The sequence below is a fragment of the uncultured Paracoccus sp. genome (genome assembly GCF_947487305.1).
Taxonomy (GTDB): domain Bacteria; phylum Pseudomonadota; class Alphaproteobacteria; order Rhodobacterales; family Rhodobacteraceae; genus Paracoccus.
The window spans coordinates 1-56,350 of the sequence record NZ_CANKWH010000011.1 but is presented as its reverse complement, the minus strand read 5'-3'; the positions used below and the strand labels follow the sequence as shown (position 1 = coordinate 56,350).

Genomic DNA, 56,350 nt, shown 5'->3' with positions numbered 1-56,350 from the left:
CGCAACTTTCATCCTCGAAGAAGCGCAGCATGTTCAGCGCCGCCGCCCTTGCGCTGTCCTGATCCGAGAGGACCACCACGGCGGCCGAGCCGATGAAGCTGCCATGCGGTTGCAGCATGTCGAAATCCATCGGAATATCCGCCATGCTGGCCGGCAAGAGGCCGGAGGACGGCCCGCCCGGCTGATAGGCCTTGAAGCGATGCCCCTCGGCCATGCCGCCCGCCGACGCGATGATGTCGGTGATGGTCGATCCCGCTGGCAAGAGGTAGACCCCGGGCTTGGCGACGCGACCCGAGACCGAGAAGCTGCGCAGCCCCTTCCGGCCATTCTTCTCGGTGCCGTTCAGCACCTCCGGCCCCTCGCGGCAAATGCGGGCGATCCAGTAGAGGGTTTCGACGTTATGGACCAGCGTTGGCCGGTCGAAGATGCCAACCTGCGCGACGAAGGGCGGGCGGTTCCGGGGGATGCCGCGCTTGCCTTCGATCGATTCGATCATCGCGCTTTCCTCGCCGCAGATATAGGCGCCGGCACCCCGGCGCAGGTCGATATACCCGGGCGAGGCGATGCCTGCTGCCTCCAGCGCGGCGATCTCGCGGCGCAGGATCTCCAGCACCGCCGGGTATTCGTCGCGCATGTAGAGATAGACGCGCTCGGCCTCGACCGCCCAAGCGGCGATCAGCATGCCTTCGAGGAAGAGATGCGGCGTGCGTTCAAGGTAATGGCGGTCCTTGATCGTCCCCGGCTCGCCCTCGTCGCCATTCACCGCCATCAGACGCGGGCCGGGATTGGCGCGGACGAAGCCCCATTTCTTGCCCGAGGGGAAACCCGCGCCACCGAGGCCGCGCAGCCCGGCATCCAGCAGGCTCTGCTGCACTTCTTCCCAGTTCCCGCCCTTGCGCAACCGCTCGAGCGCCGCATAGCCGCCGCCGGCGCGATAGGCATCGAGCGTTTCGTAATCCGGAATATGCGCATGGGTGTCACCCGCCGAAATGGCGGCGCGGACCTTGTCGGGCGTGGCATGGTCGATATGGTTATGGCCCAGTTCCAGCACCGGCGCAGTGTCGCAACGGCCCATGCAGGGCGCGCGCAACACGCGGACCTCGGCCGGATCGAGACCACTCTCCAGCGCCGCACGCAGGGCCTCGGCCCCTGCCAGCTCACAACTGAGACTGTCGCAGACGCGTATGGTCAAGGCGGGCGGCGGGGTCTCGCCCTCCTTCACCACGTCGAAATGGGCATAGAAGGTTGCGACCTCGTAGACCTCGGCCATCGCCAGCCGCATTTCGTCGGCCAGGGCACGCAGGTGGCCGGAGGTGAGGCAGCCGTAGCTGTCCTGAATCCGGTGCAGGTATTCGATCAGCAGGTCGCGGCGGCGCGGATCATCGCCCAGAAGCGTCCGCACCTCGGCCAGGGCGTGATCGTCAAGCTGCCGGCCCTTGGGCGTGTGCCGCCCCTTGCCGCGACCGGATTTCCAGACGCCCTTCGGTTGGTCCAAAGCCATTCTTCCCCCCTCGCTGGCCCGCGCCTCCCGCGCCGGCTGGCATAGCCGCATCTGATCACCATGACCGCCGCGCGTCCAGCCCGGGACGATACCCGAAGCCGTGATCGCGGCCACCCTTGCGCAGAACCATGGCCGCAAGGCGCGCGCGGGCCGGTCCGGCATCACCATCAGGCCCGCTCGGCAGAATGGACCGTTCAGATGCGACCGTTGCGGGCGGCAAGCGGCAGGGCGGCGGTGGGGGCCGGTTGTCAGAACTTAAGGGAAATAATATTTCACCTGCGTGAACTGATCAAGCCCATGATCGACTTGGTCGCATCAAGGATCGGCGTGGCGATGGCATCGGCGCGGTTGGCCCCGTCGCCCAGGATGCGGTCGATCTCGGCGGGGTCGGCCATGAACTGGTTCATCCGCGTGGTGATCGGCGACAGCGCGGCCACCGCCACCTCGGCCAGCGCGGGCTTGAACGCGCCAAAACCCTGGCCCTCGAACCGGGCCAGCACCTGGTCCGGCGTCTCGTCCGACAGCGCGGCATAGATGTTGACCAGATTGCGCGCCTCGGGCCGGTCCTTCAGCCCGTCCATGTTGCCCGGCAGCGGCTCGGCATCGGTGCGGGCCTTGCGGATCTTCTGGGCGATGGCATCGGCATCGTCGGTCAGATTGATGCGGCTCGCATCCGACGGGTCGGATTTCGACATCTTCTTCGAACCATCGCGCAGCGACATGACGCGCGTGGCGACGCCCTCGATCAGCGGTTCGGTGATCGGGAAGAAGTCGGTGCCATAATCGTGGTTGAACTTGGCCGCGATGTCGCGGGTCAGTTCCAGATGCTGCTTCTGGTCATCGCCCACCGGAACGGCTGTGGCGTGATAGGTCAGGATGTCGGCGGCCATCAGCGCCGGATAGGCCAGCAGGCCAAGACTGGCATTCTCGCTGTTCTTGCCGGCCTTGTCCTTGAATTGGGTCATCCGGTACATCCAGCCGACCCGCGCCACGGTATTGAACAGCCACGCCATCTCGGCATGGGCCGAGACCTGGCTCTGGTTGAACAGGATCGAGCGCGCCGGATCGACGCCCGCCGCCATGAAGGCCGCCGCCGCCTCGCGAGTCTGCTGGCGCAGGGTTTCCGGTTCCTGCCAGACGGTGATCGCGTGCAGGTCGACGACGCAATAGACCGTCTCGACCCCGGTTTCCTGCAGCGAGACGAAACGCTTCAGCGCGCCAAGGTAATTCCCCAGCGTGATTCCGCCCGAGGGCTGGATGCCGGAGAAGATGCGGGGCGTATGGGTCGTGGTCATGGCTCAAGCCTGCTTGGAATTCGCTTCGCTTTCGCTTAGCCCTTGCCCGCCGGCTTCGCAACCACGGGAGAGTTCCATGCGCCACGGGTCCACTGAATCGCCGATCAACCAGTTGCCTTGGGTGGTCTGGGTGCTGGCCCTGCCGATGATCGCGGGCGAACTTGTCTTTGGCCTGGGCCAATACGGGCTGATCGGCGGGCAGCAGGGGATTGCCCTGCGCATGAACGCGATCGAGTGGTCGGCCTTCGTGCCGGAGTTCATCGAGCGGATGCTGGCCATCGGCGCGGTGGATTTCGGCCATCTCTACCGGATCGTGACCTATCCCTTCGTCCATTACAGCTTTACCCATGCGCTGTTCGTCGTGGTCTTCACGCTGGCCCTGGGGAACATGGTCGCCGCCAATTTCCGCCCGGTCGCGGTGCTGGCGCTGTTCTTCGGCTCTGCCATAGGTGGGGCGCTGGTTTATACTGCTTTTGCAATGGCTTACGATGGCCGCGTCGGGCCGCTGATCGGCGGCTATCCGGCGGTCTATGGGCTGGTCGGGGCCTTTACCTTCCTGCTCTGGACCCGGCTTGCGGCGGTCCATGCCAACCGGATGCGGGCCTTCACCCTGATCGGGATGCTGCTTCTGTTCCAGCTGGTCTTCGGGCTGTTGTTCGGCAACGCCGGATATGGCTGGATCGCCGAGCTGGCGGGCTTTGCCTGCGGGTTCGGGCTGTCCTTCCTCCTGGTCGATGGCGGCGTCGGCCGGGCGCTGCGGCAGTTGCGGCAGCGCTGACGCAACAAGCGCGCGTTGCGTGGGGGTTTTCGGGCGGCAGGCGCCCGAGAGGCCAGCAATTTCTGGGGAATGGGCTGCACAGGGCGTGCACCGAGGGTGCACAGGTTGTGCACAGGGCGTGCACAGGAGGGGAGCGGCTTCGTTGGGGTGGAGGGATGCGTGCGAGCACGCATCCTATGCTGGCTGATACGGGCTCGCTGTAGGGTGGGTTTTCAACCCACCACGATCCGCCGCGATGGTGGGGTGAAACCCCACCCTACGTTTACTGCATCAGGCAGGCCGAACCCGGACCTGCCCTCCGCTGCGCAAAGCACGAAGGTCAGCTTGGCCAGACCAACGAACAATCATCACCGTGCTAGATTATCTGGCGGACTGATACCCCCCCCCTTCCTACAACCAAGCGATCGCCGGGGCGCTCCCACACCCCGGCGCTACCCCCCCTCACCCCTCCCCCACCGTCACATAAACCTCCCCGCCTTCCCGGAACTTCGCCGCCATCGCCTCCATCCCCTGCTTCTGAGCCTCCGCTCGAATGTCATGCGATATCCGCATCGAGCAGAACTTGGGCCCGCACATCGAGCAGAAATGTGCGACCTTATGGGCCTCTTTCGGCAGGGTCTGGTCGTGGAAGCTGCGGGCGGTGTCGGGGTCGAGGGACAGGTTGAACTGGTCCTCCCAGCGGAACTCGAACCGGGCGCGGGACAGGGCGTCGTCGCGGCGCTGGGCGCCGGGCAGGCCCTTGGCGAGGTCGGCGGCATGGGCGGCGATCTTGTAGGTGATGACGCCGGTTTTCACATCGTCGCGGTCGGGCAGGCCCAGATGCTCCTTTGGGGTGACATAGCAGAGCATGGCGCAGCCGAACCAGCCGATCATGGCGGCGCCGATGCCGCTGGTGATGTGGTCGTAACCGGGCGCGATATCGGTGGTCAGCGGCCCGAGCGTATAGAAGGGCGCTTCGTGGCAGCATTCCAGCTGCTTTTCCATGTTCTCCTTGATCTTGTGCAGGGCGACATGCCCCGGCCCCTCGATCATCACCTGGCAATCCTTGGCCCATGCGATCCTGGTCAGCTCGCCAAGGGTTTCCAGCTCGGCGAACTGGGCTTCGTCATTGGCGTCGGCGATCGAGCCGGGGCGCAGGCCGTCGCCAAGCGAGAAGGACACGTCATAGGCGCGGCAGATGTCGCAGATTTCCTCGAAATGCTCGTAGAGGAAGCTTTCGCGGTGATGGTGCAGGCACCATTTCGCCATGATCGAGCCGCCGCGCGAGACGATGCCGGTGACGCGGTTGACGGTCATCGGCACCATATGCAGCCGCAACCCGGCATGGATGGTGAAATAGTCGACGCCCTGTTCCGCCTGCTCGATCAGCGTGTCGCGGAACACCTCCCATGTCAGGTCCTCGGCGATGCCGTTCACCTTTTCCAGCGCCTGGTAGATCGGCACCGTGCCGATCGGCACCGGGCTGTTGCGGATGATCCACTCGCGGGTGTTGTGGATGTTGCGCCCGGTCGAGAGATCCATGACCGTATCGGCCCCCCAGCGGATTGCCCAGACCATCTTGTCGACCTCTTCCTCCATCGAGGAGGTGACGGCGGAGGTGCCCATATTGGCGTTGATCTTCACCAGAAAGTTCCGGCCGATGATCATCGGCTCGGATTCCGGGTGGTTGATATTGGCCGGGATGATGGCGCGGCCCGCCGCGATCTCGGCGCGGACGAATTCGGGGGTGACGTAATCGGGGATGCTGGCGCCCCAGTCCTGACCGTCGCGATGGCAGGGGGCGGGGTCGCGCAGCTGGTTTTCACGGATGGCGACGAATTCCATCTCGGGCGTGATGATCCCGGCGCGGGCATAAGCCAGTTGGGTCACTGCCTTGCCACCCGTGGCGCGCAGGGGGCGGGGCCGGACCGGGAATTCCGGGGTCAGCCGATCGCCGGTGACATGGCCGTTATCCTCGGGCCGGACGGCGCGGCCGTGATAGGCCTCGACATCGCAGCGCGCCGCGATCCAGCCCTGCCGCAGTGGGGCGAGGCCACGGGTGATGTCGGTCGTGATCGCCGGGTCGGTATAGGGGCCCGAGCTGTCATAGACTGGCAGCGGTGGCTCTCCGGCGGTGGGATGCACCGAGATCTCGCGCATCGGCACGCGCAGGTCCGGGTGCTGCACCCCGGGGACATGGATCTTGCGCGAGGCGGGCAGTTCGTCGGTGGTGATCTTCGGGGTGGGGATGTTCATGCGCGGTGCTCCTCAAGCCATTCGCTCAAAAGGACACCAATCGAGTTCGGCTTGGGAAACAGGGGCCTTGCGACCCCCTGTCGGCAGGGCAGGGGACGGGTTCACGGTCCCGGTCTGCTCGCCTAGCTTCCTCCGCCAGTATCAACTGGGTCAGGTTCAAAGGGTCGCATCACCGGGCATTGCCCCGTCAGCCTCTCAGTCCCCTTAGGCGGGACTCCCCTGCGTGGGTTCTGCCTATAGGAGAGTTGGCGGGTTGGGAAGGCCTATCGCCGCCGCCGCACCGCGGTCTTGAGTTCCGAGAGCTTGTAGGCGCCAGTCAGGAAGGCCAGTGCGAAATAGATCGCGGCGCCGCCAATGACCAGCACGGCCAGACCGGGGATGCGGGAGACATTTGCGGTCTCCAGCCAGCCCTCGATGAACCAGAGCGCCAGCGCCATCAGCGCCGAGGCCAGTACGATCCGGGGGGCGGTGCGGCGCAGGCGGTCATCGGCGCGGGCGGCCTGACCCATGCTGCGCGTGCCCCACCACAACTGCCCTACCATGACCCATGCGGCGATCGTGGTGCCAAGTGCGGCGGCCAGGAAGCCCATCGGACCCATCAGCCCGAAGGCCACGGCGGCGTTCACCACCATGGAATAGAGCGCATAGCGGAACGGGGTCCTGGTGTCCTCGCGCGCGAAATAGAGCGGCTGCAGGATCTTTTGCAGCACGAAGGCGGGCAGGCCGAGGGCATAGACCACCAGCGCGCGGGCGGTCTGCACCGTGTCCTCGGCGGTGAACTGGCCGCGCTCGAAAAGCGTGGCGACCATCGGCACGGCGATGACGGCAATGGCGAAGGCGGCGGGCAAGGTGAGGAACAGCCCGAATTCGGTGGCGCGGCTATAGGCGGACTGGCCGCCGGCCTCGTCGCCCGCGCGCAACCGGCGGGCCAGTTCCGGCAGCAGCACCACGGCCACGGCGGCGCCGACGACGCCGAGCGGCAGCTGATAAAGCCGGTCGGAATAGGAGAGCCAGGCGATCGCGCCCTCGAATTGCGAGCCGACCTGACGGCCGATCAGCAGGTTCAGCTGCACCACGCCGCCGGCAAAGGCCGCGGGCAGGGCGACGGCCAGCAGCCGGCGCATGTCGGGCGAGAGGCGCGGGCGGCGGGGCAGGAAGGTCCAGCCTGTGCGGTGGGCATCCCACCAGACCAGTCCCAGCTGGGCGATGCCCGTGAGCGGCGTGGCCCAGGCCAGCGTCAGGCCCATGTCCCAACCGCGATAGCGCGCCAGACCCATCGCCGCGATGAAGAGAAGGTTCAACAGAACCGGGGCGGCGGCGGCGGCCGTGAAGCGGCCATTGGCGTTCAAGACGCCCGAAACCATCGAGGCCATCGAGATCAGGAGGATATAGGGGAAGGTGATGCGGCCATATTCGACCGCCAGCGCGAAGCGCTCGTCCCCCGCAAAGCCCGAGGCCATCAGCCAGACGAGGCCCGGCATGAAGATCATCGCCAGCGCCGAGATCACCAGCACCACCATGAACAGACCCGAAAACGCCTCGGCGGCAAAACGCTGCGCCTCGGTCCGGTGCTCGAGCTTCTTGGCGAACATCGGCACGAAGGCGGTGTTGAAGGCCCCTTCGGCGAAGAAGCGGCGGAACATGTTGGGCAGGGACAGCGCGATCAGGAAAGCCTCGGCCACCGGGCCGGTGCCGAGCCATGCCGCCATCAGGATGTCGCGGATGAATCCCGACACCCGCGATACCATCGTCCAGCTTCCCACCGAAAGGAAGCCGCGCACCAGTCCGGGTCTCGTCATGCTGTCGTGCCTGCCCTGTCCGCGCCTTGCTGGATCGCCGCGCGCAGTTTCTTTTCCAGCGAGTCGCGCTTGGCGTCGCTGAAGAGTTTCATCCCGAACATGTCCTTGACGTAGAAGCTGTCCACCACCTGCGCCCCGAAGGTGGCGATGACGGCGCTGGCGATCTGGATATGGTTCGCCGCCAAGGTCCGCGTCAGGTCATAAAGCAGCCCCGGCCGGTCGCGGGTATCGACCTCGATGATCGTATAGATATCGCTGCCCTCGTTGTCGAAGGTGATATGGGTCGGGAAGCGGAATTCGCGCTCGCGCTTCCTGATCTTGTCGCGGTCGGCAAAGGCGTCGCGGGCCACCACCTCGCCCTTCAGCGTGCGATCGATCATCTTGCGCAGGCGCGGCAGGCGATCCTCGGCATAGGGATGTCCGTCAGCATCCTGCACCCAGAAGACCGCAGTCGCAAAACCGTCCTTGGTGGTATAGGTGCGCGCGTCCACGACGTTCGCCCCCATCAGCGACAGTGCCCCGCAAAGCCGCGAGAAGATGCCGGGATGGTCGGCCAGAACGAAGGTGGCGCGGGTGGCGTCGCGGTCGGTATCGGGCTTCAGGTCGATGCGGATCTCTTCGCTGCCGATGCCGTCCAGCAGGCCGGCAAAGACCGCCTGCGTCTCGGTCGGCAGGCCCGGCCAATAGCTGTCGTAATGCCGCGCGATCTCGGCCCGGATGGCCTTGGCCTCCCAGCCCTTGGCGACCAGCAGGTGCCGCAGGCTGCGCTTGGCCTCGTTCTGGCGCTTGTCGCGGTTGATCTCTTCCAGCCCGCCATCAAGGGCGGCGGCGGTTTCCTGATGCAGCTTGCGAAGCAGCATCGCCTTCCAATTGTTCCAGGTATTCGGCCCGACGCCGCGAATGTCGCAGACTGTCAGCACCAGCAGCAGGTCCAGCCGCTTGCGGGTCTTCACTGCCTTGGCGAAATCCCTCAGCGTGCGCGGGTCGGCAATGTCGCGCTTCTGCGCCACGTCAGACATCAGCAGGTGATTGCGCACCAGCCATTCGACCGTCTCGACCTCTTCGGCGGAAAAGCCGAGCCGGGCCACCACCCGCCGCGCCAGACGCGCGCCGAGGATCGAGTGATCCTCGGGCCGGCCCTTGCCGATGTCATGAAGCAGCGTCGCCAGATAGAGCACCCGGCGGTTGATGCCCTCCTGCATGATCTCATGGGACAGCGGCAGGTCATCGGGATGCTCGCCCCGCTCGATCTCGGCCAAGGCCGCGACGCATTGGATCGAATGCTCGTCCACCGTGTAATGGTGATAGACGTTGAACTGCATCATCGCCACGATCGGCTCGAATTCGGGGATGAAGGCCGAAAGGACGCCCAATTCGTTCATCCGGCGCAGCGCGCGTTCCGGATTGCCGTGTTTCAAGAGCAGATCGACAAAGATCCGCGACGCCTCGGGATCGGTGCGCATGGCATCGTCGATCAGGTCAAGATTCGAAGTGACCAGCCGCATGGCGTCGGGATGGATCAGAAGGCCGGTGCGCAGGGCCTCTTCGAACAGCCGCAGGATGTTCAGCGGCTGGCTGAGGAAGTCCTTGTCATCGGCGATGGCGAGGCGGCCCAGCTCCTCGGTAAATCCCGGGCGCAGCTTGCGGCGGCGGCGGAACAGCCGGCCGAGAAAAGGCGCCTTGCGGACGTGATGGGCTTCGAGCGCGGTCAGGAAGACCCGCGTGACTTCGCCCACATTGGTGGCGTGGCGGAAATAGTCCTGCATGAAATGCTCGACATCGCGGCGGCCCTGTCCGTCGCGATAGCCCATGCGGCGGGCGACCTCGACCTGCATGTCGAAGGTCAGCTGATCCACCGGACGCCCGGCGATCAGGTGGATATGACAGCGCACGGCCCAGAGGAAATCCTCGGCCTGCCAGAAATTCAGATGCTCCTCGCGGGTGAAGAAGCCGAGATCGACCAGCTCGACAGCGCGGTCGACGCGGTGGATATACTTGCCGATCCAGTAGAGCGTCTGCAGGTCGCGCAGCCCGCCCTTGCCCTCCTTGACGTTCGGCTCCAGCACGTAACGCTGGCCGCCCTGCCGCTCGTGCCGGGCCTCGCGTTCCGTCAGCTTTGCCTCGACGAATTCCGGCACGGTCTTGGAAAAGAGATCGGCCCAGAGCCGCTCGCGCAGATCCTCGGCAAGGGGGGCATGGCCGGTGACGAGACGGTGTTCCACCAGCGCGGTGCGGATGGTCATGTCGCCGGCGCCAAGGCGCAGGCAATCATCGACGCTGCGGATCGAATGGCCGATCTTCAGCTTCATGTCCCAGAGCATGTAGAGCATGGATTCGACCACGCTTTCCGCCCAGCCCGTGACCTTGTAGGGCGTCAGGAACAAGAGATCGATATCGCTTTGCGGCGCCATTTCGGCCCGGCCATAGCCGCCGACGGCCAGCACGGCCAGTCGCTCGGATTCGGACGGGTTGGGCTGCGGGTGCAGGCGGGTGGTGGCGACGTGGTGGATGGCAGTGACGATGCCATCGGTCAGGCTCGCGATGGCGCGCACGGTCTCGCGCGCGGCGCGGGGGTGGCTTTCGAAGCCGGTGACGATATCAGCCATGGCCGATTTTCGCGCCTCGCCGAGGATGCGCACGGCGGCCGAGCGGATCTCGCGCGGGGTGGTCAGCGGCGCCAGCTCGGCGTCGAGTGCGGGCAGGAAGGTATCGGGGTCAAAGATGGCATGCGCCCCGGGCAGGGCCGGGGCGCTTTGAACGGGCATGCGGCCCGCAGGGGAAGGTCGTCTGGTCGGCAAGTTCAGGACCCGAAGCCACCGAAGCCGCGCGGCGCCGGATCGAGGATCACCAGCTGGTTGCCGCGGATCGTCGCCACCGCCAGCGCGCGCTGGTTGGTGCCGTCGGGGCGGAAGCGGAAGGCGCCGTTCACGCCCGAGAAGCCGGCGCGCTGGGTCAGGCCCGAGCTCGCCACCGCGTCGCGCTTGCCGGCGCGCAGGTTGGCGGCAATGGCGGCAACGCTGTCATAGGCGAGGCCGGCCAGTTCGTGCGGCGCCTCTCCATAGGCGGCGCGGTAACGCGCCTCGAACGCGGCCTTGCGGGTGGTGTCAGGCAGCGCGAACCAGCCGCCCTGCAGCTGCGGCAGTTGCAGGCGCGAGGCCGGCTCGTCCCAACGGGTCAGGCCCATGAACTGGGTGACCTGGCTGGTGACACCGGCGGCGGCCAGTTTCTCGGTCAGATAGGGCAGCACCGCCTGGTTGTTGGCGGTCATGAAGATGGCGTCGATCTGGCCCGATTGCGCGGCCTGGGCGATCTGCGGGGTAACGCCATCGATGCCGGTGATCGAGACCGGATGGGTGACACGCCCCGCCAAGGTGGCGCCGTTGCGGGCAATGGCGGTCTCGATGGCGCGGGCGCCGACTTGGCCGGCCACGTCATCCTCGGCTACGGTCAGGACCCGGCGCTTGCCGTTCCGGACGCCGTAGCTGACCAGCCGGTCGGCGACATTTGCGAAGCTGTTGCCGATAATGAAGACATTGCCGCCGGCAATGTCGGCATTGTTCGAGAAGCTGATGACGTTGATGTCGCGGCTCGCCATGGCATTGCCGACCGCATTGGCTGAATCGGCGAAGAGCGGGCCGAGAATGACCTTGGCCCCGGCATCGGCGGCCTCGGTGGCGCGGGCGACCGCGCGCCCGGCATCATCACCGGAATCATAGATGCGCAGGTCGATCTGCGCGCCCTGGGCATCGGCTGCGGCCATGCGGGCGGCGTTCTTCAGGCTGCGCGACAGCCATTCCAGGTCGGCGCTGCCGGTGCCGCCAGGGGCCAGCAGGGCGACGGCCACGGGGGCCTTGGGGTCGACCATCTGGCCGGTCTGGCTGCCCCCGGTTCCGGCCATGCCGATCGGCTGGCAGGCTGCAACCAGCAGCGCCGAGACCAGTGCGGTGGCGGTCATACGGGCCCGCGTCAGGACCGACCGGGGCAGCGCGTGGCTGCGGCGATGAGCAAGGGCGAACATGATAAAATTCCCTGTTTGGTCCGGTTTTGTCTTATCGACGGCAGCGTATTCACCTAAGCCGGGTTTGGCAATCGCAGCGACGGGCGCAGCGACGGACACGGGGGAACCGGCATGGCACGACAGGCAGGCCCGGAGATCAGAGGGTCGGGAGGCGACGAGGCCGCGCCGATCAGCGCCCGCATCGAGGCCCCGCGGCTCGACCCCGGACTTTACCTGGTGGCAACGCCGATCGGCGCGGCGCGGGACATCACGCTCCGCGCGCTCGATATCCTGAACGCGGCCGAGGTGCTGGCGGCCGAGGACACGCGGACGCTACGGCACCTGATGGACATCCACGGCATCCCGCTGCGCGGGCGGCGGATTGTCGCCTATCACGACCATAATGCCGACCGACAGCGGCCAATGCTGATCGAGGCACTGAAGGGCGGTGCCTCGGTCGCCTATACCTCGGATGCGGGCACGCCCATGGTCGCCGATCCGGGCTTCAAGCTCAGCCGCGATGCCGCCGAGGCCGGCGCGCGGCTCCATGCCGTGCCGGGCCCCTCGGCGGCGCTGGCGGCGCTGACCGTCGCCGGCCTGCCAAGCGACCGCTTCCTCTTCGCGGGCTTTCCGCCCAGTGCCGATGGCGCGCGGGACAGCTGGCTGAGGCAATGGGCCTCGGTCGAAGCGACGCTGATCCTTTACGAAAGCCCGAGGCGCGTTAGGGAAACCTTGGGAAAACTGTGCGAGATTGAACCGAATCGGATTATCGTGATCTGCAGGGAACTGACCAAGAAGTTCGAAGAGGTGATCCGGGGCACGGCGCAGGAGCTCGTGGAACGGGTGCCGGAAACCGGGTTGAAGGGCGAGGTGGTTCTGGTGCTGGACCGACCGGCGCCGGTGGTGCTCGAGGACGGCGATATCCGAGAAGAATTGCGGCAGGCGATGACGCGCATGTCGGTCAAGGACGCCGCGCGCGATGTGGCGGCGCGGCTGGGGCTGCCGCGGCGGGATGTGTATCAACTGGCACTTGGACTGGCATCCGGGGCCGGGGAAGGGGACTGAATGGCTGGTCGGACCGGGATGCAAATTGGGAATGATGCCCGGCAGAGTCGCGGGCGGATTGCCTGCCTGTCCGGGCGGATGGCCGAGGATGGGGTGGCGCTGCACTATGAGGCGGCGGGCTACGCGCTTCTGGAGCGCCGCTGGCGCGGGCCGGCGGGCGAGATCGACCTGATCTTTCGGGACAGCGAGGGGCTGATTTTCGTCGAGGTGAAGAAGTCCTCCAGCCATGATCTGGCGGCACAGCGGCTGGACCGACGGCAGATGGACAGGATCTGCCTGTCGGCGCTGGACTATGCCGGCCGGGTCGATGGCGGTCGGCCGGTGGCCATGCGTTTCGATGCGGCGCTGGTCGACGAGATCGGTCGGATCGACGTGATCGAGAATGCCTTCGGCATGAACTGATGGTCGGCTGCCGGGTACCGGCGCGGTTTGGGAAGGCTTGAATCCGGCCCCGGGCCTTGCGACAAGTGGCGCGCGCTGACCAAGGAGGCCCGGCATGTCGCTTTCCGTTGCCCTGCAGATGGACCCGATCGAGGCGGTGTCGATCGATGCCGACAGCACCTTCCGCATCGGGCTCGAGGCCGAGGCGCGCGGGCACCGGCTGTTTCAATATACCGTCGACCGGCTGGTCTTTGACGAGGGCCGTGTTCTGGCGACCGGGCGGCCGATCACCTTGCGGCGAGAGAAGGGGAACCACGTCACATTCGGCGACTGGGTCGAGGTCGATATGAGCAGCTTCGACGTGGTCTGGCTGCGGCAGGATCCGCCCTTCGACATGGGCTATGTGACCTCGACCCATCTTCTCGATCGGATTCATCCCGAAACGCTGGTGGTCAATGATCCCTTCTGGGTGCGCAACAGCCCCGAGAAGCTGATGGTGCTGGATTTTCCAGACCTGACCCCGCCCACCATGATCGCCCGCGACGTGGCCGCGATCCGGCGCTTCCGGGCGCGGCATGGCGACATCATCGTCAAGCCGCTCTACGGAAATGGCGGTGCCGGGGTGTTCCATCTGCGGCCCGAGGATCCGAACCTGTCCTCGCTGCTCGAGACCTTCGCCGGGATCAATCGCGAGCCGATGATCGCGCAGAAATACCTGCCGGCGGTGGTCAAGGGCGACAAGCGGATCATCCTGGTCGATGGCGAGCCGGTGGGGGCGATCAACCGGGTGCCGGCGGCGGGCGAGGCGCGGTCGAACATGCATGTGGGTGGCCGGCCGGAAAAGGTCGGGCTGACCGAGCGCGAGCGCGAGATCTGCAATGTCATCGGCCCGGTGCTGCGCGAGAAGGGGCTGATCTTCACCGGCATCGACGTGATCGATGGCTGGCTGACCGAGATCAATGTCACCTCGCCCACTGGGATTCAGGAGCTTGAACGGTTTGACGGGGTCAATGCCGCGGCGCTGATCTGGGAGGCCATCGAGGAGCGACTGGCGGCGCGTTAGGGCCGCGCGTCCGGTGCCATTGCCGACATGGCCCGGCTGATCTCGTTGCCGGGCATGGCTTCGGCAGCATAGGTGAAGGTTCCCCGTGACCGCACCTCTTCGGCGGCTCGCATCACAGCGCCAAGCGCGGCGCGGGCGAAGGAGCCGCCGACGCTGATCCGGCGCACCCCGGCCTGTGACAGCTCGTGCACGGAATAGCTGGGTCCGGAGAGGCCCATGACCACGTTCACCGACTGGTCAACCGAGCGACAGACGGTGCGGATCGCCTCGAGATCGGGCAGGCCCGGGGCATAGAGCACATCGGCACCGGCCTCGGCAAAGGCCCGCAACCGGCGGATGGTATCCGCGAGGTCGGGCCGGCCACAGAGATAATTGTCGGCGCGCGCCGTCAGCAGGAAGGGCTTCCCACGGCTCGCCTCGGCGGCGGCGCGGATGCGCTCGACTGCGAGGCCGAACGAGTGAATCGGGGCGGCGGAATCGCCGGTCGCGTCCTCGATCGAGCCGCCGACAAGGCCGATCGCAATCGCACAGCGGATGGTTTCGGCGCAGGTCTCGGGACCCGCGCCAAACCCGTCCTCGAGACCGGCGCTGACCGGAAGGTCGGTGGCGGCGACAATTTCGCACGCATTTTCCAGAATCTCGTCGCGGCTGAGGTTGGCCGCGGAATCGCGCTTGCCCTTGGCGAAGGCATAGCCCGCACTGGTGGTTGCAAGTGCAGCGAAGCCGAGACTGGCGAGTAGCCGGGCGGTGCCGGCATCCCACGGGTTGGGGATGACGAAGGCGGCTTCGCCCTTGTGCAGTGCCTTGAACTGCCGGAACTTCTCTTGCTGGTCGGTCATGGTTCGCCCCCTCGTGTCGCGCGAGCCTAGCACAGAAATGCGAGGGGCGGGTCAGCCTCCGGTGAGGAAGGGCAAGCGATAGCTGATCGCCTCGGCCAGATGGTTCACCCGCACCGTCTCGCTGGCGTCCAGATCGGCGATGGTGCGGGCCGTGCGCAGGATGCGGTGATAGCCGCGGGCGGAAAGGCCGAGGCGCTCCGAGGCCTTCAGGATCAGCGCCCGGCCTTCGGCATCCGGGGCGGCGATCTCGTCGAGAATCGCGCCCGAGGCCTCGGCATTCACCCGCGCCGACGATCGGCCCTCGAAGCGGCGGGTCTGGACTGTGCGCGCGGTAGCGATGCGCAGCGCGATGGTGGCCGAGGTCTCGCCATCCGCCGGCAGATCGAGATCCAGGAAGCTGACCTGCGGCACCTCGATCCTGAGGTCGAAGCGGTCCATCAGCGGGCCCGAGATCTTGCCCATGTAATCGCTGCCGCAGGCCGGGACGCGGGCGCAGGCGCGGGCCGGGTCGGCCAGATGGCCGCAGCGGCAGGGATTGGCGGCGGCGATCAGCTGGAAGCGGCAGGGATAGCGGATATGGGCATTGGCGCGCGCCACCACGACCTCGCCGGTCTCGATCGGCTGGCGCAGGGTTTCCAGCACCGGGCGCGAGAATTCGGGAAACTCGTCCAGAAACAGCACGCCGTTATGGGCAAGGCTGATCTCGCCCGGCTTGGCGCTGCGGCCACCGCCGACAATGGCGGCCATCGAGGCGGTGTGATGGGGTTCGCGCATCGGTGCGTGTCGGGGGATGCCGCCATCGGCCAGCGTGCCGGCCAGCGAATGGATCATCGAGGTTTCCAGCGCCTCGGCGGGCGTCAGCGGCGGCAAGAGACCGGGCAAGCGGGCGGCCAGCATGGATTTGCCGGCGCCGGGCGGGCCGACCATCAGCAGGTGATGGCGTCCGGCAGCGGCGATCTCGATGGCGCGCTTGGCGCGTTCCTGGCCGCGCACCTCGGACATGCAGCGGTTCAGGGCAGGGGTGATGACGGTGCCCGGTCGGGCCGGGATCAGCGGGGTCCGGTCGGTCAGGTGGTCGACGGCTTCGCGCAGGGTCGAAGGCGCCAACACCGGGACCGTCTCGACCCATGCGGCCTCGGGCCCGCAGGGGGCGGGGCAGATCAGGGCGCGATCTTCTTCGGCCGCGGCCATGGCGGCGGGCAGGGCGCCCGAGACCGCGACAAGCCGCCCGTCCAGCGCCAGTTCCCCCAGCGCGACGCAGCGACCGAGCTCGTCATGCGGAATCACCTCGATCGCTGCCAGCACCGCGAGCGCGATCGGCAGGTCGAAATGCGAGCCTTCTTTCGGCAGGTCTGCGGGCGAGAGGTTCACGGTGATGCGCCGGCTGGGGAGCGCCACCGACAGCGCGTCGAAGGCCGCCCGCACCCGTTCGCGCGCCTCGCTGACCGCCTTGTCGGGCAGGCCAACGATGGAAAAGCCGGGCAGACCCGGCGAAACCGAGCATTGCACCTCGACCAGCCGGGCCTCGACCCCCTCGAAGGCGACCGAATAGGCGATCGCGACCATCTGCCCCCCACCTGCTTTCGGCAAAGCCCTAGCGGGACGGCGTTAAGATGCGGTTAACGGGTCCGCTTCCTTGCGCCAGAGGGGGCGGGCGTCTATCTGTCGGGCAGGCAAAAAGGGGGCCGGAATGGACGGAAAACGCATCCTGCTGATCATCGGCGGCGGCATCGCGGCCTACAAGATCCCGGGTCTGATCCGGCTGTTCAAGCGCGAGGGCGCGGCGGTGACGCCGGTGCTGACCCGCGCGGGGGCGCAGTTCACCACGCCGATGACCGTTTCGGTGCTGGCCGGCGAGGCGGTGCATGAGGACCTGTTCGACATCTCGAACGAGGCCGAGATCGGCCATATCGCACTGACCCGCAACGCCGATCTGGTCGTGGTGGCGCCGGCGACCGCCGATATGATGGCGAAGATGGCCAATGGGCTGGCGGATGATCTGGCCTCGACCCTGCTTCTGGCCTCGAACAAGAAGGTGCTGGTGGCGCCGGCGATGAATGTGCGGATGTGGCTGCACCCGGCGACACAGCGCAATCTGGCACAGCTGAAGGCCGATGGTATCCTGACCGTGGGGCCGGACCGGGGCGAGATGGCCTGTGGCGAGTTCGGCGCCGGCCGCATGTCCGAGCCCGAGGAAATTCTGGAAGCGGCGCGGGATCTCTTGGGCGCGGCACCGCGCAGCGCCGGGCTGCTGCGGCTGACGCCCGAGATCCGCGTTGCGACCGGCCCGCTGAGCGGCAAGCATGTGATCGTGACCTCGGGGCCGACGCATGAACCGATCGATCCGGTGCGCTACATTGCGAACCGCTCTTCCGGGGCGCAGGGCACCGCGATTGCGGCGGCGCTGCGCGATCTGGGGGCGCGGGTCAGCTTCGTGACCGGCCCGGCGACGGTGCCGCCGCCCGAGGGCGTCGATGTGATCGGTGTCGAGACGGCGCAGGCGATGCGCGATGCGGTGGCGGCGGCGCTGCCGGCGGATGCGGCGGTGATGGCGGCGGCGGTGGCCGACTGGCGGGTCGAGAATGCCAGCCAGTCCAAGATCAAGAAGGACGGCACGGGAAACTTCCCGGTGCTGAGCTTTGCCGAGAATCCCGATATCCTTGCCTGGGTCAGCCAACTGACCGAGGGCCGGCCACAGCTGGTCGTGGGCTTTGCCGCCGAGACGGATGATGTGATCGCCCACGCGACCGCGAAACGGTTGCGCAAGCAGGCCGACTGGATCGTCGCCAATGATGTCAGCCCTTCGACCGGGATCATGGGCGGGACCGAGAATGCGGTGACGGTGATCCGCGACGATGGCGCGACGGAATGGCCGCGCATGGCCAAGGAGGCGGTGGCGCGGCGTCTGGCCGACGAGATCGCCAAGGCGCTGGCATGACCCGGCACTACCTCGACTGGAACGCCACCACGCCGCTGCGCCCCGAAGTGAAGGCGGCGATGGTCGAGGCGATGGAGGTCGCGGGCAATCCGTCATCGGTCCATAGCGAGGGGCGGGCGGCCAAGATGCTGCTGGAACGCTCACGCGAGGCTTTGGCGACGGCTCTGGGGGCTGAAGGCGCCGATGTGATCTTCACCTCGGGCACGACCGAGGCGGCGGCGATGGTGCTGCCGGGGCGGAGGATTCACTGCGCGCCGGCCGAGCACAGCGCCATCAAGGTCTGGTGCGAGCAGGATCTGGCGGTGGATCAGGACGGCATCATCACCGTGCCCGATCCGGCGCAGGCGACTCTGCAACTGGCCAATAACGAGACCGGGGTGATGCAGGATCTGCCGCAGGGGCTGGCGTCCAGCGATCTGACCCAGGCTTTCGGCAAGGTGCCCTTTGCCTTCAACTGGCTGGGCATTACCGCGGGTTTCGTCAGCGCGCACAAGCTGGGCGGACCCAAGGGCATCGGTGCGCTGATCCTGAAGAAAGGCACCGAGATCGAGGCCTTGATTCGCGGCGGCGGGCAGGAACAGGGGCGTCGTGCCGGGACCGAGAACCTGATCGGCATTGCCGGTTTCGCCGCCGCCGCCACGGCGGCGCAGCGCGAGCTGGAAGACGGCACCTGGGAGCGCGTGGCCGAGCTGCGCGACGGGCTGGAGGCGCGGATTCTGGCGGCTGCCCCCGGCGCAATGATCGCCGGAAAGGGCGCGCGGCGCTTGCCCAACACGACCTGCGTTCTTACATCCGGATGGAAGGGTGAAACGCAGGTCATGCAGATGGATCTGGCGGGCTATGCCATTTCGGCGGGTTCGGCCTGTTCCTCGGGCAAGGTCCGGGCCAGCGGCGTCTTGCAGGCGATGGGTTATTCGGATAGCGACGCCGCCTCGGCCATCCGCGTTTCCCTTGGGCCCGCCACCACGGCGGATGAGGTGAATCGCTTTGCGAATGCGTGGGAATCAGCGTATTCGCGGTGGCGCGACAGACATGGCTGACCGGAAAGGTCGCCAGAGGAAGGGCGAAAGATGAGCGAGACCGATCTTGAGGTGCGCGAGGGCGTCGACCGGGAAACCGTCGAGACCGTGCAGAACATGGGCAGCTATAAATATGGCTGGGACACCGAGATCGAGATGGAATACGCCCCCAAGGGCGTGAACGAGGATATCGTCCGTCTGATCTCGCAGAAGAATGAAGAACCGGAATGGATGACCGAGTGGCGGCTGCAGGCCTTCCGCCGCTGGCAGACCATGACCGAACCGAAATGGGCGATGCTGAACTATCCTGAGATCGATTATCAGGACATCCATTACTATGCCCGCCCGAAAAGCATGGAAGTGAAGCCGAAGTCGCTGGACGAGGTCGATCCCAAGCTGCTGGCGACTTATGAAAAGCTGGGCATCCCGCTGAAGGAACAGATGATCCTTGCAGGCGTCGAGGGTGCAGAGAATGCTCCCGCCGAGGGCCGCAAGGTCGCCGTGGATGCGGTCTTTGACTCTGTCAGCGTCGGCACCACCTTCAAGGATGAACTGGCCAAGGCTGGCGTCATCTTCTGCTCGATCTCCGAGGCGATCCGCGAGCATCCCGAACTGGTGAAGAAATACCTGGGTTCGGTCGTGCCGCAGTCGGACAATTTCTTTGCCACGCTGAACTCGGCGGTCTTTTCGGATGGTTCGTTCGTCTATGTGCCGCCGAACACCCGCTGCCCGATGGAGCTGTCGACCTATTTCCGCATGAACGCCGAGAATACCGGCCAGTTCGAGCGCACGCTGATCATCGCCGACAAGGGCAGCTATGTCAGCTATCTGGAAGGCTGCACCGCGCCCAAGCGCGACACCGCGCAGCTGCACGCCGCCGTGGTCGAGATCGTCATTCTGGAAGATGCCGAGGTGAAATACTCGACCGTCCAGAACTGGTTCCCCGGCGATGAAGAGGGCAAGGGCGGCATCTACAACTTCGTCACCAAGCGCGCCGATTGCCGCGAGGCCCGCGCCAAGGTGATGTGGACGCAGGTCGAGACCGGATCGGCGATCACCTGGAAATACCCCTCCTGCATCCTGCGCGGCGAGGAAAGCAGCGGCGAGTTCTATTCGATCGCCATCGCCAACAACATGCAGCAGGCCGACACCGGCACCAAGATGATCCACCTGGGCAAGAATTCGCGTTCGCGGATCGTGTCGAAGGGCATCTCGGCGGGCAAGGCGCAGAACACCTATCGCGGTCTGGTGTCGATGCACCCCAAGGCCACCAACAGCCGCAACTATACCCAGTGCGACAGCCTGCTGATCGGCGACAAATGCGGCGCCCATACCGTGCCCTATATCGAGGTGAAGAACACCTCGAGCCGGGTCGAGCACGAGGCGACGACCTCGAAGGTCGATGATGACCAGCTGTTCTACTGCCGCTCGCGCGGGATGGACGAGGAAGAGGCGGTGGCGGTGATCGTCAACGGCTTCGTCCGCGAGGTGCTGCAGGCGCTGCCGATGGAGTTTGCCATGGAGGCGCAGAGCCTCGTGGCGATCAGCCTTGAGGGTTCGGTCGGATAAAAGATGCGCGCTGTCCGGTCGGACGGCGCAGGGAACAATGCGCAGGCGAGGGCCGCTGCGCCGAAGATGATGGGATGTAAGATGCTGAAAATCGACAATCTGCACGTGAAGCTGGAAGACCATGACAAGCAGATCCTGAAGGGTCTGTCGCTGGAAGTGCCGGCGGGCGAGGTCCATGCGATCATGGGGCCGAACGGCTCGGGCAAGTCGACGCTCTCCTATGTGCTGTCGGGCCGCGATGGCTATGAAGTGACCGAGGGTGCGGCCAGCCTTGACGGGCAGGACCTTCTGGAAATGGAGCCCGAGGAACGCGCCGCTGCCGGTCTGTTCCTTGCGTTCCAGTATCCGGTCGAGATTCCGGGCGTCGGCAACATGACCTTCCTGCGCACGGCGGTGAACGCACAGCGCAAGCGCCGCGGCGAAGAGGAAATGTCGGCTGGCGATTTCCTCAAGGTCGTGCGCGAGAAGGCCAAGGCGCTGAAGATCGATGCCGAGATGCTGAAGCGTCCGGTGAATGTGGGCTTCTCGGGTGGCGAGAAGAAGCGCAACGAGATCCTGCAGATGGCCATGCTGGAACCGCGCATGTGCATCATGGACGAGACCGACTCGGGTCTTGATGTCGATGCGATGCGGCTGGTGGCCGATGGTGTGAACGCCCTGCGTTCGCCCGATCGCAGCTTCCTTGTGATCACCCATTACCAGCGTCTGCTGGATCACATCCAGCCCGACGTGGTCCACATCATGGCCGATGGCCGCATCATCCGCTCGGGCGGGCCGGAACTGGCACTGGAAGTCGAGAAGAACGGCTATGGCGATCTCTTGACGGAGGCCGGTTGATGTCTGACCTCGCCGTCAAGGCCAAGGACGCTGCGCCGCCCTCTGCTGGTGCGAGCAAGACCGCCGATGCGCTGGCCGCGCGGCTGGATGTGCTGACCCTTCCGAAGGGCGGCTTTACCGCCGCCGCGCGCGCCGATGCGCTGGCCCGGCTGCGGGCGATGGGCCTGCCCGGTCCGCGCGACGAATATTGGCGCTATACCGATCCCAAGGCGTTCAACGCACCCATTCCCGCGCCGATCCCGATCGAGGACAAGGCCCCGGATTCGCCGCTGTTCACCGATCTCGATTCCATCCGGCTGGTTTTTGTCGATGGCATCTTCGAGGCGGCGGAAAGCTCGGACCTGTCGGGCGAAGGGCTGGAGATTGATCTGCTGTCGCAGGCGGACCAATCGGGCAGCCATTGGGCCACCGATCTCTACGGCGTGCTGGAAACCGCCGGCCAGAGCCCGGTCAAGCGTCCCTTCGCGGCGCTGAACACCGTCGCGGCCACCGAGGGCGTGTTGATCCGCGTCACCGGCAAACCGTCGAAGCCCGTCCATATCCTGCACCGCCGCGCCAGTGCCGAGGCCGATGTCACCTGGCATCACGTCATCCGGCTGGAAGAGGGGGCAGAGTTGACGCTGCTGGAAACCGGCATGGTCGGCGCGCGCAGCAATGGCATGATCGAGGCCGATCTGGCCGCGGGCGCCAAGCTGCACCACATCGCCGCCAAGCGGGCAGGGCATCAGAAGCTGGGCTTCTCGGCCATCTTCGCGCGTGTCGCGGCCGAGGCGCAGTTCAAGAGCTTCAGCCTCTCGGTCAATGGCACGCTGATGCGCCACGAGGGCGTGATCGAATTCGTCGGTGACGACGCGGTGGCCCATATCGCGGCCGCCGTGCTGGGTGACGGTGCCAAGGGGCCGTTCCACCACGACGACACGGTCTTCGTGACCCATGGGGCCGAGCGCTGCGAGAGCCGGCAGGTCTTCAAGAAGGTGCTGAAGAACGGCGCGAAGGGCGTGTTCCAGGGCAAGATCCTGGTGAAGCCGGGCGCGCAGAAGACCGACGGCTATCAGATCAGCCAGGCGCTGCTTCTGGACGAGGACAGCCAGTTCCTCGCCAAGCCCGAGCTGGAAATCTATGCCGACGACGTGGTCTGCAGCCACGGCTCGACCACCGGCGCGCTGGACGAAACGGCGCTTTTCTATCTGCGCTCGCGCGGGGTTCCCAAGGAGCGCGCCATCGTCCTCTTGGTGCTGTCCTTCCTTGCCGACGCCCTGGCCGAGGTCGAGGACGAGGGCCTGCGCAGCCAGATCAATGACCGGCTGGAAGCATGGCTGACGCGCCGCGCCAAGGTGTAAGCGCCGCGCCGCGCGGCATCCTGCCGCGCGTGCTGCAAAGCTGGTGGGCCCCGCGCCGGGTGGTGCGGGGGATGGCCGACATGCCCGACCGGGCGCAACTTGTCGTGCTGATGGCGGCGATGCTGATCTTCCTTCTGGCGCAGGCGCCCGGCCATGCACGGGCGGCGGCGCTGGACCCGTCGGTGCCACTCGAGGCGCGGATGGGCGGGGCGCTGATGGCGGTCATGTTCCTGATGCCGCTGATCGCCTATGGCGTGGCGGCACTGGTGGGTGGGCTGATGCGGCTGACGCGCTGGCGGATCGAACCGCGGCATTCGCGGCTGGCGCTGTTCTGGGCGCTGCTGGCCGTCGCCCCGGCGATGCTGCTCGCGGGTCTCGTTGGCGGGCTGATCGGGCCGGGGCCGGCGCTGTCGCTGGTGCAGGCGGTGGCCGGGATCGGTTTTCTGATGATATGGGGCGCAGGCATTTCGGCGCTGGCGGTGAAGGCATGAACGGGCTGGATTTTCGGGCATTGGTCGGGCTGACATTGCGCAGTCCCATGGCGGCGGGCCGCGAAGTGCTGGCCGCCGACCTGCCCATGGCGGCGCGTTGGGCCTCGGCCGTTCTGGTCGTCTCGCTGGCGGCAATCCTTGCCTGGGTCACGGCGGCGATGCTGCCGGCGGCACCCGAGGGCGAGCCGTCGCCCTTCGCCTGGTTTGGGCGTCAGCCGCTGCTGCTGGCCGGCTTCCAGCTGGCCGCGCTGACCGTGACCGCCGGGCTGATGTCCGGGGTCGGGCGGCTTTTCGGCGGCGAGGGCCGGTTCGAGGATGCGCTGATCCTGACCGTCTGGCTTGAGGCGATCCTGCTGCTGGTGCAGGCGCTGCAGATCGTTCTGATGCCGTTTTCCTCCGATCTTGCAGCTATGCTGGGCATCGCCGCGGCGGGAATGTTCTTCTATCTGACCGTGCAATTCACCAAGCTGCTGCACGGCTTCCGTAGTGGCTGGAAGGTGCTTCTGGTGATGCTGGCAACGATGCTCGCGCTGGGTTTCGTGCTGTCCTTCATCGCCGCCGCCTTCGGCCTGATGCCCGAGGTGCAGCCATGAGCTTTGATCTTCAGACCATCCGCGCCGATTTTCCTATCCTGTCGCGGCAGGTGAACGGCAAGCCGCTGGTCTATCTGGACAATGGCGCCAGCGCCCAGAAGCCCCGGCAGGTGATCGACGCCATCACCCGCGCCTATGAGGGCGAATATGCCAATGTCCATCGCGGGCTGCATTTCCTGTCGAACCTCGCCACCGACAATTACGAGCGGGTGCGGGCGATCATCGCCAAATTCCTGAACGCCCCGCGCGAGGACGAGATCATCTTCACCTCGGGCGCGACCGAGGCGATCAATCTGGTCAGCTATGGATGGGCCGCGCCGAACCTGCAGGCGGGCGACGAGATCGTGCTGTCGGTGCTGGAGCATCACGCCAATATCGTGCCCTGGAACTTCCTGCGCGAGCGGCAGGGCGTGGTGTTGAAATGGGTCGAGCCGGAGGCTGATGGCAGCCTGCCGCCGGAAAATGTGCTGGCCGCCGTTGGGCCGAAGACCAAGCTGATCGCCGTTACCCACATGTCGAACGTGACCGGCACGGTGGTGGACGTGGCGGCGATCGCGCGCGGCACCGATGTGCCAGTGCTGGTCGATGGCTCGCAGGCCTCGGTGCATATGCCGGTCGATCTCAAGTCGCTTGGCGTCGATTTCTACTGCATCACCGGGCACAAGCTTTACGGCCCCTCGGGATCGGGCGCGATCTGGATCGCCCGCGATCGCCAGAACGAGATGCGCCCCTTCATGGGCGGCGGCGATATGATCAAGACGGTGACGCGCGATGCCGTCACCTATGCCGACCCGCCGCTGAAATTCGAGGCCGGCACGCCGGGCATCGTCAACCAGATCGGTCTGGGCGCGGCGCTGGAATACCTGATGGATATCGGCATGGAGAACATCGCCGCCCATGAGACGAAACTGCGCGACCGCACCCGCGACAAGCTGCGCGCGCTGAACTGGCTGAACGTGCAGGGCGACGCGCCGGGCAAGGGAGCGATCTTCTCGATGACGATGGAGGGGGCGCATGCGCATGACATCTCGACCATCCTCGACAAGCGAGGGATCGCCGTGCGCGCCGGCAGCCATTGCGCCATGCCGCTGATGGATTTCTATGGCATCACCGCCAGCGCCCGCGCCAGCTTTGCCATGTACAACACCGAGGCCGAGGTGGATGCGCTGATCGACGGGCTGGGCTTCTGCCGGGAGCTGTTCGGCTGAGGGGCGGGCTGCGCTTGATTTTATTTCAAGCCTGAAACAATTTTCTTGACTCGGGGCCCCCTATCGGTGCGTGTTAGGGGCAATCGCCGATTAACGGCGAAGGCCCCGCGAACGGGCGCCCCCAACAGGAAGGTTGACCTGCCATGACCCGCAAGATCCTGACGCTGCTTGCTGCCACCACCTGCCTTGCCGGCCCCGCCTCCGCACAGGACGATGACACGCTGAAGATTGGCGTTCTGCTGACCCTCTCCGGCCCCGCCGCCGTGCTGGGCGAGATGGCGCGCGACGGCTTTCAGCAGGCCGCCGACGAGATCGGCGAGATCGGCGGCATGAAGACCGAGATCATCATCGTCGATGACGAGCAGAAACCGGACATCGCCGCCAACAAGGCCCGCGAGTTGGTGGAACGGGACGGCGCCGATATCGTCGTCGGCCCGATCTTCTCCAATATCGCCGGGGCCATCGTAAAGCCGGTGACTGATGCCGGCGCGATCCTGATCAGTCCGAATGCCGGTCCGTCCAACCTGGCCGGGGCCGAGTGCAACAAGGCCTTCTTCTCGGTTTCCTACCAGAACGACCAGAACCACGAGGTGATGGGCGCCTATGCCAAGGAGCAGGGCTTCAAGAACGTCTTCCTGATCGCGCCGAACTATCAGGCCGGGCAGGACAGTCTGGCGGGCTTCAAGCACAGCTATGACGGCGGGCTGGCGGGAGAGGTCTTTACCCAGCTGGGGCAGCTCGATTTCTCGGCGGAACTGGCGCAGATCGCCGCCGCCCAGCCCGATGCGGTCTTTGCCTTCATGCCCGGCGGCATGGGGGTGAACCTCGTCAAGCAATACCGGCAGGCGGGGCTGGAGACGATCCCCTTCCTCTCGGCCTTTACCGTGGACGAATCGACCCTGCCGGCGCAGCAGGATGCTGCTGTCGGCTTCTTCTCGGGCACCAACTGGACGCCGGATCTGGACAACGAGGCGAACAAGGCCTTTGTCGAGGGCTTCGAGGCCAAGTTCGGCAAGGTTCCGGCCAGCTATGCCGCGCATGGCTATGACGCGGCCAAGCTGATCGATGCCGCCGTGCGCGCGGCCGGCGGCACCGCCGACAAGGATGCGCTGATCGCGGCGCTGGAAACCGCCGACTTCCCCTCGGTGCGCGGCGATTTCACCTTTGGCCCGAACCATTTCCCGGTGCAGGATTTCTATCTGGCCGAGGTGAAGAAGCGCGAGGACGGAAAGTTCGCCACCTCGGTGGTGAAGGCGATCTTCGATGACTACGCCGACACTTACGCATCCCAGTGCCAGATGAAGTGATCAGGGAGAGGCGGGGTGCGGGCGCAAGATCCGCACCCCAGCCACTTCGGCCAAGCAGGCGCACATGACCAATCTTCTGCTGCTGCAATTGCTGAACGGGCTACAGTTCGGCGTGCTGCTGTTCCTGATCGCCGCCGGGCTGACGCTGGTCTTCGGGATCATGGATTTCGTGAACCTCGCCCATGGCGTCATCTACATGATCGGCGCCTATCTGGTCGTCACCTTCGCCGGGATGACCGGCAGCTATGGCCTCGGCCTCTTGCTGACCCTGCCCGCGACGCTGCTGATCGGGCTGGTGCTGGAGTTCCTGATCTTCCGCCATCTCTATGACCGAAGTCATCTCGATCAGGTGCTGGCGACCTTTGGCCTCGTCATGGTCATCACCGAGGCGGTCGAGATGATCTGGGGCGCGGCACCGCTGACCGTTTCCATGCCCGAGGCGCTGTCGGGCTCGGTGCCGCTGATCGGGCCGCTGCGTTATCCGGTCTTTCGACTGGCCATCATCGCGGCGGGGCTGTTGACCGCGCTCGGGTTGTGGCTGGTGATCACCCGCACGCGGATCGGGATGCGGCTCAGGGCAGGGGCCTCGAACCGGGCCATGCTGTCGGCGCTTGGCGTCGATGTGCGCAAACTGTTCACGTTGATCTTCGCCTTTGGCGCGATGCTGGCCGGATTCGCCGGGGCGATGGTCGCGCCGATCCTTGCCGTCGATACCGGCATGGGGGAAAGCGTGCTGATCCTTGCGTTCGTCGTCATCGTCATTGGCGGCATCGGCTCGATCAAGGGTGCCTTTGCCGGGGCGCTGCTGGTCGGCGTGGTCGATACCGTGGGCCGGGTCTTCGGCCCGATCCTGCTGAAAGCCGTGATGGACCCGTCTGCCGCCGCGCAGGCCGGGCGGACGCTTGCACCGATGCTGGTCTACATCCTGATGGCACTGATCCTCGCTGTGCGTCCAGCGGGCCTCTTCGGGCAGAAGTCATGAGCCCGCGTCTGCGCAACATCGCCGCGCTGGTGATCTTTGGCGGTTTTGCCCTGCTGCCGCTGCTGGCCGGGATGCTGGGCGAAAGCTTCCTCATCGTCATCGCCACCCGCATCCTCGCCTTCGCCATTGCGGCGCTCGCGCTGGACCTGATCCTCGGCTATGGCGGCATGGTCAGCTTTGGCCACGCCGCCTATCTGGGCATCGGCGCCTATGCGGTGGCGATCCTGCAGCGCGCGGGCATCACTGACCTGACGCTGCACTTGCTGGCCGCCATTGTCGCGGCGGCACCCTTTGCGCTGGTCACTGGGGCGATTTCGCTCAGGACACGCGGGGTCTATTTCATCATGATCACGCTGGCCTTCGCGCAGATGGCCTATTTCTTCTTCGTCTCGCTGTCGACCTATGGCGGCGATGATGGGGTGACGCTGGCCGCGCGCTCGACACTCCTCGGCCAGCCGCTCTTGGAGAGCGACCGGGTGCTGTTCTACGTCACCCTTGGCCTCTTGATCGTCCTCTATCTTCTGGCGTTGAGGATCACCCAATCGCGCTTTGGCCGGGTGCTGACCGGCACGCGCGAGAACCCGGTGAGGATGCAGGCCATCGGCTATTCGCCCTTCCGTTTCCAGCTGACCGCCTATGTCATCTCGGGCTGCATGGCGGCGGTGGCGGGGGTGATGCTGGCCAACCAGACCGAATTCGTCTCGCCCGCGCTGATGAACTGGCACCGCTCAGGCGAGCTGATCGTGATGGTGGTGCTGGGCGGCATCGGCAACCTGATCGGCGCGGTCGGCGGCGCGGTGATCGCGCTGCTGCTCGAGGAATTTCTGTCCCGTTTTTCCGAGCATTGGCCGCTGTTCTTCGGGCTGATCCTGATCGGCGTCGTGCTGGCATCGCGCGATGGCGTCAGCGGGCTGATCCGCCGGATCGGAGGCGCGAAATGAGCCTGCTCGAAGTGCGGAACCTGTGCAAATCATATGGCGCGCTGACTGTTACGGATGATGTCTGCCTGTCGGTCGAAGAAGGTGAGCTGCACGCCATCATCGGCCCGAATGGTGCCGGCAAGACCACGCTGATCTCGCAGCTGTCCGGTCAACTGCCCAGCAACAGCGGCAAGGTCCGCTTCGGAGGCGAGGACATCACCCGGCTGGTCATGCCGCAGCGGGTGCGGCGGGGGCTGTCGCGCAGCTTCCAGATCACCTCGATCCTGCCGGCCTTTTCGGTTATGGAAAATGTTTCTACCGCCGTTCAGGCCCGCGAGGGCAGCAGCTTCCGCTTTTTCGCCCCGGTGGCGAGCGAGGTGGCGCTGAACGATCAGGCCCGCGCCGCGCTGGCCCGCGTCGGTCTGGAGGATCGCACTGACGCCCGTGCCGGATCGCTGAGCCATGGCGAGAAGCGGCAGCTGGAACTGGCCATTGCGCTGGCCACCAATCCGCGCCTCTTGCTGCTGGACGAGCCGCTGGCCGGCACGTCGGGACCCGAGGCCGAGCGGCTGATCCGGGTCATCGGCAGCCTCAAGGGCGAGGTGACGGTGCTGCTGATCGAGCATGACATGGACGCGGTCTTTGCGCTGGCCGACCGCATCAGCGTACTGGTCTATGGCCGCCTCATCGCCACCGGCACGGGCGAGGCGATCCGCGCCGACCGGCAGGTGCGCAGCGCCTACCTGGGAGAGGACGCCTGATGCTGCGGGTCGAGGGATTGCAGGCGGGATATGGCGAAAGCATGGTGCTGCACGGCATCGATCTGCATGTCGATCCGGGCGAGGTGGTCACGCTTCTGGGCCGCAACGGCATGGGCAAGACCACCACCATAAGCACCATCTTCGGCCTGCTTCCGGCCCGCGCCGGCGGGGTCAGCGTGGGTGGCACCGATCTGACCCGCGCGGCACCGCATCGCCGCGCGCAGGCCGGGCTGGGGCTGGTGCCCGAGGGGCGGCAGATCTTTCCCCGGCTCGACGTGCGCGAGAACCTGGTCGCCACCGCGCGTCCGGGGAACTGGACGCTGGACCGCGTTCTGGGGTTGTTTCCCCGGCTTGGTGAGCGCGCCGGTCATATGGGCCACCAGCTTTCGGGCGGTGAACAGCAGATGCTGGCCATCGGCCGGGCGCTGATGACGAACCCGCGCCTCGTGGTGCTGGACGAGGCGACCGAGGGACTGGCGCCGCTGATCCGCGACGAGATCTGGGCCTGCCTCGCCGCGCTGAAAGCCGAGGGCGAGGCCATCTTGATCGTCGACAAGAACGTCGATGCGCTGACCCGCCTCGCCGACCGCCATGTGGTGATCGAGAAGGGCCGCGTGGTCTGGACGGGCAGCAATGCCGAGATGGCGGCGTCGGATGCGGTAAAGGACCGCTATCTGCATGTCTGACCCGGTGCTTTCCCGTTGCGTCCCTCTCGAAGCCCGGTTATGCAGGCCCGCGCGGCACCCGTAGCTCAGCTGGATAGAGCGCTGCCCTCCGAAGGCAGAGGCCAGAGGTTCGAATCCTCTCGGGTGCGCCACTTTCGAACAGAACTGGCTCCTCTACGGCGAAGGCCCCGCCCCACCAGAAACTGAAAATGGCCGCGTGATTTCAACCAAGCCATCCCGCTTCAAATGTGAATCCCCGCGTGGCACAGCCAAGGGGATGCGCCCCGCAGTGGGTAAGGCTCTCCCGAACTGGAATCATTTGGCAAAGCCGATGGTCGTCCGGTCAGATATCTTGCTGCGACCGGGTGTCGGCGCATCCGTTCGCAGCAGCGCCTCGGATTTCAGGGCGTCCCAGAAGGCGTCGGGAATCGGGGCGCTCCACCATGCCAGGATATCGGCCAGTTCCTCCGGACTGCGCGGGCCGGGGATGGTGCTTTTCACCAGCGGGTGGGCCCGGCAAAAAGCGAGCGCGGCGGCGGGCAGGTCTACCCTACAGGCCTCGCAGACCGCCTTGATCGCGCGAATGCGTGCAGCGATCGGCGGCGGAACGGTGCCGTAGTCAAAAGTATCACCGCCCGCCAGGACGCCGGAATTGAACGGACCGCCAATGACCAGATCGGTGCCCGCCTTTGCGCAGGCCGGGAACAGGTCGTCCAGCGGTGCCTGCTCCAGCAGGGTATAACGCCCGGCCAGCAGGAAGGCATCCCATTGCCCGTATCGCAGCGCGTCGAGGCAGACCTGTGTTTCGTTGACGCCCAGCCCGATCGCACCGACCACGCCGGCGGCGCGCAGGCTGTCCAGCGCGCGATAACCGCCATCCATCGCCGTGGCGAAACGGTCGGGGCCGTCGATGTCCCCATGCGTCAGGGTGCCGATGTCGTGGATATAGGCAATGTCGATCCGGTCGCGGCCAAGGCGCTGCAGCGAATCCTCGATGCTGCGCATCACCCCGTCATGGCTGTAGTCATAGACCGGGGTGAAGGGCAGGGGCTCGACCCAGGCGCCGGCATCGGGCGCGGCGCCGGGCCGCAAAAGCCGCCCGACCTTGGTCGAGATCACTGCATCCCGCCCGCGCAAAGCGGCCCCGACCCGGTGCTCGGACAGGCCGTGGCCGTAGAAGGGCGCAGTATCGAAATAGCCGATCCCGGCCTGCCGCGCGCTGTCGATGGTGGCCAGGGCCTGTGCCTCGGAGACGGGGTGGAAGATGCCGGCCAGCGAGGCGCAGCCCAGCCCCAGTTCTGTCACCAGCGGGCCGTTCGGGCCAAGCCGGTTCCGCTTCAGCGCCGTCATGATTGGGCCGGTTCGTGCGGCGGGCCCATCACCTCGCGCGCGATCTCGTCGGCGGCCTCGCGCAGCAGCGCCAAAGTCTGGTCGCGCCCGGGCGTGGCATAGCTGTCGATGCGGCGCAGGTAGGGGCAGGTCAGCGCGGCGATGGCATTGCCGAACGGATCGAGGATCGGGCAGGACAGGTTCAGCACGCCCACCGTGGTCTGGCTTTCCCCCGACATGTTGCCCGCCGCGCGGATGGCGGCGGTGCGGGCGTCATAGTCGGCCTCGCTCAGCGCCGACTCGCCCGGTACCAGCCGATGATCGCGGAAGATCCGGGCGCGGATGTCGGGGCGCTGGAAGGCCGCCAGAACCATGCCCGAGCCGGTGTTGAAGAGGCCGATCACCGAGCCCACGCGCAGCGACATGCGCCAGTTGCCCGGCGCCGAGAACGAGGCGCTGATGATCACCTCGCTCGCCTCCATCACCGCAAGGTGGATCGACTGCTCGGCCCGGGCGCTGAAGGCGCGCATCCGCGGCTCGGCCGCGTCCAGCAGCCGGCGGCGCGGCGGGTGGATGTCGGCCAGCACCAGCAGGCGCAGGCTCAGCGTATAGCGGTCGCCGTCAAGGGTGCGGGTGACATAGCCGCGCCGGACCAGCGTATCCAGCATCCGGTAGATCTCGTTTGCGCCGCGCCCCAGCCCCTTGGCGATCTCGGCCTGGGTCAGGCCCATGGACGAGGCGGCCAGCAATTCGAGGATGTCCAGCCCCTTGTCCAGGGCCGGCGCGCGATAGCGGGTCGCTTCGGATGATTCGTCAGAGGTCATGGCTCAAGTTTTCATATCCGAGCAAGCTTTTCACAAGTGGATGATTGACACAAGCTGATCGCTTCATTTATGAATGTAAAACTCATATACGAATAACGCCACTCACGGCTCAGGGAGGAGACTGATGGCAAAGACCAGAACCAGCCTTGCGGCTGCGCTTGCCGCAAGCACGCTGCTGGCGGCACCCTTGCAGGCGCAGGACTATGGGACGTTCGACGGCTACACGCTGCGGGTAAAGCTGATCGGCGGCGCGCAGTACGAGCCGCTCTATACGCTGATCCCCGAATGGGAAAAGGCGACCGGCGCCAAGGTCGAGATCCTGTCGCGCAAGAGCCATTTCGAGCTGGACCGCGAGATGAAGCAGGACATCGCGGCCGGCAATATCGGCTATTGCGTCTTCTCGAGCCACACCAACTTCGCACCGCAATACAATGCGATGAACCAGCCGTTGAACGATCTGATCCCGGCCGAGGTCGTGGCCGAGTTCTCGCCCCTGGTGATCCAGCACGCGACGGTCGACGGGCAGCTCATGTCGTTGCCCCGGCATTCCGACGTGTCGAACATGTATTACGTCAAGTCGCTCTACGAGGATGCGGACAACAAGGCCAAGTTCAAGGAGCGGTTCGGCTATGACCTGACCCCGCCCGAGACCTGGGATCAGGCCAGCGACCAGGCGATCTTCTTCGCCAATCCGCCCGATCGCTACGGCACCCATTTCGCCGGCAAGGACGAGGCGATCACCGGGCGCTTCTACGAGATGCTGGTCGCCGATGGCGGCAAGCTGCTGAATGACGACTTCACCGCCGCCTTCAACAGCCCAGAAGGGGTGATGGCGCTGAACTGGTTCGTCAATCTCTATAGGGAGAAAGCGGTGCCGGCGGGCACGACCAATTATGTCTGGGACGATCTGGGTCTTGGCTTTGCGGCCGGCGCCGTTGCCTATGATCTGGACTGGGCGGGCTGGGCGGCCTTCTTCAACGGCAAGGATTCAAAGGTTGCCGGCAATGTCGGGGTGGCGCTGGCGCCCAAGGGGGCGGGAGGCAAGCGCACCGGCTGGTCGGGCTCGCACAGTTTCTCGATCACCCAGAGCTGCGACAACAAGGAAGCGGCTGCCAGCCTCATCATGTTCCTGACCAGCCATGACGCCCAGATGATGGAGGCGCGCAGCGGGCTGCTGCCCACGCGCACCAAGGTCTGGGACGAGGTAACGGCCGAGTTCGAGGCGAAAGGCGACACTTTCATGGTGGAGGTGTTCAAGGTCTTTGGCGAGTCCATGCGCGAGCACGCCTTCACCCCGCCGCTGATCCCGGAATGGGGCGAGATCTCGAATGCCCTCTGGCCCCAGCTTCAGGCCGCCATATTGGGGGATAAGACGGCCGAAGAGGCGCTGAACGAGGCGGCGGAGGAGGTCAACCAGATCATGACCGACGCCGGCTACAACTAGGCGCCGACTCTGGCCCGCCGGTCATGTCTCACCACGCGGCGGGCCATTTCCCACTTCCCTGCAATCAGACTGCGTCCAACGGCGCGGTGTGCGAAAGGTCAGCATGTCCCGCCTGAGACGATTTCTGCGCGATAACGCCGTGCCGCTGGCATTGTTGTCGCCGGCGGTGCTGGTGATCCTGCTGGTGGTCCTGCTGCCGCTGCTCTTCTCGCTCTATACCAGCTTTTCCAACTATCGCCTGATCCGGCCCGAGTCGCTGTGGGATGTCGTCTGGTTCCGCAACTATCTCCGGGTGCTGGGCGACGGGGATTTCTGGGCTGCGCTGGGGCGCACGGTGCTGTTCCTGACGCTGGTCCTGAACCTCGAGATGCTGCTGGGGCTGGGGCTGGCGCTGATGGTGAACCGGCTGACCTTCGGCCAGCGGACCATGCGCACCATCATGATGTTTCCGATGATGTTCTCGCCGATCCTCGTGGGCTTCCAGTTCAAGTACATGTTCAACGACACCATCGGCGTGGTGAACAATGCCTTGCAATCGCTGGGGCTGACCAGTCACGCGATCCCGTTCCTGGTCGATCGCTGGCTGGCCTTTGCCTCGATCGCCATTGCCGAGATCTGGATGTCGACCTCGATCTTCGCCATCCTGATCCTTGCCGGGCTTTTCGCCATGCCGCGCGACCCGGTCGAGGCCGCCCGCGTCGATGGCTGCACCAACTGGCAGGTCTTCCGGCATATCACGCTGCCGTTCCTCATGCCCTTCATCTACATCGCCATGACCATCCGGTCGCTGGATGTCGCACGGGCCTATGACATCGTCGACGTGATGACGGGCGGCGGCCCGGCGGGGCGGACCGAGCTTCTGTGGACGCTGATCGCCCGCACCGCCTATGACGACAGCCGCATGGGGCAGGCCAATGCCATGGCCTATGTCTCGATCCTGCTGTCGATCTTCTTCACCTGGTACTTCTTCCGCAAGCTGATGGCCGCGCGGAAACATCTGGGGGTGTTCTGATGAGCCGCCGGCAGAAAGATATCCTGATCTGGATCGGCACCTTCCTGGTCATGCTGGTGATCTGCATGCCGGGTTTGTGGGTGGTGCTGTCCGCCTTTCGCCCGAATGGCGAGATCCTGACCAAGCCCGCCGTCTGGATTCCGCGCGATCTGTCATGGGACAATTTCCGCGCCATCTTCGGCTTCGGCGATGCGGTCGTGGCGATCCCGGTCGGGTCCTATTTCCTGAACTCGCTGATCATCTCGGTGACTTCGACCGTGGTCGCGGTGGTGATCGGCATGTCGGGCGGTTATGCCTTTGCGCGCTATCGCTTTCCGGGCAAGGGCGCGGCCTTCCTGTGGCTGATGCTGTCGCGCTGCGTGCCGGGCATCGCGCTGTCGCTGCCGCTGTTCATCATGTGGAGCTGGACCGGCCTGATCGACACCAAGCTGGGCGTCATCATCGTCTATACCGCGATCAACGTGCCCTTCACCGTCTGGCTGACCGAGGGCTTTTTCCGGCAGGTGCCGCGCGATCTGTCGGAAGCCGCGCAGATCGACGGCTGCACCCCCTGGCAGGCCTTCTGGAAGGTCGAGTTTCCGCTGGCCAAGTCGGGCATCGCCAGCGCCGCGATCTTCGCCTTCCTGACCTCGTGGAACGAATACGCGCTGGCCAGCCAGCTGACACGCTCGACCGACAGCAAGACGCTGCCGGTGGGCCTGATGGATTTCACCGCCCAGTTCACCATCGACTGGGCCGGGATGAGCGCCATGGCGGTCATCATCATCATCCCCGCGCTGGTCCTGACCTTCCTGGTGCAGAAGCACCTGATCGCAGGGCTGACCTTTGGCGGGGTCAAGGGATAGGAACATGGCAGAAGTTTCGCTGCGCAACGTGGTCAAACGCTATGGCGGTCACAAGGTCGTCCACGGCATCGATCTGGACATCGCCCATAACGAATTCGTCGTGCTGGTCGGCCCCTCGGGCTGCGGCAAGTCCACTACCCTCAGGATGATCGCCGGGCTGGAAGAGATTTCCGAGGGCGAGATCTCGATCGGCGACCGGGTGGTCAACCGGCTGGCGCCGCGCCAGCGCAACATCTCGATGGTGTTTCAGAATTACGCGCTCTACCCGCATATGACGGTGCGCGAGAATCTGGGCTTCAGCCTGAAGATCGCCGGCAAGCCGCCAGCCGAGATCGAGGCGGCTGCCGACGAGGCGGCGCGCATTCTTGGCCTTCAGCCCTACATGGACCGCACGCCGGGCGAGCTGTCCGGCGGCCAACGCCAGCGGGTCGCCATGGGCCGCGCCATCGTGCGCCATCCTGACGTGTTCCTGTTCGACGAGCCGCTGTCGAATCTTGACGCCAAGCTCCGCACCCAGATGCGGGTCGAGATCAAGAAGCTGCACCGGCAGGTCGGCACCACGGTCGTCTATGTCACCCATGACCAGGTCGAGGCGATGACGCTGGCCGATCGCATCGTCATCATGAAGGACGGGCATATCGTCCAGACCGGAACCCCGCTCGAGGTGTTCGAGCGCCCGGTCAACACCTTCGTCGCCAGCTTCATCGGGTCGCCGCCGATGAACCTGGTCAAGGGCGAGCTTCGCGGCGGTGTGGTGGAGCTGGCGGGCGGCGGGCAACTGCCCGTCCCGCCCGGCATCCAGACACCGCCCGAGGGCGCGCGGGTGATCTTTGGCTTTCGCGCCGACAATTTCATGCCGGTCGGGCACGGCCTGGCCGAAACCGGGCCGGTCGCGCTGCTCGAGCTGCCGGTGACGCTGGCTGAGCCGCTGGGGGCGGAATCCCTGATCCTGACCGAACTGGCCGGGGTCGAGGTGCAGGGCAAGATGCTGAACCCGCGCCCGATCCAGCCGGGCGAGGTGCTGAGCTTTCAGCTGTCGCTGGACCGTTGCCATCTGTTCGACGCCGATACCGGCAAAAGCCTGAGGTAGAAATGGCCCGCATCACCCATGTCGAGATCCTGATGGTGGACCTGAAACCCAAGGTCCGCCGCACCGATGCGATCCAGAGCTTCGAGTCGCAGGAAACCCCGATCCTGCGGATCACCGATGCCGATGGGGCGGTCGGCACCGGCTATTCCTATACCATCGGCACGGGCGGTCCCTCGGTCATCGCCCTTTTGCAGTACACGCTGGCCCCGCGGCTGATCGGGCGCGAGGCCGAAGAGATCGAGGGCATCTGGCGCGATCTGTTGTTCTCGACCCATGCCACTGCGGTCGGTGCCATCACCTCGCTGGCGCTGGCGGCGATCGACACGGCGCTGTGGGATCTGCGCTGCCGCCGTGCGGGTCTGCCGCTGTGGCGGATGGCGGGCGGGGCGAAATCCTCGGTTCCGCTTTATACCACCGAAGGAGGCTGGCTGCATATCGAGACGGCTGCGCTGGTCGATGACGCGCTGGCGGCGCAGGCTCAGGGCTTTGCCGGATCGAAGATCAAGATCGGTCGCACGCATCTCTCCGAGGATCGGTCCCGGCTGATGGCCGTGCGCGAGGCCGTGGGCGCGGGTTACGAGATCATGACCGATGCCAACCAGTCCTTCACCTTGCCCGAGGCGGTCCGACGCGCTGCCGTGCTGGAAGAGGCCGGGGTGGCCTGGTTCGAGGAGCCGATGCCCGCCGATGATGTCGGGGCGCATGTGCGGCTGGCCAATGCCACGCCGGTCCCCATCGCCGTCGGCGAAAGCATGTATTCGCTGTCGCAGTTCAAGGATTACCTGCAGGCCGGCGGCTGCAGCATCGTTCAGGCCGATGTCGCCCGCGTCGGCGGCATCACCCCCTGGCTGAAGATCGCCCATCTGGCCGAGGCCCATAACGTGCCGATCTGCCCGCATTTCCTGATGGAGCTGCACGCCAGCTTGGTCTGCGCCGTGCCGAACGCACCCTGGCTGGAATATATCCCCCAGCTAGACCTGATCGCGCCCGAGGGGCTGCGCATCGAACAGGGACGCGCCATGCCCTCGGACGAACCGGGTCTGGGGATCAGTTGGGATTGGGACGCAATCGCCCGGCATGGCGTCATCGCCCCGATCAGGCTGGGCGCCTAGGCCATGGAACGCATGGCCATGGTCATCCATCTGAAGCCCGAGAAGAAGGCCGAGTATCTGCGGCTTCACGCCAAGGTCTGGCCCGAGGTGCTGGCGCGGATCAGCGCCTGCAACATCCGGAACTATTCGATCTTCCTGAAAGAGCCCGAGGATATCCTCTTCGGCTACTGGGAATATCACGGCGAGGATTTCGCCGCCGATGCCGCCCGCATGGCGGCTGATCCGAAGACGCGGGAGTGGTGGGCGCTGACCGCGCCCTGCCAGATCCCGTTCAAGACCGCCGCACCGGACGACTGGTGGGCCATGATGAAGGAGGTGTTCCACCATGATTGACGACGCGCTGATGACCAAGCGGCTCTCGACCTGCTATTCCGGGGTCGTGCATGACACGCTCAGGGCGATGGGTCTGCGCAACTTTACTCTGCCCTCCGATATCACCCCCCTGATGCCCGAAATGACGCTCTGCGGGCCGGCCTTCACCATCGAGGGCCATCCGGCAGACGCTGCCGACGCGCATGAGACGCTGCTGGCCTGGACCGGGCTTCTATCCAAGGCGCCCTCGGGTCATGTCTGGGTGTGCCAGCCGCATACCCATGATCTGGCGCAGATGGGGGAATTGTCGGCCGAGACGCTCAAGAACAAGGGTGTGCTGGGCTGCGTGCTGGACGGGCTGGCGCGCGACACGAATTTCCTGATCGAGATCGGCTTCCAGACCTGGCGGCGCGGCCATACGCCGAATGACATCGTCGGTCGCTGGCTTCCGACCGGGACGGGTGGGGTGATCCATATCGGCGGCGTGGCCATCGCGCAGGGCGACTATCTGATGGGCGACCGCGACGGAATGGTGCGCGTGCCGCGCGCCATGGTGGCCGAGGTCACGGAGAAGTCGGTCGAGGCGATGCAGACCGAAAGCAAGGTGCGCAATGCGATCCTTGCCGGGATGGACCCGCAGGAAGCCTATCTCAAATACGGCAAGTTCTAATGCGCATCGCCGGGCTCGATATTCGCGCCTGCAGCGCCAGCGCCGCGCCCGACAGCGAGATGCTGCGCGGAGCGGCCGGCGGCCGGCGGCAGGAGTTTCTGGTCTATACGCTGCGGACGGAATGCGGCCGCTCGGCCTCGATGTTCGGCTTTGCCGGCGCCGATGCCGGGGGTTCGGCCCGGCTGGCGAAATCGCTGGACGCCTTCCTGGCCGGCCGCATTGTCCATGACCGCGAGGCGCTGTGGCATGATTTCCGCCTGCGCAACCGCATGTGGGGGCATTTCCCCATCTATGTCTGGGGGCCGATCGATTGCTGCCTCTGGCTGCTGGCGGCCGAGGCGGCAGACCTGCCGCTGTACCGTTACATCGGCGCGGCGCGTGACAGCGTTCCGGTCTATCTCAGCTCGATGTTCCTCGACACGGCTGCGGAATACGTGGCCGAGGCGCGGTCGGCGCAGGCCGAGGGATTCGCCGCCTACAAGTTGCACCCGCCGGGCCGCTCGGTCGAAGAGGATCTGCAGATCCATGCCGCCGTGCGCCAGGCCGTGGGCGAGGGCTTTCCGCTGATGAGCGACCCGGTCGCCACGCTCAGCCTGCCCGATGCGCTGCGCTATGGTCGCGGACTGGAGGATCTGGGCTTTGCCTGGTTCGAGGAGCCGATGGCGGACGAGAACATCCCGGCGCTGCGCGAGTTGACCCGGCAGCTGGACATTCCCGTGGTCGGTACCGAGACGCTGGCCGGCCATCCCTACAGCCTTGCCGATATCGTCGCGCGCAACGTGGTCGACGTGATCCGCGCCGATGTCAGCTGGACCGGGGGTGTGACCGGGGTGTTGAAGTCGGCGCGTCTGGCCGAGGCCTTCGGCATGAATTGCGAGATCCACACCGCCATCTTCCATCCGCTCGAGATGATGAACCTGCATCTCTGCGCCGCGGTGCGCAATTGCAGCTATCTGGAATTGCTGGCCCCGGTCAGGGATTTTGCCTTCGGCCTCAAGGGCCAGTTGCCGATCCGTGACGGGATCGCACATCTGCCCGATGCGCCGGGGCTTGGCGTCGAACTGGACTGGGACCTGATCGAGAACGCGACCATGGAGGCGCTGTGATGCCACCGATGACAGACCAACCGATCACCGCCGGGCTGCTGCGCCTTGCGGCGGAAGACAATGTGCTGGTGGCCACCGGCCCGCTGGTTCCGGGCGCCACCGCGATCAATGGCGGCGGTGAGATGCATCTGCGCGAGGCGGTGACGCTAGGCCACAAGGTCGCCGCGAAGGCGATCGCCAAGGGCGAGAAGATCCTGAAATACGGCGTGTCCATCGGTTCGGCGACCGAGGACATCGCCGCTGGCCAGCATGTCCATGTCCACAACATGCAAAGCGATTACACGCCCACCCATGTGCTCAGCGAAACCGCGACAGGAGGCCGCGATGCTTGAGGGCATTCTGCGCAGCGACGGGCGCAAGGGCATCCGCAACACCCTCGCCGTCGCCTACCTGGTCGAATGCGCCCATCACGTCGCGCGCGAGATCGTCCAACCTTACCGGGACGCGGGCGCGCAGGTCATCGGCTTTCCCGGCTGCTATCCCAATGCCTATGCCCAGACCATGATGGAGCGGCTTTGCACCCATCCGAATGTCGGCGCGGTGCTGCTGGTCAGCCTCGGCTGCGAAAGCTTCAACCGCTTCCAGCTGGAAAAGACCATCGCCGCGACCGGACGCCCGGTGGAGACGCTGGTGATCCAGCGGGCAGGGGGCACGCGCGCGACCATCGAGGCGGGCCGCGACTGGGTGGCAGCTCAGTTGCCGGAACTGGCGGCGGCACCCAGGGTGCCGATGGCGCTGTCGGAACTGGTCGTGGGCACGGTCTGCGGCGGGTCGGACGGGACCAGCGGCATCACCGGCAACCCGGCGGTGGGTCTGGCCTTCGACCGGCTGGTTGAGGCGGGGGCGACCTGCATCTTCGAGGAAACCGGCGAGCTGATCGGCTGCGAGGGCATCATGTCCGCCCGCGCCGCCACGCCCGAGCTGGGACGAGAACTGACCGCCTCGGTCGAGAAGGCGGCGGCTTACTATGCGACGCTCGGTTACGGCAGCTTTGCCGCAGGCAATGCCGAGGGCGGACTGTCCTCGATCGAGGAAAAGTCGATGGGGGCCTATGCCAAGTCCGGCAAGTCGCCGATCAGCGGGCTGATCAAGCCGGGCGACATCCCGCCCAAGGGCGGGCTTTACCTGATGGACGTGGTGCCCGATGGCGAGGTGCGCTTCGGCTTCCCGAATATCAGTGACAATGCCGAGATCGTCGAGATGATGGCCTCGGGCGCGCATCTGACGCTATTCGTCACCGCCCGCGGCTCGGTCGTCGGCTCGGCCTTGGCGCCGGTGATCAAGATCTGCGCCAATCCCGAGACCTATGCCCGTCTGACCGAGGATATGGACGTGAACGCGGGCCGGGTCCTGTCGGGCACGCCGCTGGCCGAGGTGGGTGACGAGATCTTCGATCTGACCCTCGAGGTGGCGAGCGGTCGCCAGACCGCCTCGGAATCGCTCGGCCATGCCGAATTCATCCTGACCTACAAAAGCTTCGAGCCCATCGGGCCGGCTTGCCTGCCTGTTTGAGGACTGACCATGGGACGACTGACTGGAAAGACCTGCCTTGTGACCGCCGCCGGTCAGGGCATCGGCCGCGCAACCGCCGAGGCTTGGCTGCGCGAGGGCGCGACGGTCTGGGCGACGGATCTGAATGCGGATGCCGTCGGCAGCGTCAACGGCGCCATCGCGCGCCGGCTGGACGTGACCGACAAGGCGGCGATCGAGGCGCTGGTGGCCGAGATCGGCGGGCTGGACGTGCTGTTCAACTGTGCCGGCGTGGTCCATGCCGGATCGATCCTCGACTGCACTGACGCGGATTGGGACTTCGCCTTCGACCTGAACGCCAAGGCGCAGTATCGGATGATCCAGACGGTGCTGCCCGGCATGTTGAGCCGCGGGGGCGGGTCAATCCTCAACATGTCCTCGGTGGCCTCGTCGGTGAAGGGCGTGCCGAACCGCTTTGCCTATTGCGCCTCCAAGGCGGCGGTCATCGGGCTGACCAAGGCGGTCGCCGCCGATTTCGTCACCCGGGGCATCCGCTGCAACGCGATCTGCCCCGGCACGGTCGACAGCCCCTCGCTGCATGACCGGCTGCGGGCAACCGGGGATTACGACAAGGCGATGCGCGATTTCGTCGCGCGGCAGGCCATGGGCCGGATCGGCAGGCCCGAGGAGATTGCCGCGCTGGCCACCTACCTGGCCAGCGATGAAAGCGCCTTCACCACCGGGCAATGCCTTGCGGTCGATGGCGGCTGGACAATCTGAACAAGGGACAGATCGATGAAATTTCTGCGTTATGGCGAAGCGGGGCAGGAAAAGCCCGGCCTGTTGGACGATGATGGCACCATCCGCGACCTCTCCGGCATCCTGACCGGCGACCTGCGCGGCGAGGCCTTGGGCAGGCTGGGCGACCTGCACGATCTGGACCTGCAGGCGCTGCCGGTGGTCGGGGGATCGCCCCGGCTTGGACCGCCGGTCGCCGGCACCGGCAAGTTCATCTGCATCGGGTTGAACTATGCCGACCACGCGGCGGAATCCGGCCTCGCCGTCCCGCCCGAACCGGTGATCTTCATGAAGGCCACCAGCGCCATCTGCGGGCCGAACGATCCCATCGTCATCCCGCGCGGCTCGACCAAGACCGATTGGGAGGTCGAACTGGCCGTGGTGATCGGCAAGACCGCCAAATATGTCAGCGAGGCCGAGGCGATGGATCATGTCGCGGGCTTCTGCGTCACCAATGACGTGTCCGAACGCGCCTTCCAGACCGAGCGTCAAGGGCAATGGACCAAGGGCAAAAGCTGCGACAATTTCGGACAGATCGGCCCCTGGCTGGTCACGCCCGACGAGATCGCCGATCCGCAGCAGCTGGGCATGTGGCTGACGGTGAACGGCGAGACCATGCAGGACGGCTCGACCTCGACCATGGTCTATGGCGTGGCCTTCCTGATCCAATATCTCAGCCAGTTCATGTCGCTGCATCCGGGCGACGTGATCTCGACCGGCACGCCGCCGGGCGTGGGGCTGGGGCAGAAACCGCCGCGCTATCTGAAACCCGGCGACGTGGTCGAGCTGGGCATCGAAGGACTTGGCGCACAGCGTCAGATCGTGATCGCGGACTGAAGGTCCGCGTGGGAGAAAAGGGAGAGGATCACATGAAAATCAACAACTTGAAGAAGGCGGCCTTGGCCGCCATCGCAATCGGCTTGGCTGCCTCTGGGGCGGTGGCCGAAGAATGGCGGCTGGGTCACATCCTGCCACCGGATCATCCGGGCAACCGCGCGCTGGAACAGGCTGCGGCCGAGATCGCCAAGCGGACCGAGGGGCGCATCGACATCAAGGTGTTCCCGGCGGGCCAGGTCGGTGGCGCCAAGGAGATCCTGACCGGCATGACGCTCGGCACGCATCAGATGGCCTTCGACGGTGCCGGCATCCTCAGCCAGTGGACCAAGGAGCTTGGCGTGCTCGAGGCGCCCTATCTGGCCAAGGACTTTGCCCATCTGGAACGGCTCTACGCCAGCGAGAAGGGGCAGGAGCTTCTGGAGAAGCTGCGCACCGACCACGGCATCCGCGTGCTGGATGTCTGGTATTACGGCACCCGGCACATGACCAACAACGTCCGGCCCATCGAAACCCCGGCGGATGTCAAGGATCTGAAGATCCGCGTGCCCGAGATCTCGCTGAGCCTTGAATTCATCAAGTCGCTTGGCGGCCGTCCGACGCCGATGGCCTTCCCCGAATTGTATCTGGGCCTGCAGACCGGCGTGGTCGATGGTCAGGAAAACCCGCTTCCCACAATCGAGTCCGGCAAGTTCTACGAGGTTCAGGACCATCTGGCGCTGACCGGCCATCTGGTCCAGACCGTCTCGCCGCTGGTGTCGGAAACCGCCTGGAACGCGGCCTCGGAAGAGGACCGCGCCGTCGTGCTCGAGGTGTTTCAGACGACGGGCGATGTCTACAACAAGCAGATTGCCGAGTTGGAAGAAGGGCTGATCACCAAGCTGGAGGGGGCCGGGATGACCGTCACCCATCCCGACCGCGCCGCTTTCGCCGAGGCGGTCAAGCCGATCTACGCCCAGTTCGAGGATGTCTGGGGGGCGGGCACCTACGAGGCGCTGGCCGAGGTCGAATAGCGCCGATCAGACCAGGCCGACCGGAGAACGCTGATGCTGCGCGTCCGGTCGGCCAGATCGCAATTCCTGGCAAGGGGTGACTGCCATGCGGATCTTCAACAGGCTTGAAGAGGTGTTCCTGATCGCGCTGTTTACGCTGGCGCTGTCCGCGCTGACGGCGCAGCTTCTCAGCCGCTATCTGCTTCCGGTCCAGTTTGCCTGGACCGAGGAACTGGCGCGGTTGAGCTTTACCTGGATCGTGTTCTTCGGCGCGGCCTATGCCATGCGCACGGGCGGGCTGATCGCGGTGACGATGCTGGTCGATGCGCTGCCCGACCGGCCGCGCGCGGCCATCGCCATCGCCATGCACCTGGCCGGTGCCGTGTTCTTCGCGGTCGTGGCCTGGAGCGGCACCACCGTCGCCATGAAGGTCGCCAACCTGCCGACAATCGCGATGGGGGTGTCCTCGACCTGGGAATACGCCGCCGTGCCCGCCGCCTCGGCGCTGATGCTGGTCCGCTCGCTTGGCGCCATCCGCAGCATCTGGCGCGACGGACTGCCGCGCCGCAGCGTCGAAACGATGATCTGAGAGGAAGACGATGGCTTTCATGCTGACACTCTGGCTCGTCCTGCTTGCCCTGGGGATGAGCGTCGCCCTGACCCTGGGCGTCTCGTCGCTGGCCCAGCTCTGGATGGACGGCACGCCGCTGGTGGTGATCGCGCAGCGGATGACGAAATCGATCTCGGATTCCTTTCCGCTGCTGGCGGTGCCCTTCTTCATCTTCGCCGGCAACCTGATGAATACCGGCGGCATCACAGAGCGCATCTTCGGCCTCGCCCGGGTGATGGTCGGCCATATGCGCGGGGGTCTTGGCCATGTGAATGTGGTCGCCTCGGTGGTCTTCTCGGGCATGTCGGGATCGGCCTTGGCCGATGCCGGGGGGTTGGGCAACATGGAGATCCGGGCCATGCGCAAGGCCGGCTATGATGCCGGTTTCGCCGGGGCGGTGACCGTCGCCTCCTGCATCATCGGCCCGATGATCCCGCCCTCGATCCCGATGGTGCTTTACGGCGTGCTGGCCGACGTGTCGATCGGGCGGCTATTTCTGGGCGGCGTCGTGCCGGGCCTGCTGACGGCCGGCGCGCTGATGATCATGATCGCCTGGTTCGCCCGCCGCCGCGACTATCCGCGTGACCCGGTGCCAAGTTTCGGCGATGTGCGCACTGCCTTCCTGCGCGCGGCCCTGCCCATTGCCACGCCGGGCATCATCATCGCGGGCATCGCCTTCGGCCTGTTCTCGCCGACCGAAGCCGCCGTCGTCGCCTCGCTCTATGCGCTGGTCCTGTCCTTCGGCATCTATCGCGAGATGAGCCTGCGCGACCTGTGGAAGGTGATTCTGGACACCATCCGCATGTCCGCCATGGTCTGCCTGATCGTGGCGACCGCCAGCATCTTCGCCTGGATCCTCGCCGCGCACCAGGCACCGATGCGGCTGGCAGCCTGGCTGCTGACCCTGACCGACGATCCGCTGATGCTGCTGATCATCATCAATATCGCGGTTCTGGTCGCGGGCTTCTTCATCGAGGGTCTGGCGATCATGATCCTGATCGTCCCCGTGCTGGCACCGACGCTGATCTCTGCCGGGATCGACCCGGTGCATTTCGGCGTGGTCTTCATCTTCAACCTGATGATCGGCTTGATGACGCCACCGATGGGGGTCGGGCTGTTCGTCGTCTCCGGTGTCTCGGGTATCCGCCTCGAGACCCTGATCCGCGCGACCATTCCCTTCCTGGTCCCGCTGGTCGCGGTGTTGATCCTGCTGATCCTGGTGCCGGGCTTCGTGACCGGCCTGCCCAACCTGGTGCTTGGGCCGCCGTGATCAAGGCGGCCCGCTGAAGCCGGGCTCGCGGTCAGGATGGGTCATCCGCCGACAACCAAGCGGAGCACATGCAGGTCGTTTCAGGCGACAGTCAGCACCCTTGCGGCTGGAAAGCTGTCACTGATGGCGGCGATCCAGCCCTCGACCCGGGTTTCTGCCACCAGCGCAACCACCGAGCCGCCCCAGCCGCCGCCGGTCTGGCGGGCGCCGAGGGCGCCGAGGGCCAGCGCGGCCTCGGTCAGGGCGTCGGTCTGGGGAACGGTGATCTGGTAGTCGTCGCGCTGCGAGGCGTGGCTGTCGATCATCAGCCGCCCAAAGCCCGCCACATCGCCGGCCCGCAGCGCCGCCAACCCTTGCAAGGTGCGGTTGTTGTCGCCGAGGACGTGGCGGGTGCGGCGGTTCAGCGGCTCGGGCAGCGCCTCGATCCGCGTGCCGTCCGCAGTGTCCAGATCGCTGAGCATGTCCACTCCCAAGGCATCGCAGGCGGCGCGGCATTCGGTGACGCGGGTGGCATAGCCATCCTCGGTCAGCTGGTGGCTGACGCCGGAATGAACGATCACGAACCGATGGCCGGGCAGGGCAGGGGCGGGTTCATGTTCAAGCGTCCGGGTGTTCAGGAACAGCGCCTCGCCGGGGCGTCCGACGGAGGCGGCGAACTGGTCCATGATGCCGCAGGGCATGCCGACGAACTCATTCTCGACCGCGCGGGCCATCAGGGCGATTGCGACCGGATCGGAGGATTTCCCGAAAAGGCCGGCGGTGGCGCGCAGGCTGGCGACCTCGAGCGCGGCGGAACTGGAGAGGCCGGCCCCCATCGGCAGGCTGGTCATCAGCGCGGCGGATAGGCCGGTCTCACGGATCTCGGCTTCGGCCATCGCCTTGAGGCTGCCCAGAAGGTAGTCCGACCAGCGCCCCTGTGCCGTGTCACCGATATGGCGGGTCTCGGTCGCGTCAAGCGAGCCGGAATAGGCCTCGACCACGCCGGGCGTCGGGCCGCGCCCCAGCGCCACGGCGACCCCCAGACCGTTCAGCGCCATCGGCAGCACATAGCCGCCATTGTAATCGGTATGCTCGCCCAGAAGATTGACTCGGCCGGGGGCGTAGGCGCTCACCTCGGGCTCAAGGCCGAAGCGGGTGCGATAGGCGGCGACGACGGCGGCCAACTGTTCCCGGACGCTCATCTTGCGGCTCCGGCGCGGCTGGTCGATTTGAAATGCTGGTCGGGCAGGCTGCGCAGGCGCTCGGCCGCCTGTTCCGGGGTCAGGTCGCGCTGCGCCTCGGACAGCAGTTCATAGCCGACCATGAACTTGCGCACCGTGGCCGAACGCAGAAGCGGCGGATAGAAATGGGCGTGGAGCTGCCAGTGATCCCACTGGCCGGCGCCGGTCGGCGCACCATGCCAGCCCATGGTATAGGGGAATTCGGTCTCGAAGAGGTTGTCGTAACGGCTGCAGAGCCGGCCCAGCAGGTCGGCCAGCCCGTCCCGCTCGGTCCCCGTCAGGTCGGGAAGGCGCAGCACGTGGCGGCGGGGCAGGACCAGTGTCTCAAAGGGCCAGACCGCCCACCACGGCACCACGGCGATCCAGTCGTCATTCTCGATCACCACGCGCTCGGCCTGCGCGGTTTCGGCGGCGGCGTAATCGACCAGCAGCACGGTGCCGGTTTCGGACAGGTGGCGTCTCTGGCATTCGTCCTCGCGGGCGACCTCGTTCGGCAGGAAATCCGAGGCCCAGATCTGGCCGTGGGGATGGGGCTGCGAACAGCCCATGATCGCGCCCTTGTTCTCGAAGACGGCGACCCAGTCATAGGCGGCGCCCAGATCCTCGATCTGGTCGGCCCAGCAATCGACGACCTTGCGGATGCCGGGGGTGCCCAGTTCGGCCAGTGTCAGGTCGTGGCGTTCGGAAAAGCAGATCACCCGCGCCGTGCCGCGCACAGTGGCGGCGCGGAACAGCGGATCGCCCTGTTTGCCGCCATTGGGGCTGTCCGGGAGCAGGGCAGGAAAGTCGTTCTCGAAGACGTAGGGTCCGCTGTAGTCGGGGTTCACCGCGCCGGAATTGCGGCGGTTGCCGGCGCAAAGGTAGCAGCCCGGATCATGCGCCGGATGCTGGGTGATCGCGGCGCTTTCCTGCTTTCCTTGCCACGGGCGCAGGTTGCGATGGGGCGAGACCAGCACCCATTCGCCCTTCAACGGGTTGAAGCGGCGATGCGGGGCCTCGGAGGGGAAGGGGGTGATGGTCATGGGATGCCTCGGGGTCAGAGGGACGCGAAGGGGCCGTAGGCCGGTGCCTGATGCCAGCGCCATGCGCTGTCGATGATGGTCTCGAGTTCGCCGTAGCGCGGCTGCCAGCCCAGCACCTCGCGGGCGCGGCGGCTGTCGGCGACAAGGATGCCGGCATCGCCGGGGCGGCGGTCGGCCATGACAAAGGGGATCTCGCGCCCGGTGACGCGGCGGGCGGCCTCGATCACCTCGAGCGTGGTGAAACCGTTGCCATTGCCGAGGTTGAAGACATGCGCCCCGGCCTCGCGCTCCATGCCGTCGAGCGCCTTCAGATGGGCCGAGGCGAGGTCGCTGACATGGACGTAATCGCGAATGCAGGTGCCGTCGCGCGTGGGGTAATCGCTGCCGAAGATGGCCAGCTCCTCCCGCTTGCCCAGTGCCGCCAAGAGGACGAGCGGCACCAGATGGGTTTCGGGCTGATGCGCCTCGCCGATTTCGGCCGACGGATGGGCGCCGGCGGCGTTGAAATAGCGCAGGCTGACCGAGCGCAACCCGTAGGCGGTCGCCATGTCGGCCAGCATCTGTTCGGTCATGCGCTTGGACCAGCCATAGGGGTTGATCGGCGCGAGCGGATGGCTTTCGTCGATCAACTCGGTCAGCGGGTTGCCGAAAACCGCCGCGGTCGAGGAGAAGACCAGCCTGTCGACGCCGGCGTGGCGCATCGCGTCGAGCAGGTTCAGCGTGCCGCAGACATTGTTGCGGTAATAGCGGTCGGGTGCGGCGACCGATTCACCCACGGCGGTCAGGGCGGCGAAGTGGATGACCGCGTCGATTTGATGCCGGGCAAAGAGATCGGCCAGATCGGCCGGGTTCAGGAGATCTCCCTGCACCAGATCGGTGCCCGGGATCGCCGCCGTGTGGCCCTGGCTGAGATTGTCGAAGACCACCACCTGATGGCCGTGGTCCCTGAGGAGCCGCACCATATGCGAGCCGATATAGCCCGCGCCGCCGCAGACGAGGATGTTGCGTGTCATCTGAACGCCTTTCGTTTTCGGGGATCGGTTCAGGCCGGGGCGGTCAGAGCCGCTCGGCCTCGACCACCCACATGGTCGCGGGCCAGGACAAGGGCAGGTTCACCCCGCGCGACATCAGCGCCGCCCCGGACAGGGTGATCTCGCCCTGTTCCAGCGCGACATGACCGCGCGACTGCGGCGGGCGATCCTCGGGGTTCAAGAGCCGCAGGCGATAGTGCGCATCGGGTTCAAGCGCGGTCAGCCGCTGCGCCAGCGGCAGGGACTGGGCCGAGGTGGCATGACGCCCGACGAAGAGGACGAAGCGGCTGCCATCGGCGGCGATCTGCATTTCGGCGATGGTCGCCGGGTCGGCGCTGTCCAGCGGCAGGGTGTCGCCGGACATGCGCCAGTCGCGCGTGTCCTTCCACCAGCGCGTGACCCGCGTCAGGGTCGCGGCCTCGGCCTCGGTCAATTCCGCCGGGTCCATCTCGAACCCCATGTGACGCTGCGCGGCGACCCAGGCGCGGAAGGCGATGGGCAGGTTGCGGCCCGAGGAATGGCTGTCACGCGCGCCAACATGGCTGCCGGTCACGGCGGGCGGCAGGAACAGCGCGGCGTCGTGCTGCATCCGCAGGCGTTCGATGGCGTCGTTGGAATCCGACAGCCAGACCCGGTGGGTATGGGCGAGGATGCCGATATCGATGCGCCCGCCACCCGAGGCGCAGCTTTCGATCTCGACCGCCGGATGGGCCGCGCGCAACCGGGCCAACAGGTCATAGATACCGTCGGTCTGGGCCGCATCGACGACCGGCAGCAGCCGGTTGTGATCCCATTTCAGGTAGTCGATCTGGTGATCACCGAGCAGCGCATCCAGCGCATCGAACAGGTAATCGCGGACCTCGGGCCGGGCGATGTCCAGCACATGCTGGTTGCGCCCGGTCACCTGGTCCTCGCGCCCGAGGATCCAGTCGGGATGCGCGCGATAGAGGTCACTGTCGCGGTTGACCATTTCCGGCTCGACCCAGAGACCGAAACTCATTCCCTCGGCATGAACCTTGTCGATCAGCGGCGTTAGCCCATCGGGCCATTTCCGCCGGTCGATGGTCCAGTCACCAAGCGAGCTGGTGTCATCGTCGCGCCGACCGAACCAGCCGTCATCCAGCACGAAACGCTCCGCCCCCAGACGGGCCGCGCGTTCGGCGATGTCGGAGAGTTGCGCCAGCGAATGGTTGAAATAGATCGCTTCCCAGCAGTTGTAATGCACCGGGCGCGGGCGGGCGGGGTCGGGCCAGGTGACCACGTGGTCGCGGATATGGCGCTGCGTGGCGCGGGCGATGCCGGCCTCGCCACTGGTGGAAACGGCCAGCATCAGATCGCCCGAATGGAAGCGCGTGCCCTTGCGTTCCGATCCCCAGGCCTTGCCCATCTGCAGCTGCCGCCGCCCGTCGGGCAGCGCCTCGGCCACGAAGCGGTGGCCGCCGGACCAGCCGAGTTGCAGCCCGTGGACCACGCCGCCGGTCTTGCTTGCGCCGCGGGTGGGGATCAGGGCAACGGGCGGGTGTTCATGGCCGGAACGTCCCATGCGCGCCTCGCGCAGGCGGATGCCGTGGGACCAGGGCGTGATCTGGCGCTGGTATTCGCGCAGCCAGGTGCCGTGCCAGTCGTGGATCTCGTCGGACAGAAGCGGCGCGGGCAGCACCGGGGCCGCGAGCCAGTGGCAGTGCAGCGGGCGGTTGGATTGCAGCGTGGCCGAGGCGGTGATGACATCGCCGGCAGGGGTGAAGCGGGCCATGTAGGTCAGCCCCAGATCGGTATCGGTGAAGTGCAACGCGAGGGTGTCCCCCGTCTCGGCGCGGTCGAAACGGAAGCGCGGGAAGATCGGGCCGGCCTCGTCCGAGAGCGACAGCCCGGGCTGGCCCGGAAAGGGGGCGGATGCCTCGGGGCAGATCGACAGGGGTGCGACCCGGTCCAGCATGCCGCCGTTCAGATCGATCTCGTGGCTTGCCGACAGCATGTCGAGGTTTTCGTCGGCAGGAAGGGCGGCGTCCCAATAGATCGCCTCGGCCATGGCGCCGTCGCGGATGCGCAGCACGAGGCTTTGCGAGATTGTGTCGATGCGGTGAAAAATGGTCGTCATGAGAGAGGCTCCCGAAGGGGCTGGAGGGAATTTCTGGCGATGTTGGGGGTGACGCGGTCAGCGGCAGCGGTTGCCGTCAGCGTCGAAGAGATAGGCGCGGGCAGGGTCGAAACCGGCGGTGATCTGCTGGCCGCCGGGGCGGACCTCGCGCGCATCGCCAAGTTTCATGACCAGGCGCGTGCCGCCGTCATCATGGGCATAGACATAGGATTCGCCGCCCAGATGCTCGACGATATCGGTGGTCAGCCGGATCTGCGCCGGGCCGTCCTGCGACAGATGTTCGGGGCGGATGCCGACGGTCACGGTGTCGCCAACGGACAGCGCATCCTTCAGGTGAAGCGTGATCGGCTCGGCCGACAGGCTGTCGAGCCTCACCTGAACCGCATTGCCCGAGGCCTCGCTGACCGTGCCGGGCAGAAAATTCATCCTGGGGCTGCCGATGAAGCCGGCGATGAAGATGTTGTCGGGGTCGTCATAGAGATCAAGCGGCCGGCCCACCTGTTCGATCCGGCCCGCGCGCAGCACCACGATCTTGTCGGCCAACGTCATCGCCTCGACTTGATCATGGGTGACATAGACGATGGTTGCGCCCAGTTCCTTGTGCAGACGGGCGATCTCGACCCGCATGTTCACCCGCAATTCGGCATCGAGGTTCGACAGCGGCTCGTCGAACAGGAAGACCTCGGGCTTGCGGACAATGGCCCGGCCGATGGCGACGCGCTGGCGCTGGCCGCCGGACAGGGCCTTGGGCTTGCGCTCGAGCAGGTGGTCAAGCTGCAGGGTCTTGGCCGCCGCGCCGACGCGCCGGTCGATCTCGTCCTTGGGCGTCTTGTCGAAGCGCAGGCCGAAGCCCAGGTTCTCGCGCACGCTGAGATGGGGATAAAGCGCATAGCTTTGAAACACCATCGCCACCCCGCGCTTCGAGGGATCGACATCGTTCACCTCGCGCCCGCCGATCTCCAGCGTGCCCTGCGAGATATCCTCGAGACCGGCGATCATCCGCAGGAGCGTGGACTTGCCGCAGCCCGAGGGGCCTACGAAGACGCAGAACTCGCCGGGTTCGACGGACAGGTTCACGTCATGGATGACATGGGCATCGCCATAGAGCTTGTTGACGTCGGTAAGTTCGAGACCAGACATTCGAAATTCCTCCCGGATGAAGTTGGTGGCGTCAGAACAGCGAATTGACTTGCTCATTCGCCTCGGTCAGCACCTCGGCAGGTTCGCCGGCGCCCAGCATCACCCGGTCAAGGGCGGCGCTGATGATGGCGTCGATTTCGTTGCCGTAATCGGTGACGGGAAAGGGGAAGGTCGTCTCGGGCGTCGCCACGGCGGTAAAGGCCGAAACGTCGATGCCGCGCGCCTGATAGGCGGCCACGCTGCGCTCGACCTGATCGGCCTGCGCCGGGAAGACCACGCCGGCATCGGCGACGATCGACTGGCAGTCATCCGAGCCGAGGAACTGCACCCATTTCCACGCTGCTTCCGGCGCATCGCTGCCCGACCAGATCGAATCCGCCAACCCGTTGAACATCGACTTGCGCCCCTCGGAACCGCTGGGGACCGGGACATAGGCGACGGTGGGCTTGCTCTGGCTGTAAAGGCCGATCAGCCAGGAGCCGACGATGGTCATCGCGCCCTTGTCCGAGAACATCAGCGTTTCCGCGCCCAGCTTGCCGGTCTGTTCGACCGTGGGGGTAAAGTGGTGCACGCGCCCCAGATCGCGCAGCCAGCCAAGGCTTGCCGCCACGCGCGGATCGTCGAAGTTGTAGGCCGTGGCCCAGGGTTCGGCGATGAACTGCCAGCCGGTGCTGGCGGCGAGATAGCTCCATTCCGTTTCGCCACCAAGGCTGAGCGGATTGAGGACCAGCCCGAAGGTTTCGACCGAGCTGCCGTCGAAGCCCGCCTCGTCGCCGCGCTTGCCGCTGGCATCGACCGTCAGCTTGGCGATGGTCTGCTGATAGGTTCCGCCATCCTCGGGGTTCCAGTTGAGATCGGCCAGATCGGCGAGGCTCAGCCCGGCGGCCTCGAGCTTCTCGGTATCGACGCCAAGGGCCACGGTGGCCCAGTCCTTGGGCAGTCCATAGGTGGCGCCGTCGCGGGACCAGTTGTCCAGCAGGCCGGGCATGTAGCCGGAGGTGTCATAACCGGCTTCCTCGATCAGCGGCGCCAGATCCACGATCACCTCGTTGGCGGACATTTCCGGCAGGCGGGTCACGTGATTGACGAAGACATCCGGCGCGTCGCCCGAGATCATCGCCGTGGTCAGCGCGGTCCAGTACTGGTCCCAGCCATTCTGGGTGATCTCGATCTTGATCTCGGGGTTCGCCGCCTCGAAGGCCGCGGCGCATTGCTGGTAGACGGGGGCCTGCTGGCCGTCCCACATCCAGTATTGGATGGTGTCCTGGGCGCTGGCGGCGGCCGGCAGGGCCACGGTTCCGGTCAGCAAGGCAAGGATGGTGCGGTTCATGTGTCTCTCTCCCATGTAACGGAATTCAGGTCATTTCATGCCGCTGGTCTGCAGCGACTCGACGATGCGGCGGCCAAAGAAGATCAGCAGGAACAGGACCGGGATGATCGACAGCATCACCGCCGCCATCAGGCCGGTCCAATCGGGCTGGCCCTGGCCAGACTGGCTTTGGAAATTCGCCAGCGCCACGGCCATCACCTGCGTGCCCTCGCCCTGTCCGACGAGGAAGGGCCAGAAGAAGTCGTTCCATGCCTGGATCGACAACAGGATCGCCAGCGTCGCCATCGGTCCGCGCTGCAAGGGCAGGGCGATGTGCCAATAGACCTGGAACCAGTGCAACCCATCCAGCCGCGCGGCTTCCTCGAGCTCCTTGGGTGTGGTCAGGAAGAACTGGCGCAGGAAGAAGACCGCGAAGGGCAGCATGAGGATGCTGGGCGCGACCATGCCGGCAAAGCTGTTCAACAGGCCAAGCTGACGCACGAGGACGAAGTTCGGGATGAACAGCACGATCGAGGGGATCATGGTGGCGGCGATGATCGCGTAGAAGATCGTGTCGCGGCCCGGGAAGCGCAGGCGGGCGAAGGCATAGGCGGCCATCGACGAAAAGAACAGCTGCCCGGTCACCAGAAGCCCGGTGTAGATGATGCTGTTGCGCAGGGCGATCATGAAGTTGATCGGCGCGCCGCTGCTGGCCGGTGGCTCGACACTGCTGGGCAGGCCCAGCACGCGGGGGAAGTTGCCGAAGGTCCAGCGGTCCATCCCAAGCTGGTCGGCGGTGGAAAACACGTCCGAGGGAAAGGTGATCGCGGTCTTGAAGGCCATCCAGATCGGCAGAAGCGAGACGGTGCAGATCACGGCAAGAACGGCGTAGCCTGCAGCCTTTTGCGGGGTCATTGTCCTGAGCATGGCGGTCTCCTTAGCCCAAGTCCGACTGGTCGCCGCGCAAGAGGCGCATCTGCAGCAGCGTCACCAGAATGAGGATCACGAAGAGCACCATCGACATCGCCGAGGCATAGCCCATGCGGCTGAACTTGAAGGCGTTTTCGTAGATGTACCACAGCACCGCGCGGGTCGAATCGGCCGGTCCGCCCTGTGTGGTCACAGCGATCACGTCGAAGATCTGGAACGAGCCGACGACGCTTGTGACCAGAACGAAGACCAGCACCGGGCGCAGCAGCGGCAGGGTGATCAGCCGGAACATGGCAAACTCGGATGCCCCGTCCAGACGCGCGGCCTCGTAGAGATCGCGCGGGATGGATTGCAGCCCGGCATAGAAGAGAAGCGCGGTAAAGCCGACATGGCGCCAGATCGAGATTGCCGCCACCGAAACCAGCGACTGGTCGGGCGAGCTGAGAAAGGCCTGCGGGCCGATGCCGATGAGGCCGAGAAAGCTGTTGGTCACGCCGATCAGCGGGTCGAGCATCAACAGCCAGACCAGGCCGGCAACCACGTTCGAGATCAGGTAGGGCGCGATGATGACCGCGCGGAATGTCACCGATTTCGCCAGCCGGTCGGCCAGCACCGCGATCAGCAGGCCAAGCGCGGTCTGCACCGGGATATTGTACATGACGTAGAGCAGCGTGATCCACATCGAATCCCAGAACTGCCCGTCGGCCCAGAGCTTGGTGTAATTCTCGAACCCCACCCATTTCGCCGGGCGCATCAGGTTCCAGCTGGTCATGCTGATCTGCGCCGCGCGCAGCGTCGGCAGGACATAGAACAGGATCAGGCCGATCAGCGCCGGCAGGATGAACAGGTAGCCGACGATGGCCTCCTTGCGGCGCAGGGCGCTGCGGCGGCGGCTTTCGGGCATGCTTTCTCGATGCGACACAAGGTCGGCTCGCGCGGTCATGATTTCCCCTCCCGTGAGGTGCTGCGATGCGCCGAAAGCGATTCGGCGGCTTGCTAACACGTGTTAGTAATCGATGATTCGGCCCGCCGAGTCAATCCAAAGGTTTGACTAACACGTGTTTTACTGGTAATCGGCGCCTATGAACGGAAAATCACCCTCAAGCTATGATGTTGCCAAGCTGGCCGGCGTCTCGCGCTCGACCGTCTCGCATGTGCTGAACGGCTCGAACGCGGTCAGCCTCAGCGACGAGACCAAGGACAAGGTGCGCAAGGCGGCGCAGATCCTTGGCTATCGGCCCAATTCCGCGGCGGTGATGCTGAAGAAGGGCACGACCGATACCGTCGGTCTGCTGATCACCGAAACCGCCTCGCTGCGCGTCGACGGCTTCATCCCCCTGCTGCATTACGCCATTGCCGAGGTGCTGCGGCGCGAGGGGCTGAGCCTGCTCTTGGAGACCTTCCAGCGCCGCGAGGGGGTGAACCCCTATAACGACCTGGTCGTGTCGCGGCGCATCGACGGTCTGCTGGTGCTCAGCCCCAGCGCCTCGGACAAGGACCTGACCGACCTGATCGACAGCGGCTTTCCCATGGTGCTGATCGGCTCGATCGGCCATCCCAAGGAAATCGCCGTCTCCTCGACCATCGTGGAGAGCAGCCTGAAGGCCGCCGCCCATGTGGTTGGCCTTGGTCATCGGCGGATAGGCTGCGTCCCCTTCTCGAAGCTCGATTTCGCCGCCACCGAAGGGCGGTTGCGTGACCTGCGCAGCGCGCTGGCCGCGCAAGGCGTCGCGATGGAGGAGAGCGCCATCGTCCATGCCGATTTCAGCGCCGAAAGCGGCCATGCGGCGACGCTTGCGCTGATGGCCGCGCATCCGGACATCACCGCGATCTTTGCCGGCAATGACACGATTGCGCTTGGCGTCATCGGCGCGCTGGCCTCGCTGGGGCTGTCGGTGCCGCAGGATGTCTCGGTGATCGGCTTTGACGACCTGCCCTTCGCCGCCTCGATCGCCCCGCCTCTGACCACGGTTCGCATCGAGGCCGAAGCGCAGGGCCGCATTGCCGCCGAGCTTCTGGTGCGCAGGCTGCGGGGGGTGCCGATCGAGGAGACCCGGGTGCTGCTGCCGTCCGAATTCATCGAGCGCGGATCATCGGCCCCGGTGCGGGCTGATGGCATGCCGAGGGGTTACGCAGCGGAGCCCGTTCGCCCCGGCTGAGCAATCCGTGATTTGAACCGGAGCTTCGCCCTGACTATCCTTGGCTCATTGTCACAGGTTCCGACCCGGATCGAAAGATGCGCCGCTGGATATGTTCACTGCTGGTCGTGCTGATCGCCCTTGGCGGGGTGCTGTCGCAT

General features: G+C 65.9%; 51 protein-coding genes, 1 tRNA gene and 1 riboswitch (1 of these 53 cut by a window edge). Of the genes, 34 read left to right on the top strand and 18 right to left on the bottom strand.

Going from position 1 to position 56,350, the window contains the following annotated elements; all coding sequences use genetic code 11:
- Together Q1A36_RS13915 and trpS are read right to left on the bottom strand one after the other, a co-directional pair.
- Positions 1–1,501: the 5' portion of an NAD(P)H-dependent oxidoreductase subunit E gene (locus tag Q1A36_RS13915; protein WP_299845161.1), read on the bottom strand. 185 nt of this gene lie to the left of the window's left edge; only the first 1,501 of its 1,686 coding nucleotides appear in the window; the start codon lies at positions 1,499–1,501; its stop codon lies beyond the left edge, outside the window.
- Between the two features lie 272 nt (positions 1,502–1,773).
- Positions 1,774–2,796, bottom strand: coding sequence for a tryptophan--tRNA ligase (gene trpS, locus Q1A36_RS13910; protein ID WP_299845158.1), 1,023 nt, complete (start codon positions 2,794–2,796; stop codon positions 1,774–1,776).
- Between the two features lie 76 nt (positions 2,797–2,872).
- Here trpS and Q1A36_RS13905 point away from each other — a divergent pair, with 76 nt between their 5' ends.
- Entirely contained in the window at positions 2,873–3,574 is a 702-nt protein-coding gene (locus tag Q1A36_RS13905; protein WP_299845155.1) for a rhomboid family intramembrane serine protease, read from the top strand.
- Positions 3,575–4,015: 441 nt separating this feature from the next.
- Here the strand turns inward: Q1A36_RS13905 and thiC are convergent, their stop codons facing one another.
- The 4 genes from thiC to Q1A36_RS13885 all read right to left on the bottom strand — a co-directional run bounded on the left by thiC (position 4,016) and on the right by Q1A36_RS13885 (position 11,563).
- On the bottom strand, positions 4,016–5,809 hold the full coding sequence (thiC, locus tag Q1A36_RS13900; protein ID WP_299845152.1) for a phosphomethylpyrimidine synthase ThiC: 1,794 nt from the start codon (positions 5,807–5,809) through the stop codon (positions 4,016–4,018).
- 110 nt (positions 5,810–5,919) lie between these two features.
- Positions 5,920–6,040, bottom strand: a riboswitch (TPP riboswitch).
- 32 nt (positions 6,041–6,072) lie between these two features.
- Positions 6,073–7,608, bottom strand: coding sequence for a murein biosynthesis integral membrane protein MurJ (murJ, locus tag Q1A36_RS13895; protein WP_299845149.1), 1,536 nt, complete (start codon positions 7,606–7,608; stop codon positions 6,073–6,075).
- Positions 7,605–10,373 (bottom strand): [protein-PII] uridylyltransferase, encoded by a 2,769-nt coding sequence (locus Q1A36_RS13890; protein ID WP_299845147.1) that lies wholly within the window; start codon positions 10,371–10,373, stop codon positions 7,605–7,607. Before Q1A36_RS13890 ends, murJ begins: the two co-directional genes overlap by 4 nt.
- A gap of 35 nt (positions 10,374–10,408) precedes the next feature.
- Positions 10,409–11,563, bottom strand: a complete 1,155-nt coding sequence (locus Q1A36_RS13885; protein WP_299845408.1) for a penicillin-binding protein activator — start codon at positions 11,561–11,563, stop codon at positions 10,409–10,411.
- Positions 11,564–11,737: 174 nt separating this feature from the next.
- On the opposite strand from Q1A36_RS13885, the gene rsmI reads away from it, so the two are divergent.
- From rsmI to gshB, 3 genes are all read left to right on the top strand, one after another.
- The gene (gene rsmI, locus Q1A36_RS13880; RefSeq protein ID WP_299845144.1) at positions 11,738–12,670 is read left to right on the top strand and encodes a 16S rRNA (cytidine(1402)-2'-O)-methyltransferase; all 933 of its coding nucleotides are present in this window, start codon (positions 11,738–11,740) and stop codon (positions 12,668–12,670) included.
- Positions 12,671–13,072: a YraN family protein gene (locus Q1A36_RS13875; protein ID WP_299845141.1), complete on the top strand. Its 402-nt coding sequence runs from the start codon at positions 12,671–12,673 to the stop codon at positions 13,070–13,072.
- A 94-nt stretch (positions 13,073–13,166) separates the two neighbouring features.
- Entirely contained in the window at positions 13,167–14,114 is a 948-nt protein-coding gene (gene gshB, locus Q1A36_RS13870; RefSeq protein ID WP_299845138.1) for a glutathione synthase, read from the top strand.
- Here the strand turns inward: gshB and Q1A36_RS13865 are convergent.
- Both Q1A36_RS13865 and Q1A36_RS13860 read right to left on the bottom strand, forming a co-directional pair.
- Positions 14,111–14,953 (bottom strand): isocitrate lyase/phosphoenolpyruvate mutase family protein, encoded by an 843-nt coding sequence (locus tag Q1A36_RS13865; protein ID WP_299845135.1) that lies wholly within the window; start codon positions 14,951–14,953, stop codon positions 14,111–14,113. The two genes, gshB and Q1A36_RS13865, sit on opposite strands and share 4 nt — an antisense overlap.
- 51 nt (positions 14,954–15,004) lie before the next feature.
- On the bottom strand, positions 15,005–16,519 hold the full coding sequence (locus Q1A36_RS13860; RefSeq protein ID WP_299845132.1) for a YifB family Mg chelatase-like AAA ATPase: 1,515 nt from the start codon (positions 16,517–16,519) through the stop codon (positions 15,005–15,007).
- Between the two features lie 124 nt (positions 16,520–16,643).
- Between Q1A36_RS13860 and coaBC the strand changes: the two genes are divergently transcribed.
- The 14 genes from coaBC to Q1A36_RS13790 all read left to right on the top strand — a co-directional run bounded on the left by coaBC (position 16,644) and on the right by Q1A36_RS13790 (position 29,735).
- Positions 16,644–17,891, top strand: a complete 1,248-nt coding sequence (gene coaBC, locus Q1A36_RS13855; protein ID WP_299845129.1) for a bifunctional phosphopantothenoylcysteine decarboxylase/phosphopantothenate--cysteine ligase CoaBC — start codon at positions 16,644–16,646, stop codon at positions 17,889–17,891.
- Positions 17,888–18,931, top strand: a complete 1,044-nt coding sequence (locus tag Q1A36_RS13850; protein WP_299845126.1) for a cysteine desulfurase family protein — start codon at positions 17,888–17,890, stop codon at positions 18,929–18,931. Before coaBC ends, Q1A36_RS13850 begins: the two co-directional genes overlap by 4 nt.
- 30 nt (positions 18,932–18,961) lie before the next feature.
- Positions 18,962–20,479, top strand: a complete 1,518-nt coding sequence (gene sufB / locus Q1A36_RS13845) for a Fe-S cluster assembly protein SufB (RefSeq protein WP_101753930.1) — start codon at positions 18,962–18,964, stop codon at positions 20,477–20,479.
- A gap of 81 nt (positions 20,480–20,560) precedes the next feature.
- Complete coding sequence (sufC, locus tag Q1A36_RS13840; protein WP_299845123.1) at positions 20,561–21,316, top strand: Fe-S cluster assembly ATPase SufC; 756 nt, start codon at positions 20,561–20,563, stop codon at positions 21,314–21,316.
- Positions 21,316–22,656: a SufD family Fe-S cluster assembly protein gene (locus Q1A36_RS13835; RefSeq protein ID WP_299845120.1), complete on the top strand. Its 1,341-nt coding sequence runs from the start codon at positions 21,316–21,318 to the stop codon at positions 22,654–22,656. The genes sufC and Q1A36_RS13835 overlap by 1 nt, the downstream gene beginning before the upstream one ends.
- Complete coding sequence (locus Q1A36_RS13830; protein ID WP_299845117.1) at positions 22,629–23,147, top strand: hypothetical protein; 519 nt, start codon at positions 22,629–22,631, stop codon at positions 23,145–23,147. The genes Q1A36_RS13835 and Q1A36_RS13830 overlap by 28 nt, the downstream gene beginning before the upstream one ends.
- Complete coding sequence (locus Q1A36_RS13825) at positions 23,144–23,740, top strand: YIP1 family protein (RefSeq protein WP_299845114.1); 597 nt, start codon at positions 23,144–23,146, stop codon at positions 23,738–23,740. The genes Q1A36_RS13830 and Q1A36_RS13825 overlap by 4 nt, the downstream gene beginning before the upstream one ends.
- Entirely contained in the window at positions 23,737–24,948 is a 1,212-nt protein-coding gene (locus Q1A36_RS13820) for a cysteine desulfurase (RefSeq protein ID WP_299845111.1), read from the top strand. Before Q1A36_RS13825 ends, Q1A36_RS13820 begins: the two co-directional genes overlap by 4 nt.
- 143 nt (positions 24,949–25,091) lie before the next feature.
- Positions 25,092–26,255: an ABC transporter substrate-binding protein gene (locus Q1A36_RS13815; protein WP_299845108.1), complete on the top strand. Its 1,164-nt coding sequence runs from the start codon at positions 25,092–25,094 to the stop codon at positions 26,253–26,255.
- Positions 26,256–26,319: 64 nt separating this feature from the next.
- Complete coding sequence (locus tag Q1A36_RS13810; RefSeq protein ID WP_299845106.1) at positions 26,320–27,237, top strand: branched-chain amino acid ABC transporter permease; 918 nt, start codon at positions 26,320–26,322, stop codon at positions 27,235–27,237.
- Positions 27,234–28,178 (top strand): branched-chain amino acid ABC transporter permease, encoded by a 945-nt coding sequence (locus Q1A36_RS13805; protein WP_299845103.1) that lies wholly within the window; start codon positions 27,234–27,236, stop codon positions 28,176–28,178. Before Q1A36_RS13810 ends, Q1A36_RS13805 begins: the two co-directional genes overlap by 4 nt.
- Positions 28,175–28,918, top strand: coding sequence for an ABC transporter ATP-binding protein (locus tag Q1A36_RS13800; RefSeq protein WP_299845100.1), 744 nt, complete (start codon positions 28,175–28,177; stop codon positions 28,916–28,918). The genes Q1A36_RS13805 and Q1A36_RS13800 overlap by 4 nt, the downstream gene beginning before the upstream one ends.
- The gene (locus tag Q1A36_RS13795) at positions 28,918–29,604 is read left to right on the top strand and encodes an ABC transporter ATP-binding protein (RefSeq protein WP_299845097.1); all 687 of its coding nucleotides are present in this window, start codon (positions 28,918–28,920) and stop codon (positions 29,602–29,604) included. Before Q1A36_RS13800 ends, Q1A36_RS13795 begins: the two co-directional genes overlap by 1 nt.
- A 54-nt stretch (positions 29,605–29,658) precedes the next feature.
- A tRNA-Arg gene (locus Q1A36_RS13790) sits at positions 29,659–29,735 on the top strand.
- 163 nt (positions 29,736–29,898) lie between these two features.
- On the opposite strand, the gene Q1A36_RS13785 is transcribed toward Q1A36_RS13790, so the two are convergent.
- Positions 29,899–30,933, bottom strand: coding sequence for an aldo/keto reductase (locus Q1A36_RS13785; protein WP_299845094.1), 1,035 nt, complete (start codon positions 30,931–30,933; stop codon positions 29,899–29,901).
- Positions 30,930–31,736: an IclR family transcriptional regulator gene (locus Q1A36_RS13780; protein WP_299845091.1), complete on the bottom strand. Its 807-nt coding sequence runs from the start codon at positions 31,734–31,736 to the stop codon at positions 30,930–30,932. The genes Q1A36_RS13785 and Q1A36_RS13780 overlap by 4 nt, the downstream gene beginning before the upstream one ends.
- A gap of 124 nt (positions 31,737–31,860) precedes the next feature.
- On the opposite strand from Q1A36_RS13780, the gene Q1A36_RS13775 reads away from it, so the two are divergent.
- The 15 genes from Q1A36_RS13775 to Q1A36_RS13705 all read left to right on the top strand — a co-directional run bounded on the left by Q1A36_RS13775 (position 31,861) and on the right by Q1A36_RS13705 (position 45,301).
- On the top strand, positions 31,861–33,180 hold the full coding sequence (locus Q1A36_RS13775) for a sugar ABC transporter substrate-binding protein (RefSeq protein ID WP_299845088.1): 1,320 nt from the start codon (positions 31,861–31,863) through the stop codon (positions 33,178–33,180).
- A 103-nt stretch (positions 33,181–33,283) separates the two neighbouring features.
- Positions 33,284–34,192, top strand: coding sequence for a sugar ABC transporter permease (locus Q1A36_RS13770; RefSeq protein WP_299845085.1), 909 nt, complete (start codon positions 33,284–33,286; stop codon positions 34,190–34,192).
- On the top strand, positions 34,192–35,037 hold the full coding sequence (locus tag Q1A36_RS13765) for a carbohydrate ABC transporter permease (RefSeq protein ID WP_299845082.1): 846 nt from the start codon (positions 34,192–34,194) through the stop codon (positions 35,035–35,037). Before Q1A36_RS13770 ends, Q1A36_RS13765 begins: the two co-directional genes overlap by 1 nt.
- A 4-nt stretch (positions 35,038–35,041) precedes the next feature.
- On the top strand, positions 35,042–36,127 hold the full coding sequence (gene ugpC, locus Q1A36_RS13760) for a sn-glycerol-3-phosphate ABC transporter ATP-binding protein UgpC (protein ID WP_299845079.1): 1,086 nt from the start codon (positions 35,042–35,044) through the stop codon (positions 36,125–36,127).
- 2 nt (positions 36,128–36,129) lie between these two features.
- Positions 36,130–37,239, top strand: a complete 1,110-nt coding sequence (locus Q1A36_RS13755; RefSeq protein WP_299845076.1) for a mandelate racemase/muconate lactonizing enzyme family protein — start codon at positions 36,130–36,132, stop codon at positions 37,237–37,239.
- 3 nt (positions 37,240–37,242) lie between these two features.
- On the top strand, positions 37,243–37,572 hold the full coding sequence (locus tag Q1A36_RS13750) for an L-rhamnose mutarotase (RefSeq protein WP_299845073.1): 330 nt from the start codon (positions 37,243–37,245) through the stop codon (positions 37,570–37,572).
- A complete protein-coding gene (locus tag Q1A36_RS13745) occupies positions 37,565–38,221 on the top strand; it encodes a hypothetical protein (RefSeq protein ID WP_299845070.1) in 657 nt (218 codons plus the stop codon). The genes Q1A36_RS13750 and Q1A36_RS13745 overlap by 8 nt, the downstream gene beginning before the upstream one ends.
- Positions 38,221–39,327: an enolase C-terminal domain-like protein gene (locus Q1A36_RS13740; RefSeq protein ID WP_299845067.1), complete on the top strand. Its 1,107-nt coding sequence runs from the start codon at positions 38,221–38,223 to the stop codon at positions 39,325–39,327. Before Q1A36_RS13745 ends, Q1A36_RS13740 begins: the two co-directional genes overlap by 1 nt.
- On the top strand, positions 39,327–39,659 hold the full coding sequence (locus Q1A36_RS13735) for a UxaA family hydrolase (protein WP_299845064.1): 333 nt from the start codon (positions 39,327–39,329) through the stop codon (positions 39,657–39,659). Before Q1A36_RS13740 ends, Q1A36_RS13735 begins: the two co-directional genes overlap by 1 nt.
- Positions 39,652–40,839 carry a UxaA family hydrolase gene (locus tag Q1A36_RS13730; RefSeq protein WP_299845061.1) on the top strand — a complete coding sequence of 396 codons (1,188 nt, stop codon included), beginning with the start codon at positions 39,652–39,654 and terminating at the stop codon, positions 40,837–40,839. The genes Q1A36_RS13735 and Q1A36_RS13730 overlap by 8 nt, the downstream gene beginning before the upstream one ends.
- 9 nt (positions 40,840–40,848) lie before the next feature.
- A complete protein-coding gene (locus Q1A36_RS13725) occupies positions 40,849–41,577 on the top strand; it encodes an SDR family oxidoreductase (protein ID WP_299845058.1) in 729 nt (242 codons plus the stop codon).
- Positions 41,578–41,592: 15 nt separating this feature from the next.
- Positions 41,593–42,432, top strand: coding sequence for a fumarylacetoacetate hydrolase family protein (locus tag Q1A36_RS13720; protein WP_299845055.1), 840 nt, complete (start codon positions 41,593–41,595; stop codon positions 42,430–42,432).
- A 32-nt stretch (positions 42,433–42,464) separates the two neighbouring features.
- Entirely contained in the window at positions 42,465–43,442 is a 978-nt protein-coding gene (locus Q1A36_RS13715; RefSeq protein WP_299845052.1) for a sialic acid TRAP transporter substrate-binding protein SiaP, read from the top strand.
- 85 nt (positions 43,443–43,527) lie between these two features.
- A complete protein-coding gene (locus Q1A36_RS13710) occupies positions 43,528–44,010 on the top strand; it encodes a TRAP transporter small permease (RefSeq protein WP_299845049.1) in 483 nt (160 codons plus the stop codon).
- Between the two features lie 19 nt (positions 44,011–44,029).
- The gene (locus tag Q1A36_RS13705; protein ID WP_299845046.1) at positions 44,030–45,301 is read left to right on the top strand and encodes a TRAP transporter large permease; all 1,272 of its coding nucleotides are present in this window, start codon (positions 44,030–44,032) and stop codon (positions 45,299–45,301) included.
- An 80-nt stretch (positions 45,302–45,381) separates the two neighbouring features.
- Here Q1A36_RS13705 and galK read toward each other — a convergent pair whose 3' ends face one another.
- Genes galK through Q1A36_RS13665 form a run of 8 tightly spaced genes read right to left on the bottom strand, consistent with a single transcriptional unit; the run spans position 45,382 to position 54,994 of the window.
- The gene (gene galK / locus Q1A36_RS13700) at positions 45,382–46,482 is read right to left on the bottom strand and encodes a galactokinase (protein WP_299845043.1); all 1,101 of its coding nucleotides are present in this window, start codon (positions 46,480–46,482) and stop codon (positions 45,382–45,384) included.
- A complete protein-coding gene (locus Q1A36_RS13695) occupies positions 46,479–47,543 on the bottom strand; it encodes a UDP-glucose--hexose-1-phosphate uridylyltransferase (protein WP_299845039.1) in 1,065 nt (354 codons plus the stop codon). Before Q1A36_RS13695 ends, galK begins: the two co-directional genes overlap by 4 nt.
- Positions 47,544–47,557: 14 nt before the next feature.
- Positions 47,558–48,556 (bottom strand): UDP-glucose 4-epimerase GalE, encoded by a 999-nt coding sequence (galE, locus tag Q1A36_RS13690; RefSeq protein ID WP_299845036.1) that lies wholly within the window; start codon positions 48,554–48,556, stop codon positions 47,558–47,560.
- 43 nt (positions 48,557–48,599) lie between these two features.
- Positions 48,600–50,672, bottom strand: coding sequence for an alpha-galactosidase (locus Q1A36_RS13685; protein ID WP_299845033.1), 2,073 nt, complete (start codon positions 50,670–50,672; stop codon positions 48,600–48,602).
- Positions 50,673–50,729: 57 nt separating this feature from the next.
- Entirely contained in the window at positions 50,730–51,812 is a 1,083-nt protein-coding gene (gene ugpC, locus Q1A36_RS13680) for a sn-glycerol-3-phosphate ABC transporter ATP-binding protein UgpC (RefSeq protein ID WP_299845031.1), read from the bottom strand.
- 31 nt (positions 51,813–51,843) lie between these two features.
- Positions 51,844–53,142, bottom strand: a complete 1,299-nt coding sequence (locus Q1A36_RS13675; protein WP_299845028.1) for a sugar ABC transporter substrate-binding protein — start codon at positions 53,140–53,142, stop codon at positions 51,844–51,846.
- Positions 53,143–53,172: 30 nt separating this feature from the next.
- A complete protein-coding gene (locus Q1A36_RS13670) occupies positions 53,173–54,048 on the bottom strand; it encodes a carbohydrate ABC transporter permease (RefSeq protein WP_299845025.1) in 876 nt (291 codons plus the stop codon).
- Positions 54,049–54,058: 10 nt separating this feature from the next.
- The gene (locus tag Q1A36_RS13665) at positions 54,059–54,994 is read right to left on the bottom strand and encodes a sugar ABC transporter permease (RefSeq protein WP_299845022.1); all 936 of its coding nucleotides are present in this window, start codon (positions 54,992–54,994) and stop codon (positions 54,059–54,061) included.
- Positions 54,995–55,133: 139 nt separating this feature from the next.
- Between Q1A36_RS13665 and Q1A36_RS13660 the strand changes: the two genes are divergently transcribed.
- Positions 55,134–56,210, top strand: a complete 1,077-nt coding sequence (locus Q1A36_RS13660; protein ID WP_299845019.1) for a LacI family DNA-binding transcriptional regulator — start codon at positions 55,134–55,136, stop codon at positions 56,208–56,210.
- The last annotated feature ends 140 nt before the right edge of the window (positions 56,211–56,350 follow it).

Excerpts from the sequence above, each read along its gene's own strand:
- trpS (WP_299845158.1), bottom strand. The coding sequence starts at position 2,796 with ATGACCACGACCCATACGCCCCGCATCTTCTCCGGCATCCAGCCCTCG.
- Q1A36_RS13905 (WP_299845155.1), top strand. The coding sequence starts at position 2,873 with ATGCGCCACGGGTCCACTGAATCGCCGATCAACCAGTTGCCTTGGGTG.
- thiC (WP_299845152.1), bottom strand. The coding sequence starts at position 5,809 with ATGAACATCCCCACCCCGAAGATCACCACCGACGAACTGCCCGCCTCG.
- murJ (WP_299845149.1), bottom strand. The coding sequence starts at position 7,608 with ATGACGAGACCCGGACTGGTGCGCGGCTTCCTTTCGGTGGGAAGCTGG.
- Q1A36_RS13890 (WP_299845147.1), bottom strand. The coding sequence starts at position 10,373 with ATGCCCGTTCAAAGCGCCCCGGCCCTGCCCGGGGCGCATGCCATCTTT.
- Q1A36_RS13885 (WP_299845408.1), bottom strand. The coding sequence starts at position 11,563 with ATGACCGCCACCGCACTGGTCTCGGCGCTGCTGGTTGCAGCCTGCCAG.
- rsmI (WP_299845144.1), top strand. The coding sequence starts at position 11,738 with ATGGCACGACAGGCAGGCCCGGAGATCAGAGGGTCGGGAGGCGACGAG.
- Q1A36_RS13875 (WP_299845141.1), top strand. The coding sequence starts at position 12,671 with ATGGCTGGTCGGACCGGGATGCAAATTGGGAATGATGCCCGGCAGAGT.
- gshB (WP_299845138.1), top strand. The coding sequence starts at position 13,167 with ATGTCGCTTTCCGTTGCCCTGCAGATGGACCCGATCGAGGCGGTGTCG.
- Q1A36_RS13865 (WP_299845135.1), bottom strand. The coding sequence starts at position 14,953 with ATGACCGACCAGCAAGAGAAGTTCCGGCAGTTCAAGGCACTGCACAAG.
- Q1A36_RS13860 (WP_299845132.1), bottom strand. The coding sequence starts at position 16,519 with ATGGTCGCGATCGCCTATTCGGTCGCCTTCGAGGGGGTCGAGGCCCGG.
- coaBC (WP_299845129.1), top strand. The coding sequence starts at position 16,644 with ATGGACGGAAAACGCATCCTGCTGATCATCGGCGGCGGCATCGCGGCC.
- Q1A36_RS13850 (WP_299845126.1), top strand. The coding sequence starts at position 17,888 with ATGACCCGGCACTACCTCGACTGGAACGCCACCACGCCGCTGCGCCCC.
- sufB (WP_101753930.1), top strand. The coding sequence starts at position 18,962 with ATGAGCGAGACCGATCTTGAGGTGCGCGAGGGCGTCGACCGGGAAACC.
- sufC (WP_299845123.1), top strand. The coding sequence starts at position 20,561 with ATGCTGAAAATCGACAATCTGCACGTGAAGCTGGAAGACCATGACAAG.
- Q1A36_RS13835 (WP_299845120.1), top strand. The coding sequence starts at position 21,316 with ATGTCTGACCTCGCCGTCAAGGCCAAGGACGCTGCGCCGCCCTCTGCT.
- Q1A36_RS13830 (WP_299845117.1), top strand. The coding sequence starts at position 22,629 with ATGGCTGACGCGCCGCGCCAAGGTGTAAGCGCCGCGCCGCGCGGCATC.
- Q1A36_RS13825 (WP_299845114.1), top strand. The coding sequence starts at position 23,144 with ATGAACGGGCTGGATTTTCGGGCATTGGTCGGGCTGACATTGCGCAGT.
- Q1A36_RS13820 (WP_299845111.1), top strand. The coding sequence starts at position 23,737 with ATGAGCTTTGATCTTCAGACCATCCGCGCCGATTTTCCTATCCTGTCG.
- Q1A36_RS13815 (WP_299845108.1), top strand. The coding sequence starts at position 25,092 with ATGACCCGCAAGATCCTGACGCTGCTTGCTGCCACCACCTGCCTTGCC.
- Q1A36_RS13810 (WP_299845106.1), top strand. The coding sequence starts at position 26,320 with ATGACCAATCTTCTGCTGCTGCAATTGCTGAACGGGCTACAGTTCGGC.
- Q1A36_RS13805 (WP_299845103.1), top strand. The coding sequence starts at position 27,234 with ATGAGCCCGCGTCTGCGCAACATCGCCGCGCTGGTGATCTTTGGCGGT.
- Q1A36_RS13800 (WP_299845100.1), top strand. The coding sequence starts at position 28,175 with ATGAGCCTGCTCGAAGTGCGGAACCTGTGCAAATCATATGGCGCGCTG.
- Q1A36_RS13795 (WP_299845097.1), top strand. The coding sequence starts at position 28,918 with ATGCTGCGGGTCGAGGGATTGCAGGCGGGATATGGCGAAAGCATGGTG.
- Q1A36_RS13785 (WP_299845094.1), bottom strand. The coding sequence starts at position 30,933 with ATGACGGCGCTGAAGCGGAACCGGCTTGGCCCGAACGGCCCGCTGGTG.
- Q1A36_RS13780 (WP_299845091.1), bottom strand. The coding sequence starts at position 31,736 with ATGACCTCTGACGAATCATCCGAAGCGACCCGCTATCGCGCGCCGGCC.
- Q1A36_RS13775 (WP_299845088.1), top strand. The coding sequence starts at position 31,861 with ATGGCAAAGACCAGAACCAGCCTTGCGGCTGCGCTTGCCGCAAGCACG.
- Q1A36_RS13770 (WP_299845085.1), top strand. The coding sequence starts at position 33,284 with ATGTCCCGCCTGAGACGATTTCTGCGCGATAACGCCGTGCCGCTGGCA.
- Q1A36_RS13765 (WP_299845082.1), top strand. The coding sequence starts at position 34,192 with ATGAGCCGCCGGCAGAAAGATATCCTGATCTGGATCGGCACCTTCCTG.
- ugpC (WP_299845079.1), top strand. The coding sequence starts at position 35,042 with ATGGCAGAAGTTTCGCTGCGCAACGTGGTCAAACGCTATGGCGGTCAC.
- Q1A36_RS13755 (WP_299845076.1), top strand. The coding sequence starts at position 36,130 with ATGGCCCGCATCACCCATGTCGAGATCCTGATGGTGGACCTGAAACCC.
- Q1A36_RS13750 (WP_299845073.1), top strand. The coding sequence starts at position 37,243 with ATGGAACGCATGGCCATGGTCATCCATCTGAAGCCCGAGAAGAAGGCC.
- Q1A36_RS13745 (WP_299845070.1), top strand. The coding sequence starts at position 37,565 with ATGATTGACGACGCGCTGATGACCAAGCGGCTCTCGACCTGCTATTCC.
- Q1A36_RS13740 (WP_299845067.1), top strand. The coding sequence starts at position 38,221 with ATGCGCATCGCCGGGCTCGATATTCGCGCCTGCAGCGCCAGCGCCGCG.
- Q1A36_RS13735 (WP_299845064.1), top strand. The coding sequence starts at position 39,327 with ATGCCACCGATGACAGACCAACCGATCACCGCCGGGCTGCTGCGCCTT.
- Q1A36_RS13730 (WP_299845061.1), top strand. The coding sequence starts at position 39,652 with ATGCTTGAGGGCATTCTGCGCAGCGACGGGCGCAAGGGCATCCGCAAC.
- Q1A36_RS13725 (WP_299845058.1), top strand. The coding sequence starts at position 40,849 with ATGGGACGACTGACTGGAAAGACCTGCCTTGTGACCGCCGCCGGTCAG.
- Q1A36_RS13720 (WP_299845055.1), top strand. The coding sequence starts at position 41,593 with ATGAAATTTCTGCGTTATGGCGAAGCGGGGCAGGAAAAGCCCGGCCTG.
- Q1A36_RS13715 (WP_299845052.1), top strand. The coding sequence starts at position 42,465 with ATGAAAATCAACAACTTGAAGAAGGCGGCCTTGGCCGCCATCGCAATC.
- Q1A36_RS13710 (WP_299845049.1), top strand. The coding sequence starts at position 43,528 with ATGCGGATCTTCAACAGGCTTGAAGAGGTGTTCCTGATCGCGCTGTTT.
- Q1A36_RS13705 (WP_299845046.1), top strand. The coding sequence starts at position 44,030 with ATGCTGACACTCTGGCTCGTCCTGCTTGCCCTGGGGATGAGCGTCGCC.
- galK (WP_299845043.1), bottom strand. The coding sequence starts at position 46,482 with ATGAGCGTCCGGGAACAGTTGGCCGCCGTCGTCGCCGCCTATCGCACC.
- Q1A36_RS13695 (WP_299845039.1), bottom strand. The coding sequence starts at position 47,543 with ATGACCATCACCCCCTTCCCCTCCGAGGCCCCGCATCGCCGCTTCAAC.
- galE (WP_299845036.1), bottom strand. The coding sequence starts at position 48,556 with ATGACACGCAACATCCTCGTCTGCGGCGGCGCGGGCTATATCGGCTCG.
- Q1A36_RS13685 (WP_299845033.1), bottom strand. The coding sequence starts at position 50,672 with ATGACGACCATTTTTCACCGCATCGACACAATCTCGCAAAGCCTCGTG.
- ugpC (WP_299845031.1), bottom strand. The coding sequence starts at position 51,812 with ATGTCTGGTCTCGAACTTACCGACGTCAACAAGCTCTATGGCGATGCC.
- Q1A36_RS13675 (WP_299845028.1), bottom strand. The coding sequence starts at position 53,142 with ATGAACCGCACCATCCTTGCCTTGCTGACCGGAACCGTGGCCCTGCCG.
- Q1A36_RS13670 (WP_299845025.1), bottom strand. The coding sequence starts at position 54,048 with ATGCTCAGGACAATGACCCCGCAAAAGGCTGCAGGCTACGCCGTTCTT.
- Q1A36_RS13665 (WP_299845022.1), bottom strand. The coding sequence starts at position 54,994 with ATGACCGCGCGAGCCGACCTTGTGTCGCATCGAGAAAGCATGCCCGAA.
- Q1A36_RS13660 (WP_299845019.1), top strand. The coding sequence starts at position 55,134 with ATGAACGGAAAATCACCCTCAAGCTATGATGTTGCCAAGCTGGCCGGC.